The sequence below is a fragment of the Sphingomonas sp. 1F27F7B genome, from assembly GCF_005503355.1.
GTDB lineage: Bacteria > Pseudomonadota > Alphaproteobacteria > Sphingomonadales > Sphingomonadaceae > Sphingomonas.
Genome location: NZ_SCMK01000033.1, coordinates 1 through 44,308, shown reverse-complemented (window position 1 = coordinate 44,308; position 44,308 = coordinate 1). Strand labels below are relative to the sequence as shown.

44 protein-coding genes are annotated in these 44,308 nt (G+C 68.9%); 19 read left to right on the top strand and 25 right to left on the bottom strand.

The genetic code is table 11. From position 1 onward, the window contains the following. The first annotated feature begins 35 nt into the window (after positions 1–35). Both FFS08_RS21510 and FFS08_RS21505 read left to right on the top strand, forming a co-directional pair. Positions 36–707 carry a TPM domain-containing protein gene (locus FFS08_RS21510; RefSeq protein WP_137864838.1) on the top strand — a complete coding sequence of 224 codons (672 nt, stop codon included), beginning with the start codon at positions 36–38 and terminating at the stop codon, positions 705–707. Next, on the top strand, positions 704–1,234 hold the full coding sequence (locus FFS08_RS21505; protein ID WP_137864839.1) for an NUDIX hydrolase: 531 nt from the start codon (positions 704–706) through the stop codon (positions 1,232–1,234). The genes FFS08_RS21510 and FFS08_RS21505 overlap by 4 nt, the downstream gene beginning before the upstream one ends. Before the next feature lie 71 nt (positions 1,235–1,305). Here FFS08_RS21505 and FFS08_RS21500 read toward each other — a convergent pair whose 3' ends face one another. Both FFS08_RS21500 and hrpB read right to left on the bottom strand, forming a co-directional pair. Further along, positions 1,306–1,590 carry an NADH dehydrogenase ubiquinone Fe-S protein 4 gene (locus FFS08_RS21500; RefSeq protein WP_137864840.1) on the bottom strand — a complete coding sequence of 95 codons (285 nt, stop codon included), beginning with the start codon at positions 1,588–1,590 and terminating at the stop codon, positions 1,306–1,308. A gap of 11 nt (positions 1,591–1,601) precedes the next feature. Then, complete coding sequence (gene hrpB, locus FFS08_RS21495; RefSeq protein WP_137864841.1) at positions 1,602–4,055, bottom strand: ATP-dependent helicase HrpB; 2,454 nt, start codon at positions 4,053–4,055, stop codon at positions 1,602–1,604. 60 nt (positions 4,056–4,115) lie between these two features. Between hrpB and FFS08_RS21490 the strand changes: the two genes are divergently transcribed. After that, positions 4,116–4,328 carry a hypothetical protein gene (locus tag FFS08_RS21490; RefSeq protein ID WP_137864842.1) on the top strand — a complete coding sequence of 71 codons (213 nt, stop codon included), beginning with the start codon at positions 4,116–4,118 and terminating at the stop codon, positions 4,326–4,328. Positions 4,329–4,331: 3 nt separating this feature from the next. Here the strand turns inward: FFS08_RS21490 and FFS08_RS21485 are convergent, their stop codons facing one another. Further along, entirely contained in the window at positions 4,332–5,345 is a 1,014-nt protein-coding gene (locus FFS08_RS21485; protein WP_137864843.1) for a polyprenyl synthetase family protein, read from the bottom strand. A 75-nt stretch (positions 5,346–5,420) separates the two neighbouring features. On the opposite strand from FFS08_RS21485, the gene FFS08_RS21480 reads away from it, so the two are divergent. The 5 genes from FFS08_RS21480 (at position 5,421) to FFS08_RS21465 (ending at position 10,232) form a co-directional block, all read left to right on the top strand. Continuing rightward, positions 5,421–5,705 carry a chorismate mutase gene (locus tag FFS08_RS21480; protein ID WP_137864844.1) on the top strand — a complete coding sequence of 95 codons (285 nt, stop codon included), beginning with the start codon at positions 5,421–5,423 and terminating at the stop codon, positions 5,703–5,705. Further along, positions 5,702–6,415, top strand: a complete 714-nt coding sequence (locus FFS08_RS24130) for a hypothetical protein (RefSeq protein WP_249341268.1) — start codon at positions 5,702–5,704, stop codon at positions 6,413–6,415. Before FFS08_RS21480 ends, FFS08_RS24130 begins: the two co-directional genes overlap by 4 nt. A 10-nt stretch (positions 6,416–6,425) precedes the next feature. After that, a complete protein-coding gene (locus FFS08_RS21475; protein ID WP_249341269.1) occupies positions 6,426–7,547 on the top strand; it encodes a glycoside hydrolase family 130 protein in 1,122 nt (373 codons plus the stop codon). A gap of 112 nt (positions 7,548–7,659) precedes the next feature. Then, positions 7,660–9,225 carry an alpha-amylase family glycosyl hydrolase gene (locus FFS08_RS21470; RefSeq protein ID WP_137864846.1) on the top strand — a complete coding sequence of 522 codons (1,566 nt, stop codon included), beginning with the start codon at positions 7,660–7,662 and terminating at the stop codon, positions 9,223–9,225. Then, positions 9,222–10,232, top strand: coding sequence for a glycosyltransferase family 4 protein (locus FFS08_RS21465; RefSeq protein WP_137864847.1), 1,011 nt, complete (start codon positions 9,222–9,224; stop codon positions 10,230–10,232). The genes FFS08_RS21470 and FFS08_RS21465 overlap by 4 nt, the downstream gene beginning before the upstream one ends. Before the next feature lie 9 nt (positions 10,233–10,241). Here FFS08_RS21465 and FFS08_RS21460 read toward each other — a convergent pair whose 3' ends face one another. The 6 genes from FFS08_RS21460 to FFS08_RS21435 all read right to left on the bottom strand — a co-directional run bounded on the left by FFS08_RS21460 (position 10,242) and on the right by FFS08_RS21435 (position 17,553). Continuing rightward, the gene (locus tag FFS08_RS21460) at positions 10,242–11,225 is read right to left on the bottom strand and encodes a D-cysteine desulfhydrase family protein (protein ID WP_137864848.1); all 984 of its coding nucleotides are present in this window, start codon (positions 11,223–11,225) and stop codon (positions 10,242–10,244) included. 130 nt (positions 11,226–11,355) lie between these two features. Then, positions 11,356–11,832, bottom strand: a complete 477-nt coding sequence (locus FFS08_RS21455) for a hypothetical protein (protein WP_137864849.1) — start codon at positions 11,830–11,832, stop codon at positions 11,356–11,358. Positions 11,833–12,065: 233 nt separating this feature from the next. Continuing rightward, positions 12,066–15,473: a chromosome segregation protein SMC gene (gene smc, locus FFS08_RS21450; RefSeq protein ID WP_137864850.1), complete on the bottom strand. Its 3,408-nt coding sequence runs from the start codon at positions 15,471–15,473 to the stop codon at positions 12,066–12,068. Positions 15,474–15,502: 29 nt separating this feature from the next. Next, positions 15,503–16,267 carry a DsbA family protein gene (locus tag FFS08_RS21445; protein ID WP_137864851.1) on the bottom strand — a complete coding sequence of 255 codons (765 nt, stop codon included), beginning with the start codon at positions 16,265–16,267 and terminating at the stop codon, positions 15,503–15,505. Between the two features lie 27 nt (positions 16,268–16,294). After that, a complete protein-coding gene (locus tag FFS08_RS21440) occupies positions 16,295–17,020 on the bottom strand; it encodes a DsbA family protein (RefSeq protein ID WP_137864852.1) in 726 nt (241 codons plus the stop codon). Continuing rightward, on the bottom strand, positions 17,020–17,553 hold the full coding sequence (locus FFS08_RS21435) for a DUF721 domain-containing protein (RefSeq protein ID WP_137864853.1): 534 nt from the start codon (positions 17,551–17,553) through the stop codon (positions 17,020–17,022). Before FFS08_RS21435 ends, FFS08_RS21440 begins: the two co-directional genes overlap by 1 nt. A gap of 28 nt (positions 17,554–17,581) precedes the next feature. Between FFS08_RS21435 and FFS08_RS21430 the strand changes: the two genes are divergently transcribed. The 3 genes from FFS08_RS21430 to nudC are packed head-to-tail and all read left to right on the top strand — an operon-like array spanning position 17,582 to position 20,810. Further along, positions 17,582–18,637: an A/G-specific adenine glycosylase gene (locus tag FFS08_RS21430; RefSeq protein ID WP_137864854.1), complete on the top strand. Its 1,056-nt coding sequence runs from the start codon at positions 17,582–17,584 to the stop codon at positions 18,635–18,637. Further along, a complete protein-coding gene (locus FFS08_RS21425) occupies positions 18,625–19,944 on the top strand; it encodes a serine hydrolase domain-containing protein (protein WP_137864855.1) in 1,320 nt (439 codons plus the stop codon). The genes FFS08_RS21430 and FFS08_RS21425 overlap by 13 nt, the downstream gene beginning before the upstream one ends. Then, positions 19,941–20,810, top strand: a complete 870-nt coding sequence (gene nudC, locus FFS08_RS21420; protein ID WP_137864856.1) for an NAD(+) diphosphatase — start codon at positions 19,941–19,943, stop codon at positions 20,808–20,810. Before FFS08_RS21425 ends, nudC begins: the two co-directional genes overlap by 4 nt. A gap of 6 nt (positions 20,811–20,816) precedes the next feature. On the opposite strand, the gene FFS08_RS21415 is transcribed toward nudC, so the two are convergent. The 3 genes from FFS08_RS21415 to FFS08_RS21405 all read right to left on the bottom strand — a co-directional run bounded on the left by FFS08_RS21415 (position 20,817) and on the right by FFS08_RS21405 (position 22,671). Next, complete coding sequence (locus tag FFS08_RS21415; protein WP_137864857.1) at positions 20,817–21,323, bottom strand: hypothetical protein; 507 nt, start codon at positions 21,321–21,323, stop codon at positions 20,817–20,819. A 14-nt stretch (positions 21,324–21,337) separates the two neighbouring features. Next, positions 21,338–21,616 carry a helix-turn-helix transcriptional regulator gene (locus FFS08_RS21410; RefSeq protein ID WP_283214642.1) on the bottom strand — a complete coding sequence of 93 codons (279 nt, stop codon included), beginning with the start codon at positions 21,614–21,616 and terminating at the stop codon, positions 21,338–21,340. Positions 21,617–21,780: 164 nt separating this feature from the next. Next, positions 21,781–22,671 (bottom strand): prephenate dehydratase, encoded by an 891-nt coding sequence (locus FFS08_RS21405; protein WP_137864858.1) that lies wholly within the window; start codon positions 22,669–22,671, stop codon positions 21,781–21,783. 102 nt (positions 22,672–22,773) lie between these two features. On the opposite strand from FFS08_RS21405, the gene FFS08_RS21400 reads away from it, so the two are divergent. Both FFS08_RS21400 and FFS08_RS21395 read left to right on the top strand, forming a co-directional pair. Next, positions 22,774–23,445 (top strand): c-type cytochrome, encoded by a 672-nt coding sequence (locus tag FFS08_RS21400; protein ID WP_137864859.1) that lies wholly within the window; start codon positions 22,774–22,776, stop codon positions 23,443–23,445. Between the two features lie 393 nt (positions 23,446–23,838). Further along, entirely contained in the window at positions 23,839–24,234 is a 396-nt protein-coding gene (locus tag FFS08_RS21395) for a nuclear transport factor 2 family protein (protein WP_137864860.1), read from the top strand. 2 nt (positions 24,235–24,236) lie between these two features. Here the strand turns inward: FFS08_RS21395 and FFS08_RS21390 are convergent, their stop codons facing one another. Both FFS08_RS21390 and FFS08_RS21385 read right to left on the bottom strand, forming a co-directional pair. Continuing rightward, positions 24,237–25,145 carry an LOG family protein gene (locus FFS08_RS21390; protein ID WP_137864861.1) on the bottom strand — a complete coding sequence of 303 codons (909 nt, stop codon included), beginning with the start codon at positions 25,143–25,145 and terminating at the stop codon, positions 24,237–24,239. A 36-nt stretch (positions 25,146–25,181) separates the two neighbouring features. Continuing rightward, positions 25,182–25,868, bottom strand: a complete 687-nt coding sequence (locus FFS08_RS21385; protein ID WP_137864862.1) for an extensin family protein — start codon at positions 25,866–25,868, stop codon at positions 25,182–25,184. A 158-nt stretch (positions 25,869–26,026) separates the two neighbouring features. Between FFS08_RS21385 and FFS08_RS21380 the strand changes: the two genes are divergently transcribed. The 4 genes from FFS08_RS21380 to FFS08_RS21365 all read left to right on the top strand — a co-directional run bounded on the left by FFS08_RS21380 (position 26,027) and on the right by FFS08_RS21365 (position 30,435). Next, entirely contained in the window at positions 26,027–27,187 is a 1,161-nt protein-coding gene (locus tag FFS08_RS21380) for a phosphoserine transaminase (RefSeq protein WP_137864863.1), read from the top strand. A 141-nt stretch (positions 27,188–27,328) separates the two neighbouring features. Next, the gene (gene serA, locus FFS08_RS21375) at positions 27,329–28,906 is read left to right on the top strand and encodes a phosphoglycerate dehydrogenase (RefSeq protein WP_137864864.1); all 1,578 of its coding nucleotides are present in this window, start codon (positions 27,329–27,331) and stop codon (positions 28,904–28,906) included. Between the two features lie 42 nt (positions 28,907–28,948). Next, positions 28,949–29,338 carry an endonuclease domain-containing protein gene (locus tag FFS08_RS21370; RefSeq protein WP_137864865.1) on the top strand — a complete coding sequence of 130 codons (390 nt, stop codon included), beginning with the start codon at positions 28,949–28,951 and terminating at the stop codon, positions 29,336–29,338. Further along, a complete protein-coding gene (locus FFS08_RS21365) occupies positions 29,335–30,435 on the top strand; it encodes an ATP phosphoribosyltransferase regulatory subunit (protein WP_137864866.1) in 1,101 nt (366 codons plus the stop codon). Before FFS08_RS21370 ends, FFS08_RS21365 begins: the two co-directional genes overlap by 4 nt. Positions 30,436–30,582: 147 nt before the next feature. Here the strand turns inward: FFS08_RS21365 and FFS08_RS21360 are convergent, their stop codons facing one another. The 3 genes from FFS08_RS21360 to FFS08_RS21350 form a co-directional block, all read right to left on the bottom strand. Beyond that, positions 30,583–32,016, bottom strand: a complete 1,434-nt coding sequence (locus tag FFS08_RS21360) for a mannitol dehydrogenase family protein (protein ID WP_137864867.1) — start codon at positions 32,014–32,016, stop codon at positions 30,583–30,585. Positions 32,017–32,076: 60 nt separating this feature from the next. Beyond that, complete coding sequence (locus FFS08_RS21355; protein WP_249341270.1) at positions 32,077–33,105, bottom strand: retroviral-like aspartic protease family protein; 1,029 nt, start codon at positions 33,103–33,105, stop codon at positions 32,077–32,079. A 178-nt stretch (positions 33,106–33,283) separates the two neighbouring features. Further along, positions 33,284–35,701, bottom strand: coding sequence for a ligase-associated DNA damage response DEXH box helicase (locus FFS08_RS21350; protein ID WP_137865066.1), 2,418 nt, complete (start codon positions 35,699–35,701; stop codon positions 33,284–33,286). An 18-nt stretch (positions 35,702–35,719) separates the two neighbouring features. Here FFS08_RS21350 and FFS08_RS21345 point away from each other — a divergent pair, with 18 nt between their 5' ends. Both FFS08_RS21345 and FFS08_RS21340 read left to right on the top strand, forming a co-directional pair. After that, complete coding sequence (locus FFS08_RS21345; RefSeq protein ID WP_137865065.1) at positions 35,720–36,718, top strand: ligase-associated DNA damage response exonuclease; 999 nt, start codon at positions 35,720–35,722, stop codon at positions 36,716–36,718. Between the two features lie 62 nt (positions 36,719–36,780). After that, positions 36,781–37,221: a hypothetical protein gene (locus FFS08_RS21340; protein WP_137865064.1), complete on the top strand. Its 441-nt coding sequence runs from the start codon at positions 36,781–36,783 to the stop codon at positions 37,219–37,221. Between the two features lie 180 nt (positions 37,222–37,401). On the opposite strand, the gene FFS08_RS21335 is transcribed toward FFS08_RS21340, so the two are convergent. The 8 genes from FFS08_RS21335 to FFS08_RS21300 form a co-directional block, all read right to left on the bottom strand. Next, complete coding sequence (locus FFS08_RS21335) at positions 37,402–37,788, bottom strand: hypothetical protein (RefSeq protein WP_137865063.1); 387 nt, start codon at positions 37,786–37,788, stop codon at positions 37,402–37,404. 36 nt (positions 37,789–37,824) lie between these two features. Next, the gene (locus tag FFS08_RS21330) at positions 37,825–38,664 is read right to left on the bottom strand and encodes an endonuclease/exonuclease/phosphatase family protein (protein ID WP_249341290.1); all 840 of its coding nucleotides are present in this window, start codon (positions 38,662–38,664) and stop codon (positions 37,825–37,827) included. Beyond that, positions 38,661–40,196, bottom strand: a complete 1,536-nt coding sequence (rpoN, locus tag FFS08_RS21325; protein ID WP_137865062.1) for an RNA polymerase factor sigma-54 — start codon at positions 40,194–40,196, stop codon at positions 38,661–38,663. The genes FFS08_RS21330 and rpoN overlap by 4 nt, the downstream gene beginning before the upstream one ends. A gap of 125 nt (positions 40,197–40,321) precedes the next feature. Then, positions 40,322–41,098, bottom strand: coding sequence for an LPS export ABC transporter ATP-binding protein (lptB, locus tag FFS08_RS21320; protein WP_137865061.1), 777 nt, complete (start codon positions 41,096–41,098; stop codon positions 40,322–40,324). A 124-nt stretch (positions 41,099–41,222) separates the two neighbouring features. Then, the gene (locus FFS08_RS21315; protein ID WP_137865060.1) at positions 41,223–41,828 is read right to left on the bottom strand and encodes an LptA/OstA family protein; all 606 of its coding nucleotides are present in this window, start codon (positions 41,826–41,828) and stop codon (positions 41,223–41,225) included. A 2-nt stretch (positions 41,829–41,830) separates the two neighbouring features. Beyond that, a complete protein-coding gene (lptC, locus tag FFS08_RS21310) occupies positions 41,831–42,475 on the bottom strand; it encodes an LPS export ABC transporter periplasmic protein LptC (protein ID WP_137865059.1) in 645 nt (214 codons plus the stop codon). Positions 42,476–42,515: 40 nt separating this feature from the next. After that, a complete protein-coding gene (locus tag FFS08_RS21305) occupies positions 42,516–43,136 on the bottom strand; it encodes a ribonuclease D (protein ID WP_137865058.1) in 621 nt (206 codons plus the stop codon). Positions 43,137–43,145: 9 nt separating this feature from the next. Continuing rightward, the gene (locus FFS08_RS21300) at positions 43,146–43,982 is read right to left on the bottom strand and encodes a TerC family protein (protein ID WP_137865057.1); all 837 of its coding nucleotides are present in this window, start codon (positions 43,980–43,982) and stop codon (positions 43,146–43,148) included. Positions 43,983–44,308: the final 326 nt, after the last annotated feature.

The window sequence follows — 44,308 nt, the reverse complement described above, 5'->3', positions numbered from 1 at the left end:
GTTCGGGGGCGGCGGCGCCTCGGGGAGCTGGTGAAATGCGATTGACCGATCAGGACCGCGACGCCGTGACTGCGGCCGTCACCGCGGCCGAGCTGACCACCAATGGCGAGATCGTCACGGTCGTCGCGGGGCGCTCCGATCCCTATCACGACGTGGCGCTGCACTGGGCGGTGCTGGCGATGCTCCTCGTCCTCGCGCTGCTCGCCTGGCAGCCCTGGCCGGCGGAATGGCTGCACACCCGTTTCGTCGACAGCTGGGCGCAAGTGGTGCCGGCGCGCTGGTATCTCACCATTGCGCTGGTGCTGATGGCGGCGACCTTCCTCGTCGCGCGCGTGGCGCTGGCACTCGATGCGCTGCGGCTGTTCCTCACCCCCGGCGCGACCAAGACCCGCCGTGTCCATCGCCGCGCGCTGGAGCTGTTCCGCGCGGCGGCCGAGAAGCGCACGCGCGGCTCGACCGGCGTACTCGTCTATCTGAGCCTTGCCGAGCATCGCGCCGAAATCATCGCCGACGAAGCGATTCATTCGAAAGTCACCGCCGATGTCTGGGGTGCCGCGATGGCGGCGCTGGTGGGCGGCGTCAAACACGACCGTCCGGGCAAGGGCATGGTCGAGGCGGTGCAGCAGATCGGCCTGGTCCTGGCCGAGCACTTCCCGAGAAGCGAGGACGATGTGAACGAACTCCCCGACCGAGTGATCGAACTATGAGCGATGCGCCCGAGGAAGTCGCGTGGCAGGGCAAGTGGATCACGGCCAAGCGGCGGGGGAAGTGGGAATATGTATCGCGCGCCCGCGGCATCCGTGCCGCGGTGATCGTGGCGATCGACGCGGACGGCCATGTGCTGCTTGTCGACCAGTATCGCGTGCCGCTCGGCAAGCGCTGTCTCGAGCTGCCGGCCGGGCTGGTCGGCGACGAGGCGGGGCGGGAAGGGGATTCGCCCTTCGATGCGGCGCGCCGCGAACTGATCGAGGAGACCGGCTATGACTGCGCCCGCGTCGAGAGCCTCGGCGAATATTATTCCTCGCCCGGCCTGGTCAGCGAGGGCTTCACGCTCGTCCGCGCGACGGGACTGACCAAGGTGGGCGAAGGCGGCGGGCTGGAGGATGAGGACATCATCGTCCACCGCGTGCCGCTGGCCGGCCTTGCCGATTTCGTCACGGAGAAGCGTGCCGAGGGTCTGGCAATCGACGTAAAGCTGCTGCTGCTGCTTTCGGGCGCCTTGCTGGCGGATTAAGGGCTGCCGATATGGCACCGCGGACCCCGGCTCGGGGCCGGGGTGACGACGAGGGAGGTGCCGCTATCCGATCAGCGGAAATTGTCGGCGTAGGTCTGGAGCTTCAACTTGCGCTCGGGCGCCGCGATCACGTGGAAGGCGAGGCCCTCGCGCTCGGCATAGCCGGTGGCGGCTTCCAGGGTGGGGAAGCTCATGCGCAGCTGGGCCGCGGTCGCTTCGCCGCCGGCCCAGCCGGTGAGCGGGTCGGCTTGTTGCCGGCGGACCGGCTCGAACTCGAGGATCCAGAGCGTCGTGCGCGCGCGGCCCGACTGCATGGCGTTCTTGGGCTTCTGATAGATGCGGGCGATCTTGGTCATGGCGAGTCCCTTTAACGCGGCCCGGCGGCCCTTGCATCTGCCTTTTTCGTGCGGAGCGTCGCCGAAGCGGCGGCGGGATCCTCGGGCCAGGGATGGCGGGGGTAGCGGCCGCGCATTTCCTTGGCGACGGCGGCCCAGCTGCCCTTCCAGAAGCCCGGCAAGTCGCGCGTGGTCTGGATCGGCCGGCCGGCCGGCGAGGTGAGGCTGAGCACCAGCGGCGTGCCGTCGCCGAGCATGGGGTGCGTGTCGAGCCCATACAGCGCCTGGACGCGGACCTCGACCGTGGGTCCGCCTTCCGCCGCATAGTCGATCGCATAGGTCGAGCCTTCGGGAGTCTCGAAGCGCGCCGGGGCGAGCCGGTCGAGCGCCTTCTGGCCGTCCCAGCCGAGCAGGTTGTTCAGCGCCGTGGTCAGCCCGTCGACCGCGTCGAGCCGGCGCTTGCCGGCGAGCAGCCCCGGCAGCCAGTCGTCGAGCGCGGCGAGCAGGCGCTCGTCCGAGAGGGCATCGTTCCCGGCATAGGCGGCGCGAGTGCGCAATGCCCGGGCGGCATCGGGCCAGGGCAGCAGCGCCAGGCCATGCTCGCGCACCCCTTCGAGCAGCGCCTTCTCGATCTCGGCGGGAGCGGCCGCCGTATCAGGACCGCTGGAGAGGCGGATCGCGCCGAGCCTGCGTTCCCGGAGCGCTTCGATCCGGCCGGTGGCGGGATCGAAGCGGACGCTGCGGCGCGTCTCGATCCGGTCCGCGAAGAGCGACTCCACTGCGGCCGGGTCGATGGGCGCGGCGGAAAGGACGCGCGCGCCCGCCGCCATGCCCTGCGTCTCGGCCACCGCCAGCCATTCGGAGCGGGCGAGCGAAGCGGCGGAGTCGAGCCTGAATCCGCGGCCGCCGACCGAGGCCCAGCTTTCGCCCGAGGCATCGCGCCGCTTGGCGATGCGATCGGGAAAGGCAAGCGCGACGCAAGCGGCAAGCGCATTCTCCGTCTCCGCTTCCGCGGAGGGGGCCGGGGAGAGCGGGAGAATCCTGGCCCAGCGCTGCGCCAGCCGGCGGGTATTCTCGGCGCGCGGGCCGCGTTCGCTTCGCCAGCGGCGCAGGCGCAGCTCGAGATCGGCGTCACTGCCCCCCAGCCCACGCTCGCCGAGCAGCACCGCGACTTCCGCTGCGGTGCGCGCCATGCCGCGTTCGGCGGCGCGGACCAGCATATGGCCGAGCCGGGGTGGCAGCGGCAGGCCGGCGATCGCCTTGCCATGCGCCGTGGGCCGCCCGTCTTGGTCCAGCGCTTCGAGGCTGGCGAGCCGCCTGCGCGCCTCGGACAGTGCAGCTTCGGGCGGAGGATCGAGCCAGTTCAGGTCGCGCGGATCGTGTACGCCCCAGAGCGCGCAATCGAGCATCAGCGCGGAGAGATCGGCTTCCAGTATCTCGGGCGGATCGAAGCGCGGCAGGCCCGCGGTCGCCGCTTCCTCCCAGAGCCGATAGGCCATGCCGGGCCCCTGGCGCGCGGCGCGGCCGGCGCGCTGGGTGACGGCGGCCTGGCTGGCGCGTTCCGTGACCAGCCGGGTCATGCCCGCGGCACGATCGTAGCGCGGGCGACGGGCGAGCCCGGAATCGACCACGATACGAATTCCCTCGAGCGTCAGCGACGTTTCGGCGATGGAGGTAGCCAAGACGATCTTTCGCCGGCCCTCCCGGTCCGGCGCGATCGCCGCGCGCTGGGCGCCGGGTTCCAGGCTGCCATGGAGCTTGTGGATCACCGCGCCCGGCACCTCGCCGATCCGCTCGGCCGTTCGCTCGATCTCGGCAACCCCCGGCAGGAAGGCAAGCACGCCGCCCTCCGCCTCGCGCAGCGCCGTGCGGATCGCCGCAGCCATCGCCTCCTCGATCCGGGCATCGGCGGCGCGGCCGAGATGGCGCAGCGCCAGCGGCCAGCTGCGCCCTTCGCTCTCCACCACCGGTGCGCCGCCCATCAGGCCGGAGAAGCGCGCGCCGTCGAGCGTCGCCGACATCGCGACCAGCCGCAGGTCGGGCCGCAGCGCGGCCTGTGCGTCGAGCGCCAGCGCCAGCCCGAAATCGCTGTCGAGGCTGCGCTCGTGCACTTCGTCGAACAGCACGGCGGAGACGCCTGCCAGCTCGGGATCGGCCTGGATCCGGTTGACGAAGATCCCTTCCGTCACCACCGTCACCCGCGTCGCCGCCGAACGCTTGCTGTCCATGCGCGTGGCATAGCCGAAGGTCCGGCCGACGCTTTCGCCCGCCAGTGCCGCCATCCGCTCGCCGGCCGCCCGCGCGGCCAGCCGGCGCGGGGAGAGCAGCAGCACTTCGCCGGTGCACCAGGCCTCGCCGAGCAGCGCCGGCGCCACCGCCGTCGTCTTGCCCGCCCCCGGCGGGGCGACCAGCACGGCGTTGTTGCCGGCGCGCAGCGCGCCGAGCAGGTCGGGCAGGACGGACTGGATCGGCAATGTCTCACGCATCACGCGCAACCAATTCCCCGAAGCCGGGTTTGGCGCAAGCGAAGCCTGAGGAGTGAGGACATGGCGAGGACCCTGGCACAGTTCAGCATCACCCCCGACAGCGACGGCGACTATACGCTGCACCTGGAGGACGACGACGGCGAAACGCTGGAGTTCACCGCCAGCTTCGAGCAGCTCGACCTGATCGTCGAAGCGATCGAGGACGTGATCGACAGCGACGAGGAAGATGCGCTTGCCGACGAGGACGACGACGAGGAGCCGGAGGACGACTGAGCCTCAATAGGCCCGGGCGACTGCGAACTCCACTGCCTCGATCATCGCATCCTTGGCGGCTCCCGCCGCGAAGCCGCCCAGCGCGTCGATCGCGCGCTGCCCGTAATGCCGAGCGCGGGCGAGCGTGTCCTCGACCGAGCGGCTCGCCTGGACCAGCCGGATCGCCTCGGCAAAATCCTCGTCCGACGTGCGATGGCCGGCGATCGCGTCCTTCCAGAAGGCGCGCGCCGCCGCATCGCCGCGGGCATAGGCGAGGATGACCGGCAGCGTCATCTTGCCTTCGCGGAAATCGTCGCCCGCGTCCTTGCCCATCGTGCTCGCATCCGAGACATAGTCGATCGCGTCGTCCACGAGCTGAAAGGCGATGCCGAGATTGCGGCCATAGGCGTCGAGCGCCGCTTCCTCGGCTTCCGAACGCTCGGCCACCACGGCGGCGATCTTGCAGGCAGCGGCGAACAGGGCGGCGGTCTTGGCGCCGATGATGTCGAGATAGCGTTCCTCGGCCAGGTCGATACGGCGCACGGCGGTGAGCTGGTTGACTTCGCCCTCGGCGATCACGGCCGAGGCGTTGCTGAGGATCTTGAGCACCTTGAGGCTGCCGTCCTCGACCATCAGCTCGAACGAGCGCGAGAAGAGGAAATCGCCGACCAGCACGCTCGCCGGATTGCCCCAGATGATGTTGGCGGTGCGGCGGCCGCGGCGCAGGTCCGATCCGTCGACCACGTCGTCGTGCAGCAGCGTGGCGGTGTGGATGAACTCGACCGCGGCGGCGAGCCGGTGGTGGCGCGTGCCCGAATAGCCGAGCAGCCGGGCGCTCGCCAGCGTGAGCATCGGGCGCATCCGCTTGCCGCCGCCGGCGATCAGATGCCCGGCCAGCTCCGGGATCAGCGGAATCTCGGACTGCATGCGATCGAGGATCACCGCGTTGACGAGGTTCATGTCCTGGGCGACCAGCGCCATCATCGGATCGAGCGAAGGGGCGGGGCCGCCGCCGAGGCGATGGATCGTGGCGCTCATAGGCAAGCCTGTGGCGGGTGCGGCGCACAAAGGCAAGGCTTGCGTGACCTTACGGCTATGCGCAAAAGGCCGGCCATGGCCGACGAGACTCTCAACCGCTATCGCCAGAGCATCGACAATATCGATGCCGCGCTCGTGTTCCTGCTCGCCGAGCGGTTCAAGGTGACCCAGGCGGTGGGGCGCTACAAGGCGGAGTCCGGGCTGCCCCCGGCCGATCCCGGCCGCGAGGAGCGCCAGATCGCCCGGCTGCGCGAGCTGGCCAGGACCGCGGATCTCGATCCGGAATTCTCCGAGAAGTTCCTGCGCTTCATCATCGACGAAGTGATCCGTCACCACGAGCAGCTGCGGGACGGGCAATGAGGCGGGCCGCCGCCATCCTGATGCCGGCGCTGGCGCTGGCGGGATGCGGCGGCGACGAGGCGCGCAAGCCCGCGCCTGCGCCCACCCCCGAAGCCGGTGCGAGCGCGGCTCCGGCACCCGATCCGGCCGCGCGTCTCGCCGCTGCGGTGCATGCGGCCTGGCCGGAGGGCGTGAAGCAGGGGCCGGTCACTTTCGACGACAACAAGCTGATCGACACCGGTTTCGGCCCGGTGCTGGTCAGCCACGGCCATGTGCCCGATGCCGCGCATGCCGATGGCGGGACGATCGCGGTGACCTATCTGGATCCGGACGGCGCCGGCTTCCGCGTGCGCAAGTCCTTTCCCAAGGCGCTGGAGACCGGCAGCTTCGGCGATCTTGCCGAATGGTCGGTGAGCGGCGAATTCCTCGACCAGCCGGTGATCCATGCCGAGGGCGGCGGCACCTGGCAGGGCTATACGTGCAGCGTCACCACGCTGGTCGTGCTGCGCCCGGACGGGCCGATGGAGGTCGCGAACTTCCCCTCGCTCTATGACGATAGCGGCGCAGTGGCGGACGGGGCCCGGTCGATCCAGGGCAAGATCGTCGAGATCCGCAAGCAGCAGGGCTTCGTCGTCAAGTTCGAGGGAACCCGATCCTTCGCCGAGCGATACGTCTGGCGTGGCGGCAAGTACCGGCGCGAAGGCGGGGAAAGCCAGATTCCGACCTGTTGAGGGGACAGACGTGACGGCGGACGACGATTTCCTGATCTTCCGCCCCGACGATGTCGACCTGGCCCGCTCGCCCCTGCGCAGGGGCATAAGCGAGCCGACGCATGTGCTGGGCGCCTTCAACCCCGGCTTCGCGCGGCTGCCGAACGGCAACATCCTGCTGATGGTCCGCGTGGCGGAGGCGCTGCGCAAACCGGTGGACGGGAGCCATGCCCGCACCATCCGCTGGACGCCGGGCGGCTATGTCCTCGATCGCCACGCGCTTGCCGGCGTCGAGATGGACGATCCCCGGCAGTTCGCGCTCAAGGACCGCAGCCCGAGGCTGCTCGGCCTGACTTCGCTTTCCTGGCTGCTCCCGGTCGAGCTGAGCAGGGACGGGGCGAAGATCGTGAAGATCCATTACGACAAGGCGATCCAGCCCAGCGCCGGCTTCCTGGACTATGGCGTGGAGGACGCCCGCATCAGCCTGGTCGGCGGCCGCTGGTGGATGACCGTCTGCGGCGTCTCCGCCGAGCGGCACTGCACCGCGATGTACCATTCGGTGAACGGGCTCGACTACAAGCTGCTCGGCGTGGTGCTCGACCATCAGAACAAGGACATGATCCTGTTCGAGGGCAAGCCGGGCGGCCGATACATGGCGCTCACCCGGCCGCTCGGCGAAGTCTATTTCGCCTATCCGGAGGATTCGCCCTGGCTGGGCGGCCCGTCGATCAACCTGGCGCAATCGCCCGACGGGCTGCACTGGAAGCCGCTCGATGCGCCGGGCATCCGCGCGCGCAAGGGCACCAGCGCCACGCAGCGGATCGGCGGAGGCAGCCAGCCGGTGCTCACCCCCCAGGGCTGGATGCTGATCTATCACGGCGTCGAGAAACGGGGCGCGGTCGGCGTCTATCGCAGCTTCTGGGCACTGCTCGACAAGGACGATCCCGCGAGGATCCTGCGGCTGGAGGACGAGACGCCGCTGCTCGAGGCCAATCCGGCGCTCACCGATCCGATCGCGCACCAGATGTATCTGCCGAGCCCGGTGGTGTTCACCACCGGCGTGGCGGATGGCGGCGACCATTATGTCGTCGCCAGCGGCGAGGCGGACCTTGCCTGCCGGATCACGCGAATATCGAAGGAGCGGTTCAAGTGAAGCCTTCACCCGTCATCCCCGCGAAGGCGGGGATCCAGGGTAACGGAGGACAGCGCCGTTCGGCTCCGGATCGCCGCCTTTGCGGGGATGACGAACAAGGGAGATTCGCAGCATGAGCGAATGGTGGAAATCCGCGGTCATCTATCAGGTCTATCCGCGTTCCTTCCAGGATTCGAACGGCGACGGGATCGGCGACCTGAAAGGGATCGAGCACCGGCTGGACGACCTGAAGGCGCTGGGCATCGATGCGATCTGGATCTCGCCGATCTTTCCCTCGCCGATGGCGGACTTCGGCTATGACGTCGCCGATTATTGCGGGATCGATCCGCGCTTCGGCACGCTCGCCGATTTCGATTCGCTGCTGGCGGCGGCCCATGCGCGCGGCATCCGCCTGCTGCTCGATCTGGTGCCGAATCACAGTTCGAGCGAGCATCCCTGGTTCAAGGAAAGCCGCTCCTCGCGTGATGATCCGAGGCGCGACTGGTACATCTGGCGCGACGCGAAGCCCGATGGTTCCCCGCCCAATAACTGGATCAGCGATTTCGGCGGACCGGCCTGGGAATGGGATGCGGCGACCGGCCAATATTATTACCACGCCTTTCTGAAGGAGCAGCCGGACCTGAACTGGCGCAACCCGGCGGTGCGCGCCGCGATGATGGACGTGCTGCACTTCTGGTTCGCGCGCGGGATCGACGGGTTTCGGATCGACGTGCTCTGGCACATGGTCAAGCATGCCGACCTGCCCGACAATCCGGTGAACCGCGCGTGGCGGCCCGGCCAGCCCGACTATACCCGCGTGCACCAGCTCCACTCGGCCGACCAGCCCGAAGTCCATGACATCGCCGCCGAGATGCGCGCGATCGCGGACGAATATGGCGCGCGTGTGCTGATCGGGGAGATCTATCTGCCGCTGCCAAGGCTTGTCGGCTATTACGGCACGGCGGAGCGGCCAGGCGTGCACCTGCCCTTCAACTTCCAGCTGATCGGCGCGGAATGGGATGCCCGCAGCCTGGCCGCGATGATCGACGCGTATGAAGGCGCGTTGCCGGCAGGCGGCTGGCCCAATTGGGTGCTCGGCAACCACGATCGCCCGCGCATCGCCGCCCGCGTCGGCCCGGAGCAGGCGCGGGTCGCGATGATATTGCTGCTCACGCTGCGCGGCACGCCCACGCTCTATTATGGCGACGAGATCGGGATGGAGGACGTCGCCATCCCGCCGGAACAGGTGCAGGACCCGCGCGAGCTGAACGATCCCGGCATCGGGCTGGGCCGCGATCCGGTGCGCACGCCGATGGCCTGGGACGGCTCCGCCAATGCCGGGTTCAGCGCCGCCGACCCCTGGCTGCCGCTCCACCCCGACTGGCTGGCGCGCAACGTCGCCGCGCAGCGCGACGATCCGGCATCGATGTGGCGGCTCACCCAGAAGCTGCTGTTCCTGCGCCACGCGCATCCCGCGCTGAGGCTCGGCGATTATCATCCGGTGGCGGCGAGCGGCGACCTGCTCGCCTGGGAACGCCGGCTCGGCAGCGACCGGCTGCTGGTGGTGCTCAATCTCGGCGACCGGCCCCAGGGCTTCGCCATTCCCGAATGGGCGGAGGGCTTCGCCGTGCTCGCCGCCGCGCGCGGGGGCACCGATCCGGCGCTGCTCGCTCCCAATGAAGGCTATGTCCTGGGATGAGGATCGCGATGCTCGCCCCGATCGCCTGGCGCACGCCGCCGCGCCATTACGGGCCCTGGGAACTGGTGACGAGCCTGCTTACCGAGGCGCTGGTCGCGCGCGGAGTCGAAGTGACGCTGTTCGCCACGCGCGATTCGATCACTGCGGGCACGCTCGATGGCGTGGTGCCCGGCGGCTATGCGGAGAATCCCGAGCTCGACGCGAAGGTGTGGGAATATGCCCATCTCGCGCATCTCTTCGAGCAGGCGGGCAGCTTCGACCTGATCCACAACCAGGCCGATTTCCCCGCCCATGCCTTTTCGCGACTCGTCGACACGCCGATGGTGACGACGATCCACGGCTTCTCCAGCCCGCGCATCCTGCCGATGTACAAGCCGTTCGAGGACCGGGTGCACTATGTCGCGATCAGCGCGGCCGACCGGCATCCGGCATTGCGCTATGCCGCGACCATCCATCACGGCATCCGCCTCGACGAATTTCCCTTCGAGCCCGATGGCAGCGAGGACCTGCTGTTCTTCGGCCGCATGCATCCGGACAAGGGCGCCGCGGAAGCGATCCAGGTCGCTCGCGCCACCGGGCGGCGGCTCAATCTGTACGGCATCGTCCAGGACCAGGGCTATTTCGACCGCGAAGTCGCGCCGTTCCTTGATGAGCGCATCGCCTATCACGGCCCGGTGGGCGGCGCCGAGCGGCTGCGCGCGCTCGGCAGCGCGCAGGTGATGCTCCACCTGATCAACTTCGACGAGCCGTTCGGCCTGTCGGTGATCGAGGCAATGGCCTGCGGCACCCCGGTGATCGCGATCGACCGCGGCTCGATGCGCGAGCTGATCGCGCATGGCGAAACCGGGCTGCTGGTCGATTCGGTCGGCGCGGCGATCACGGCGCTGGGGCAAGTGGAGGGAATCGACCGCGCCGCATGCCGGGCGCGCGTGGCGGCGTGCTTCTCGGTCGATGCGATGGCGGATCGCTATATCGACCTGTACCGGCGGATTCTCGGCCAGTCCTGAGCGGGCGGATCAGGCGAAGGCCGGCTGATAGGCATAGAGCCCCGGCGTCCCCCCGGTCATCACGAACAGCACGTCGCCGGTGAGCCGCCCTTCGGCCAGCCCCGCCAGAACGCCGGCAAAGGCCTTGCCGCTATAGACCGGGTCGATCAGCAACCCCTCTCGCCGCGCCATCAGCCGCACCGCGGCCAGCATCGCCTCGGTCGGGATGCCATAGGCCTCGCCGCGCTGCGAGCCGTCGATCCGGATATCCCCGGCGTCCAGCGCCGCACCGCCCAGCAGACCCCGGGTCGCGTTGGCCAGGGCCAGCGTGCCCCGCTCGGCCTCCGCCAGTTCGGCGAGCACCGTGAAGGAAAGTACCCGCCGCGGGTCGTCCATCCCGGCGGCGAGCCCGGCATGGGTGCCATGGCTGCCATTGGCGACGACGATCGTCCGGAAGGCGAGGCCCAGCCCGGACTCCTGCGCCCGGATCTCCGCCGCGCAGGCCGCATAGCCGAGCGCCCCGACCGGCGACGAGCCGCCCGCGCCGACGACATAGGGATTGCGCCCCTGCGCCCGCAGTTCCTCGGCCCGCATTTGCGCCGCGGCGAGGGCATCGGCGCCGCGCGGCAGGTGATGCACCGTCGCGCCGAACAGGCCGTCGAGCAGCTGGTTGCCGCTGTGGAGATAGGCTTCGTCGGTACGCGGCACCGTGTCGGTGAGCATCAGCTCGGCGGCGAGGCCCATCCGTGCCGCCGCGGCCGCGCTCAGCCGGGCATGGTTGGATTGCCGCGCGCCGGTGGTGACGAAAGTGTCGCAGCCCTGGCCGATCGCCGCGCCCAGCAGGAATTCGAGCTTGCGCAGCTTGTTGCCGCCGCCGCCCAGGCCCATCAGGTCGTCGCGCTTCACGAACAGGCGCGCGCCGCGCAGGCCAAGCGCCATTTCGATCCGGTCCAGCCGCTGGATCGGAGTCGGCGCGTCGAACAGGGTAATGCGGGGAAAGGCGTCGAGGTTCATGGGAGGCACCACCAGTCAGTCAGGATAGGGACGCATATCCCCAATCGTCATCGCCGCGAAGGCGGGGATCCCCTGTGGCCCGCAGCAGCGAATGGATTCCGGCCCTTGCCGGCCTGGCGGAGGCAGCCACTCAGAGCGCCGGCTTGCAGCCACGGGTCTGGTAGACGCCGCGCAGGAAACCGCGCCGCGCGAAGCCCGCGGCGATCGCCGCTTCGAGCTCGCGCTGCGCCGATGCCGCGCCGCTCACTTCGCGCACCAGCCCACGGAACGGCACGATCAGCCCGGCCACGGTATCGCCGGTGATCTTGAGCTTGCGGCTCTTCCTGGGATCGCTGTCCGCGGCGAAATCGGGGCCGAGCGCCGTGCCGAGTTCGTTGAAGGCGGCCCGGATCCGCGCGCATTTGGCCAGGCCGGACAGACCATAGGGATTCTCCGCCGCGCGCTCCAGCACCGGCGGGATCTTGGTCTTCACCACGCCGACGTCCTTGGCGGGCTGGGTGGCGATATCCTCGGCCTGTTTGGTGGTCGATTGCGGCTTTTCCTGCGCCAGCGCGGGGCTGGCGGCGAGTGCCGTCGCGGCAAGGCCGATCCAAAGGCTCGATCGCATGCTCTTCCTCCCGTTGTTCACTTCACACAACCGCTGGACGCACGTGCCGATCATGAGTTCCACCAGATGAGGAGCGCAATGGCCGCGACGATCAGCGTGGCGAGGCCGAACATCGCGGCGAAGGCGACCGCCTCGCCATAGCGCCGCTCCAGAAGATAATGGCTGCCCTCAGAAGATAATGGCTGCCCTCGAAAAAAGTTCGTATCGCGAGCTCGACCATGTCCTGCACCAGGTCACTCCGCCGCCAACAGGCTCTCCGCGCCGCCGAGATCGACCGAGACCAGCCGGCTCACGCCGCGCTCGACCATGGTCACGCCGAACAGCCGGTGCATGCGGCTCATCGTCGCGGCATTGTGGGTGACGATCAGATAGCGGGTCGCGGTCTCCTCGGTCATCTTTTCGAGCAAGTCGCAGAACCGGTCGATATTGGCATCGTCCAGCGGCGCGTCGACTTCGTCGAGCACGCAGATCGGCGCGGGATTGGTGAGGAAAAGCGCGAAGATCAGCGCCACGGCGGTCAGCGCCTGCTCGCCGCCCGAAAGCAAGGTGAGCGACTGGAGCTTCTTGCCGGGCGGCTGCGCCATGATCTCCAGGCCGGCCTCGAGCGGATCATCCGAATCGATCAGCTCCAGATGCGCCTGGCCGCCGTTGAACAAGGTAGTGAACAGCCGGCGGAAATGCTGGTCGACTGCTTCGAAGGCCGAGAGCAGCCGCTGGCGCCCTTCGCGGTTGAGCGTGCCGATCGAGCCGCGCAGGCGGTTCACTGCCTGGGCCAGCTCGTCGCGCTCGGCGGCATTGGTGGTGAAGGCGGCCTCCAGTTCGGCCAGTTCGGTCTCGGCGACCAGGTTGACCGGGCCGATCCGCTCGCGTTCCGCATTGAGCCGCTCGTGTGCGGCCGATTCCTCCTCGGGCGTGCGCACCGTGGCTTCGTCGAACCCGGCCTTGCCGGGGAGCAGCGGCGGCGGGCATTCGAAGCGCTCGCCCGAGATGCGGCCCATCTCGATGCGGCGCGCTTCCTGGTTCTCGGCGCGTGCCGCGGCGCCGGCGCGTTCCTCGCGCGCCTGGGCCAGTATCTCGTTGGCGCCGCGGACCGCGCCCTCGGTCTCGCGTACCGCCAGTTCCGCCTCGCGCTCCGCCGCCTGGGCGGCGGCGCTTTCGATGCGTGCCTTCTCGGTCGCGGCTTCGGCCTGGGCGAGCTGGGCATCGAGCTGGCCGGGCCGCCCGGCCAGCGCCTCGCTCTCCTCCGCGAGCTGGACGGCGCGCCTGTCCATTTCCGTCGCGCGCCGCGCCGCTTCGCCGGCCCGCGATTTCCAGCCCCTGGCTTCCGCACCTGCGGCGGCGTGGCGCTCGCGCGCGGTGCTCATCTCGCGCTCCAGCGTGCCGCGTTCGGCGCGGGCCGAAGCGGAGGCGGCGCGCTTGCCCTCGGCATCGGCGGAGAGTGTCGCGACGCGCGCGCGCGTCTCGGTGCCGTCGGGCAGGGCAGCCTTCGCCGCGTCGGCGCGGTTCAGTTCGCTCGCCGCTTCGTCCTGCTCGGCGGCGATGCGGCGGACGCGCGCATCGAGATCGGCGCGCTGCGAATCGAGCCGTTCGAGCTGGGCCGTTGCCCGATCCTCGGCCCGGCCGGCCTCGCGCCCGGCATTTTCGGCATGATCGAGCACGCGGCGGCAATCCGCGGCCGCGCGCCGGGCCTCGGCGATATTCTCCTCGATCCGCGCCAGTTCCGCATCGGCGGCATCGACTGCGCGCACTGCCGCCGGGCGTGCCTTCTCGATCGCGGCAAGCCGGTTCACGCGCACCAGGCGCTCGGCCGCGGCGGCGCCGCCCGATTTCGCGACATAGCCGTCCCAACGGCGGAGGATGCCGGCAAGCGTCACCAGCCGCTGGCCCACTGCCAGCGCCTGGCCCTCATCCGCTTCAGCGACGAGAATCTGGGCCAGGCGGCGAGCGAGGCCCGGCGGCGCCTGGACGTGCCGCCCGAGCGGCGTCGTGCCCAAAGGCGCGGCGGGATCGCCTGGCAGCGCCTCGGCGCCGGCCCAATAGCGTTCGGCGGCGATGTCGAGGCCCGCTTCGAGGTCGTCGCCCAACGCCGCGGCCAGCGCGCGCTCATAGCCGGCATCGACCTTCAGCTTGTCGAGCAGCCGGTCCTTGTCCGACGGGCGCGTGGCCTTGGCGAGCGCGGCGGCCTCGCTGTCGAGCTGGGCGAGCTCGGCATGGGCGGTGGCGCGCGCGGCCTGGGCATGGTTGCGCGCCTCGATCGCGGCGCGTTCCTCGGCGTCGGCGCGGGCGAGCCCGACACGCGCGCTTTCGGCCTGGCGGATCGCCTGGGCGCGCGCATCTGCCGCGCGGGCCTTTTCCGCCTGCAACGGCTCGGGATCGGGAAGGGCCTTCAGCTCGGCGTCGATCCGCGCCCGGTCGCGCTCCGAGCGCTCGACCCGAGTACGGGCCGCGGCCAGCGCGGCTTCGGCGACGCGTGCCTCGGCTGCTTCGCTCGCCTGGGCCGCCAGCGCCTGGGCAAGCGCGACTTCGGCATCGCGCGCGGCGCGTTCGGCCCCGGCGAGCGCGGCGTCCAGATGGGGCATGCGCGCCGTCGCTTCGGCGATGCGGGTGTCGAGTGCCCTGGTCTCTTCCTCCAGCCGCGCGAGCGCCTCGGCCGCGTCGCGGGCCAGCGCGCCCTCGCGGCCGCGATCTTCCTCAAGCCGGCGCGCGGCGTCCTGCAACTCGGCGATCCGCCGCTCGACCGCCGCCTTGTCCGAACGCAGCGTGGCGAGGCCGTGCATTGCCTCGGTCGCCCTGTCGCGCACCGCCAGCGCCTCTGCGCGCAAGGTCGCGAGCTTCTCGGCGGCGGCCTGCTGCACCGCGACGGCCGAATCATGCGCGCGGGTCCGCTCGGCGACCAGTGCCTCGGCCGCACCCGCTTCCTTCTTGGCCGCATCCGCCGCCGCCGCCGCATCGCGCCAGCGCGCGAAGATCATCCGGGCCTCGGCGACGCGGATCCGGTCGGAAAGCTCGCGATAGCGCTCGGCCTGGCGCGCTTGGCGCTTGAGCTGGGCGGCGCGCGTCTCCTGGTCGCCGATCACTTCGTCGAGCCGGGCGAGATTGGCCTCGGTCGCGCGCAGGCGCTGCTCGGCATCCTTGCGGCGCACGTGCAGGCCGGCGATGCCCGCGGCCTCTTCCAGCATCGCGCGGCGCTCGCCGGGTTTGGCCTGGATGATCGCGCCGATCCGGCCCTGGCTGACCAGCGCAGGGGAATGCGCCCCCGTCGCCGAATCGGCGAAGAGCAGGGCGACGTCCTTGGCGCGGACGTCGCGGCCGTTGATCCGATAGGCAGAGCCGGCGCCGCGCTCGATCCGGCGGACGACTTCCAGCTCGTCATCCTCGCCCACCTGGTCGGCCTGGACCGAGACTTCGGCGAAATCGCGCGAGGGGCGAGTCGCGGTGCCGGCGAAGATCACGTCTTCCATGCCAGCGCCGCGCATCGACTTGGCGCTGGTCTCGCCCATCACCCAGCGCAGCGCTTCGAGCAGATTCGACTTGCCGCAACCATTGGGGCCGACGATTCCCGTCAGCCCCGGTTCGATGCGGAGGTCAGCCGGGTCGACGAAGCTCTTGAAGCCCGTCAGCCGCAGCCGTTTGATCTGCACGCTCGTCTACCCCCGCATCGTCATGGGCGTCAGCGCGCGCCCGCTGCCTTGAGCAGCGGCTCGAGCTGTTCCCACGAGCCCGCGTCGACCTTGTTGCCGTTGATGAAGAAGCTCGGCGTGCCGCTCACGCCGTGCACGGTGGCGGCATCGGCGTTCACCTTGGCGATCTCGTCGATCTTCTTCTGGTCGCCCAGGCACTGGCGCGCCTTGGCTTCGGGCACGCCGCGCTGCTTCATGAAGTCGATCATGCCGAGCTGCTCGGCAAAGCCGACCGCGGCCTGGGGCGGCGGCAGCTGCTGGAGCTGCTGGGCGAGCTGCGGGTTGGTCTTTACCAGCTGCTCGGTGCGGTTGAGGAAATTATCCTGATTCTCGAAGAACTGGTCGAGCATGCTGAAGAAGTTCTCGTCGGGCACGCACTGGTTCAGCAGCGCGGCGGCAAGGTCGGGCGCGCCGTGAATCAGGAAGTCGCGGAACTCCCAGCTGACCTTGCCGGTCGAGATGTAGTTCTTGCGCAGCGGCTCCGGCGCGGTGCGGCCGAACAGCCCGCAATAGGGGCAGTTGCGCGAGCCATATTCGACCAGCTTGATCGGTGCGTTCGGGTTGCCCTGGAGATAGCCGCCGTCCTTGGTCTTGCTGATCATGTCGACCCAGGCCTTGCCGGCAGGGGCCTGGACGGTCGGCACCGGCGTGGCGGAGCTGACCGCCGCGCTGCTGTTGCCCTTGTCGCCGCCGCCGCACGAAGCCAGGACGCCGGCGAGCGCCAGCACGGGGATCAGGGCCAATTTGATACGCATAGGTCTGCTTTCTCCAGAAAATTGCGGTCAGGCGCCGTTCGCCCAGAGCTCGGGCAGCAGTCGTTCCCAGTTGAAGGCACTTACCTTGCGCCCGTTGACGATGAAAGTGGGCGTGCCCTGTACCTGGTGGATCTTCACGGCATCGGCATTGGTCTTGGCGATGCGTTCGATCAGCTTGGCGTCGGCGAGGCACTGGCGCGCCTTGGCCTCGGGCAGGCCCTGGGTCTTCATGAAGGCGATCAGGCCCAGCGCCTCGGCCAGGCGCGTCGCCATCTGGGGCGCCGGCAGCTTCTGCCACGCCTCGACCTGCTGGGGCTGGTTCTTGACCAGCGCCATGAGCTTGTCCTCGAACCGCTGCTGATTGGCGTAGATCGCGTCGAGCACCGGAAAGAAGCGCGCGGGCGCGACGCACTGGTTGAGCAGCGCCATGGCGAGATCGGGCGGGCCGTGGATCAGATAGTCGCGATATTCGTAGCTGACCTTGCCGTTCGCGATGAAGTCGCGGCGCAGCGCGGGCACGCCCTCCGTGGCGAAACGCCCGCAGGCCGGGCAGCTGCGCGAGCCATATTCGACCAGCTTGACCGGCGCATCGGGGTTGCCCTGGCGAAACCCGCCCTGCGGCGTGATGACGACTGTGGCGGCCCAGTCGGGTGTGGCCGCCGGCTTCCCCGCGGGCTTTCCGGCCTGCTGCGCCGATGCGCCGCCTGCCAGGGCCAGCGCCAGCGCGCCGGCGATCGTCAGCTGTGCCCGCATCAGTCGATCCGGCCGATCTTGGGGCGCTCGTCGCTCGCGGCGACGCCGGCGGCCAGCGCCTCGAGCACGGCCTTGAGTTCGGGATCGCCGATGCCGCGCAGGCTCTCGCCCATCGCCTCGGACAGGGGCTTGAGGCTGGGCGGCGGCGGCGCCTTTTCGGGGCGCTTCACTTCGCCGTGGCGAATCGCGAGCCTGGCCACGGCCGCATAGCCGAAGAAGCGGTTTACCCGCTCGACGATTTCGGGCGCGATGTGCTGCATCGTCGGGGCGTGCGCGCCGGAGACGACGAGGTGGAGCACGCCCTGCTCGCGCTTGCCCTGGGGGAAGCGGATCGATTCGGGCATCGAGACGCGCGCATAGCGCTCGCCGACGATTTCGAGCCAGCGGCTGACGATCGAATGCTGGACGAAGCCGAACTTGCGGAAGGTGGCGCGGCCGACATCGGGCAGCAGCTCGGATACTGCGCGCGGGCGCAGCGCGCGCTGCGGCGCGGGGGCTGGCTGGCGAGTGGTGGCGCGAGGGGGTTTCGTCATTTCCGCCAACCCATGCCATAGGCGGGGCGTGCCCGACAACGCCTCCCGCGCAATCGCCTCCGCGCTGCTCCCTTGGTACGACCGCAATGCCCGCGACTTGCCCTGGCGCGCGCGGCCCGGCGCCAATGCCCCCGATCCCTATCGCGTCTGGCTCTCGGAAGTGATGCTCCAGCAGACCCAGGTCGCCAGCGTCATTCCCTATTTCGACAAATTCACTGCGCGCTGGCCGAACGTCGAGGCGCTGGCGGCGGCAGAGGATGCCGATCTGATGGCTGCCTGGGCCGGGCTCGGCTATTATGCCCGCGCCCGCAATTTGCTCGCCTGTGCCCGCGAAGTGGCGCGGCGCGGCGGTTTCCCGGACACCGAATCGGGCCTGCGCGAACTGCCCGGCGTGGGCGGCTACACCGCGGCGGCGATCGCGGCGATCGCGTTCGGGCGGCGCGCGGTGGTGGTCGACGCCAATGTCGAGCGAGTCGTCACGCGGCTGTTCGCGGCGGCGGCGCCCCTGCCGGGAGCGAAGGCGGCCATCTATGCGCACACCGATTCGATCACGCCCGATACGCGCGCGGGCGATTTCGCCCAGGCGATGATGGACCTGGGCAGCGGCATCTGCACCGCGCGGAGCCCGCGCTGTCTGCTCTGCCCGCTGCGCGCGCATTGCGCCGGCTTTGCGGGCGGCGCGCCCGAGCGCTTCCCGGTCAAGGCGGTCAAGGCGCCCAAGCCGCAGCGCTTCGGCACGATGTTCTGGCTGGAGCGGGGCGGCGCGGTGCTGCTGGTCCGCCGCCCGGCCAGGGGGCTGCTCGGCGGCATGCGCGCGCTGCCCACCGGGCCCTGGGCCGATTCGCCGCCGGGCCTCGCCGACGCGCCGGCCGTGGCGGCGTGGGAGACGCTCGAAGCCGGGGTCAGTCACGGCTTCACGCATTTCAACCTCGACGTCGCACTTGCGGCTGCAACATTGTCGTCGCATGCAGGCGCTGCCGTCGCAGGGGAATGGTGGCCGGTCGCCGATCTCGAATCGGCCGGTCTGCCCACCGTCTTCGCCAAGGCGGCACGGCAATTCAGGAGAACGCTATGCGCGGTGTGATCGGGTTCGGCTTTGGCATTGCGGCGCTGGCCGCACCGGCATTCGCGCAGACCGCTCCCAAGCCGCCGGCCCCGGCGTCGCTGAAGCGCATGCTCGACCGGGCACCAGATGCCGAAAGCGCGCTCGCCAAGCGCTATGTCGCCGAGGGCAAGGTGCCGGGCATCGTCATTCTGGTGGGCCGCGACGAGCCGGGCGGGGGATCCACGGTCTCGATCGTCACCGAAGGCCGCGTCGCCGACGAGCCGGCCGCGCACAAGGCGGATATCGACAGCCTGTGGCGCGTCTATTCGATGACCAAGCCGATCACCGGCATCGCCGCGATGATCCTGGTCGAGGAAGGCAAGCTCAAGCTCGACCAGCCGATCAGCGACTTCATCCCGGCGTTCAAGGACATGAAGGTGCTGGTCGATCCGTCCAAGGACCTCACCACCCGCCCGGCGAAGAACCCGATCACGGTGCGCAACCTGCTCACCCACACCGCGGGCCTGGGCTACAACATCATCACCAAGGGGCCGCTGCTCGACGAATACAACAAGCTGGGCATCAACCCCGCCCAGGTGAACACGCAGATGGAAGTCCAGATGGCGCAGCTGCGCCCGGACAGTCTGGAGGAATTCGCTAACCGTACCGCCTCGCTCCCGCTGATCGCCGAGCCGGGCACCAAGTGGAGCTATTCGATCGGCCTCGACATCCTCGGCCGGGTGATCGAGGTGGCGAGCGGCATGCCGTTCGACCAGTTCGTCAACACGCGCATCTTCAAGCCGCTCAAGATGGAGCAGAGCTACTGGACGGTGCCGGCGGACAAGGTCGCCAATTTTGCCAGCAACTATGTCTTCATGGGCGCCACCCGGGTGGTGGCCGATCCGGCGGCGAGCTCGATCTATCTGAAGAAGCCCGAATTCCCCTATGGCGGCGCGGGCCTGGTGATGTCGGCGCGCGATTATGACCGGTTCCTCCACATGCTGCTGAACGGCGGCACGCTCGACGGCGCCCGCATCCTCAAGCCCGCCACCGTCGCGGTGGCGATGTCGAACCTGCTGCCTGCGGGTGCCGACACGTCGATCCTCAACGAGACGGCCAAGGACACCGGTGCCCAGATGGGCTTCGGCGCCGGCGGTTCGGTCTATCTGAGTGACGTGGCCGGTGGCCCGGGCAAGGGCACTTTCGGCTGGGGCGGCGCCGCGGGCACGATCGCCTGGGCCGATCCCGTCCACAAGCTGCGCGCCGTCGGCATGATCAACCTGTTCGGCGACACGCCGCTGAAGCGCGAAGTGTCCAAGGCGATCTACGCCGACATCGCCAAGTGAACCTGCCCGGTTTCACCGGCGGCACGCTCGATCGTGCCGACCGTGTCCGCCACGAGCCCGATCTGCTAGCCGGGGCGCTGGCGGATGCGGGCGCGCGCCTGCTGGTGCTCGATTCGCTCGATCCGGTGCTCGATGCGGAGGGCCGCCTGACCTGGACCGGCCTCGCGGAGGCGCCGGGCGAGCTGCTGTTCCTGGGCTATGAGCAGGGTATCCCGCGCTTCGTCTCGGCGCTGCCCGACGACATGCCCGTGCCGCTGGGCCGCTCGCCCGCGATGTTCGCGCTGCTCGATCGATTCGCGGTGCCCGATGCGGCCAACTATGCCGCCGCGCGCAGCCTGGTCTTCTGGCACGGCCGGCACCGTTTCTGCGCCAATTGCGGTGCGCGCACGCGAGTCTCGCATGCCGGCTGGGCACGGCATTGCCCCGCTTGCGACGCCGAGCATTTCCCGCGCGTCGAGCCGGTGGTGATCATGCTCGCCGAACATGGCGACAAGGTGCTGCTCGGCCGCCAGCCGAGCTGGCCGCCCGGCCGCTATTCGGCATTGGCCGGCTTTCTCGAAGTGGGCGAGGCGATCGAGGAAGCGGTGCGCCGCGAGACCTTCGAGGAAGCGGGGATCAGGCTGGGTGCGGTGCGCTACGTCGCCAGCCAGCCCTGGCCCTTCCCGGCATCGCTGATGGTCGCCTGTATCGGCGAAGCGCTGAACGACGATATCCGCGTCGATGCGAACGAGCTGGAGGATGCGCGCTGGTTCACGCGCGCTGAGGTGGCGCTGGCGCTGGCGCGCGATCCCGCCGCGCCCTTTGCCGGGCCGCCGCCCTATGCGATCGCCCACACGCTGCTCACCGCCTGGACGGAGGGCGGCTAGGCGCTCCTAGTCCTCCTCCACCGGCCGAGTGGCCCAGCTCGCGTGCAGGGTCGGCACGGCAAGGTAGAGCACGAACAGCATATAGGCGAAGTTTGCGAGCTGTCCGATCAGCGCCTCCCGGCTCCAATTGTCGAGCAGCGCCAGGCCGAGCATCAGCCAGATGCCGAGAAAGGTCGTGAAGCTGACCGTCGCGAAGCCGGCCAGAAAGGCGCGCTGGCGCAGCTGCCGGTCGAACTCGTCGACCAGCCTGGGGCCGCCCCAGGGCTTGATCGGCCCGAAGATCGGCAGGAACATGCCCAGCACGAACCCCGCGCTGATCACAGCATAGCCCGGATGCATGGCGTCGGGCCGGGCCAGGCCCCAGGCCCAGCCGCCGATAGCCAGGGCAAGCGCGAGGATCGGTATCCAGCGCAAATGGCGCCGGCGCATCTCGGTCCTGGCGAGCGCGGGGATGCCGGTGCGGTCGGCGGCCGCATCGAGCCGGGAGAACAGGCGCTGGTTGAATCGGGACATGTCGGTCTCCGGGGTCATTCGGCCGCCCGGCGCAGCGCCGACGCGACCGATTCGAAGGGGGCGAAGGAGAAGAGCAGCTCGACCGGCGCGTCGAACACCGCGGCGATCTTCATGCCGAGCTCGAGGCTGGGGCTGTAGTCGCCGCGCTCGAGATAGCCGATCGTCTGCGGGTTGACGCCCACTGTTTCGGCGAGCTCGCGCCGGCTCATCCCGCGTTCGGCGCGGAATAGGGCAATTCGGTTGTGGATCTGGGGCAATTCGGCGACTCGCAGGACGATATGTTGTCTATACACAACAATTTATCACGTGAGTCAAGCGAGCTCCATCGCACCGAAGGCGCGTTCGGCGGTGGCGCGCTGCCATCGGTGTCGGTCAAGCCGGCACGGCCCCGGCTCAGGGCCGGGGCGACCGGCTATTTGCGCAAGCCGCCCTGCTCGATTGCAAGATGCCGCCTTGGCTAGGCGCGTTCGCGCGCCTGGGCGTAGGTGCCGAGCACGCGCATCCACTTGGTGTGGAACTTCAGCTCTTCAAGTGCCCGGCCGACCGCGGCGTCGTCGGGGCTGCCGACGATGTCCGCATAGAATTCGGTCGCCGCGAAGCTGCCGCCGCGCTGGTAGCTTTCCAGCTTGGTCATGTTGACGCCGTTGGTCGCGAAGCCGCCCAGCGCCTTGTAGAGTGCGGCGGGCACGTTCTTCACTTCGAAGACGAAGGTGGTCATGAACGGGCCGTTCCCTTCGGCCGCCAGCGGCTTGCGCGCCAGGATCACGAAGCGCGTCATATTGTGCTCGGCATCGGCGATGTCGGCGCCCAGCGTCTGCAGGCCATAGAGTTCGGCCGCGCCCGGAGGGGCCAGCGCCGCGACCGCCGGATCGCCGGCTTCCGCGACCATCGCGGCGGCGCCGGCGGTGTCGGGATAGGCGAGCGGCTGGATACCCTGCGCCTTCAGCCAGTGACGGCACTGGCCGAGCGCCTGGGGATGGCTCATTGCCTGGCGCACGCCTTCGACCGGCCCGAGCCCCATCAGGGCATAGCGGATCGGCAGGAAATGCTCGCCGGTGATCGACAGGCCCGATTCGGGCAGGAGGAAATGGATGTCGGCGACGCGCCCGTGCAGCGAGTTCTCGATCGGGATCATCGCGCAGCCGGCGCGCCCTTCCTTCACCGCGTCGATCGCATCCTCGAACGAGAAGCAGGGAAGCGGCAGTCCCTCGGCAAAGGCTTCGCGCACTGCGATGTGCGAATTGGCGCCGGGCGCGCCCTGGAAGGCGACGGCCCGCACGGGGGTCTTGGCGGCTGCCTCGGTCATCTCCGCGACGAGCTTTCTCGCCGGGCTCGCGAAATTCTCCATAACGGCCGGGCGCTAGCCGCCGGCACTTCACACGGCAAGCCCCGCTTGCTTTAGTTGCGGTGCCGGTTTTAAAGGAACGCAATTTTTCCGCAGGGGCATTTCATGGACAATCGCTTCAATATGATCGCGGGCTGGGCACTTGCGGGCGGCATTGCCGCGCTCGGGCTTTCGATCGCCGGCGGAATGCTGTTTCATGGCGAGCGTCCGGAGCACATGGGCTATGTGATCGAAGGTGTCGAGGAAGCTGGCGACAGCGGCGCGGCGGTGGTCGAGCCGATCGCGGTGCGCCTGGCCAAGGCCGATCTCGCCAAGGGCGAGGCCTCGTTCAAGAAGTGCATGGCCTGCCACACGATCAACCAGGGCGGCGCCAACGGCATCGGTCCGAACCTCTACGGCACGATGGGCGAGGGTATTGCCGAGGGCAAGGCCGGCTTCGCCTTCTCCGATCCGCTCAAGGCGGTGGGCGGCAGCTGGGATTTCGACAAGATGGATGCCTGGCTGTCCAACCCGCGCAAGTTCGCCTCGGGCACCAAGATGACCTTTGCGGGTCTCCCGGACGGCCAGGAGCGCGCGAACGTGATCGCCTATCTCAACGCGCAGGGCTCGAACCTGCCGCTGCCGGCGGCGCCGGCCGCCGGTGCCGCGCCTGCCGAAGGCAATGCGGCCGGCGACAATGCCGCGGCCGGCAACCTCTCGAACGAGGCGACCCCGGCCGAGGGCGCGCCGTCCAAGGATCCCGCCGCCAAGGCCCAGGCGGAGAAGAAGGGCGCCTGAAGCGCGCTTTTCCGTGACGGACTGAACGAGGCGCCGCGGGTTCGTTCCGCGGCGCTTCTTCGTTGGATACGGGGCGCTCCGGGATTCCGTTCACCGGACGCGAGCGGCTGCCGGACGCGGCGGGCCCGGCCTGGCTAGGCCGGGGACTCATTCAGCTAACTCCGTCATCCCCGCGAAGGCGGGGATCCAGAGTTATGCGTGGAGCGGGCGCGGCACGTCCTGCCCTCTTCGGACAGCGTTCGCATGATGGCGCCGGTATCCCCTGCTACCCTGGATCCCCGCCTGCGCGGGGATGACGAAGGAACATCAGATACTTGTTTGGGTTCTCAACCTAGGGGCCCCGTACTCGATCACGGCCATTGCCGATATCGAGTGCGGACCCTAGGCAAGGCGATGGCCCAGCATCTGACACCCGAACTCGACATCCGCATGCGCCGTGCGGCGTTCAATCGTGCGCTGGCCGAGGGCGACCTGGCTGCGATCGGCCGGATTCTCGCGCCCGATGCGGTGCTCGTCGCCGGCACCGATTCGGCGCTGATCGCGGGCCGCAAGGCGCAGCTGCTCGCCTGGAAACGCGAGTTCGCGATGAAGGACCGCAGCATCTATCTGCGTGCGCCCGAGACGATAGCGGTGTCGCCGGTTGCGCCGATCGCCTTCGAGCATGGCAGCTGGCAAGGCGCCTCGGCACAGGACGGCACAGTGCAGGCGTCGGGTGCCTACACCGCCAAATGGCGCCGCCTCGGCGGCGAATGGGTGATCGAGGCCGAGCTCTACCTCACGCTCGCCTGACTCTATTCCGGCTTGTCGATTCCCGGGCGCGGGCGGGCGATCACCGTGTGATCCTTGCCCTTCCAGAAATCCTGGACGATTCGCCAGCCTTCTTCCGCGGTCTCGCAGAAATGGAACAGGTCGAGATCCTTGGGCGAGATCACCCCTTCCTCGACCAGCGCCTCGAAATCGACGACGCGGCTCCAGAAGTCCTTGCCGTAGAACAATACCGGGATCGGCGCGATCTTGCCGGTCTGGATCAGGGTGAGCAGCTCGAACGATTCGTCGAAGGTGCCGAAGCCGCCAGGGAACACCGCCACTGCGCGCGCGTGCAGCAGGAAGTGCATCTTCCTGAGCGCGAAATAGTGGAACTGCATCGACAGGCCCGGCGTGACATAGGGGTTGGGCGCCTGCTCATGCGGCAGCAGGATGTTGAGGCCGATCGTGTCCGCCCCCACGTCGCGCGCGCCGCGATTCGCGGCTTCCATGATCGAGGGGCCGCCGCCCGAAGTGACGACGAAATGGCGGTTCCCCGCTTCGTCGAGCGGGAAGTTGGAGGCGAGCTGGGCGAGCTCGCGGGCGACGTCGTAATATTTCGACTTCTCGACCAGCCGCTCGGCGATCTTCTTCTGCTGCTCGGTCTCGGCCAGTGCGAGCAGCGCGCCTGCCTTGCTGGGCTCGGGGATGCGCGCCGATCCGTAGACGACGAAGGTCGACTTGATGTGCGCCTCGTCGAGCAGCAGCTGCGGCTTCAGCAATTCGAGCTGGAAGCGCACCGGCCGCAGATCCTCGCGCAGCAGGAAGTCCATGTCCTGAAAGGCGAGGCGGTAGGCGGGGTGCTCGGTCTGCGGGGTGCCGGTGGCGGTGTTGGCGTTCTGCACTTCCTGCTGGGCAGGGCGGAAAACGCGGCTCGGAACTCTCGTATCGCTCATTTCGCCCGGCTTAGGCCCAATGCCGACGCGCTGCAATCAGCGGCAGAACGGGCCCCGCCCCATGTCGAGATGGAGGTGATTATAGTGCGCCGCATTATAGTCGGGGCTCAGCACCGTGGCGAAGCGCTTGCAGGCCGATCCGTGGATCGTCTCGAGAAAGGCGCGCACCTGCTGGTCGCCGCTGCGCCAGTCGCGCTCGATCGTCACGCGCCGCCCGTCCGCCAGCACGAAGCCCGACACGTCGACGGCGTTGGCCAGCCCGTGCTCGGACATGCGCTGTGCCGATGCCGCGCCGTTGCCGATGATGCCCCGGCACGAATAGGTGCCATAGGTCTCGACCCTGACCAGGTCGCTGCCCAGCATCTGCCGCGCTGCCGGCGCCACGGCGAATCGCACCCAGGCGGTGAAGCTGCGCGCCAGTCCGCATTTCATCGATTTGAGCCCGGTCACCGGCACGCCGATGTCGAGCAGCTGCACTGCCCCCGTCACGACGCAGCCGCCGCCGAAGTCCCGGTCGGGCAAGGCGGAATAGCGCACCCGTTCGCGCGAGAGATCCGCGAAGCATTGCTGCGTCTCGCGCGGGGTGGGGCCGTTGAGTGTGATCGGGCCGCCGGGCCGCTCGCGAATCGGGGAAGGGGCGGGGCGGTCGCCTCCTCCGCCGAACATGCAGCCGGCGAGGATCAGGGGCAGGGACAGCGACAGGGACAGGGCAAGAACGCGCATGGCAGGCGCATAGCATCATCGGCGCGCCACATGGTCAACGTCACAAATGTTCGCGGATTCGCCGTTTCGCGCAATTGACTTTCACGCCGCCGCCGCTAGGGCCGTCGGCGGGCCACGCGGTCCCAACGCCGCGCGTGCTCTCTGCAAGGAGAGTCTATATGACTGACACGACTGCCGCCGACGCCGGAATTGCGTCTATTGCCAAGCCCGCCGCCAAGCCGGCACGCCCCTATTTTTCCTCCGGTCCCTGCGCCAAGCCTCCCGGCTGGTCGCCCGAGAAGCTCGCCACCGAGTCGCTCGGCCGCTCGCACCGCTCCAAGCTGGGCAAGAACCGTCTCCAATATTGCATCGATCTGATGCGCGAGTTGCTGCGCCTGCCCGAGACGCACCGCATCGGCATCGTGCCGGGGTCGGACACCGGCGCTTTCGAGATGGCGATGTGGACGATGCTCGGCGCGCGCGGCGTCACCACGCTCGCCTGGGAAAGCTTCGGTGAAGGTTGGGTCACCGACGCGGTCAAGCAGCTGAAGCTCGATCCCACCGTGATCCGTGCCGATTACGGCCAGCTGCCGGACCTGGGCCAGATCGACTGGTCGACCGACGTGCTGTTCACCTGGAACGGAACCACCTCCGGCGTGCGCGTGCCGGACGGCGAGTGGATTCCGGCCGATCGCGCAGGGCTGACCTTCGCCGACGCCACCTCGGCGGTGTTCGCCTATGACCTGCCCTGGGACAAGATCGACGTCGCCACCTTCTCCTGGCAGAAGGTGCTGGGCGGCGAGGGCGCGCACGGCGTGCTGATCCTCGGGCCTCGCGCGGTCGAGCGCCTGACCGAATATACGCCCGCCTGGCCGCTGCCGAAGGTGTTCCGGCTGGTCTCCAAGGGCGCGCTCGCCGAGGGCGTGTTCAAGGGCGAGACGATCAACACGCCGTCGATGCTCGCGGTCGAGGACGCGATCTTCGCGCTCGAATGGGGCCGGGGCCTGGGCGGCGCGGCGGGCCTGATCGCGCGCTCGGACGCCAATGCCGCGGCGCTCGACGCGCTCGTGGCGGAGCGCGGCTGGCTGGGGCATCTCGCCGCGGACGAGCGCATCCGCTCCAGGACCAGCGTGTGCCTGACCGTCGAGGGCGCCGATGCGGACTTCATCAAGAAGTTCGCCGGCCTGCTCGAGAAGGAAGGCGCGGCCTATGACGTCGCTGGCTATCGCGACGCCCCGCCGGGGCTGCGCATCTGGTGCGGCGCCACCGTCGACACCGCCGACATCGTGGCGCTCGGCCCCTGGCTCGACTGGGCCTATGCCGAGACCAGGGCGGGCTGAGTCCCCTTCTCTCCTTCAGGGGAGAGGGGCGGGGAGAGGGGCTTGTCGCGAGCCGCTCGTCTCCAGCATCCACCCCTCTCCCGCGCTTCGCTTCGCTCGCTTGCCCTCTCTCCCAAAGGGGAGAGGGAATGGAGAACCCAAATGCCCAAGGTACTGATTTCCGACAAGATGGATCCCAAGGCCGCGCAGATCTTCCGCGAGCGCGGCGTCGAGGTCGACGAGATCACCGGCAAGACCCCCGAGGAGCTCAAGGCGATCATCGGCCAGTATGACGGCCTCGCCATCCGCAGCTCGACCAAGGTGACCGGCGAGATCCTCGAAGCCGCGACCAATCTCAAGGTGGTCGGCCGCGCCGGCATCGGCGTCGACAATGTCGACATTCCCGCCGCTTCGGCACGCGGCGTCGTCGTCATGAACACGCCCTTCGGCAATTCGATCACCACCGCCGAGCACGCCATCGCGCTGATGTTCGCGCTCGCCCGCCAGCTGCCCGAGGCCGATGCCTCCACTCAGGCCGGCAAGTGGGAGAAGAACCGCTTCATGGGCGTCGAGCTCACCGGCAAGACGCTCGGCCTGATCGGCGCGGGCAATATCGGCTCGATCGTCGCCGATCGCGCCCAGGGCCTGAAGATGAAGGTGGTCGCCTTCGATCCCTTCCTCACGCCCGAGCGCGCGATCGAGATGGGCGTGGAGAAGGTGGGGCTCGACGACCTGCTGCTGCGCGCGGATTTCATCACGTTGCACACGCCGCTCACCGATCAGACCCGCAACATCCTTTCGGCCGAGAACCTCGCCAAGACCAAGCGCGGGGTGCGCATCATCAATTGCGCGCGCGGCGGTCTGATCGACGAGGCGGCGCTCAAGCAGGGACTGGAGAGCGGCCACATCGCCGGCGCCGCGCTCGACGTGTTCGCGGTGGAGCCGGCCAAGGAGCATTCGCTGTTCGGCACGCCCAACTTCGTCTCGACGCCGCACCTCGGCGCCTCGACCACCGAGGCACAGGTGAACGTCGCGATCCAGGTCGCCGAGCAGATGGCCGACTTCCTCGTCTCCGGCGGCGTCACCAATGCGCTGAACATGCCCAGCCTCTCCGCCGAGGAAGCTCCGCGCCTCAAGCCGTACATGGCGCTGGCCGAGAAGCTCGGATCGCTGGTCGGCCAGCTCGCCCATGGCGAACTGCGCAATATCGCGATCGAGAGCGAGGGTGCCGCGGCCGAGCTCAATCAGAAGCCGATCGTCGGCGCGGTGCTCGCGGGCCTGATGCGCGTCCACTCGGATACGGTGAACATGGTCAACGCGCCGTTCCTGGCGAAGGAGCGCGGGCTCGACGTGCGCGAAGTGCGCCATGATCGCGAGGGCGACTATCACACGCTGGTTCGCGTCACCGTGGGCACGGCGCAGGGCGACCGCTCGGTGGCGGGCACGCTGTTCGGCAACGCCGCGCCGCGCCTGGTCGAGCTGTTCGGCATCAAGGTGGAGGCCGATCTCGCCGGCCACATGCTCTACATCGTCAATGAGGACGCGCCGGGCTTCATCGGCCGGCTGGGCACCACGCTGGGCGAGGCGGACGTCAACATCGGAACCTTCCATCTCGGCCGCCGCGAGGCGGGGGGCGAGGCGATCCTGCTGCTCTCGGTCGACGGCGTGGTCGGCGAAGCGCTCCTGGCCACGGTCCGCGCGCTTCCGGGCGTGAAGACTGCGATGGCGCTGGCGTTCTGACGGTTCAGGGCACTGCCCCTCTCACCGGCGGAGAGAGGGGCAGTGCCCAAGGCCGACGAGGAATTGTTGGCTCGCGCAAGGCAGATGCGAGCCGATCCCATGCCCGCGGAAACTGCGATGCGGCATATCCTCCGGGCCACGCAGTTCGAAGATGTCAAATTCGCTCGCCAACGCGTCATCGCACCGTATATCGCCGATTTCGTCGCACGATCCCGCAGGCTCGGTGTCGAGATTGACGGCGACACGCATGCTATGCGCGACGTCTCGCGACGCACGGCTTGGCTGGAACGGCAAGGATATGGCGTGATCCGGTTCACGAACTACGACGCGGGGAGCAATCTGGAAGGGGTGGCGCATATCATCGGCGCGTCGCTTGCCGCGACTGCGCCCCTCTCCAGCCCCCTCCCCGGAGGGGAGAGGAAGCAAAGATGAGCGGACTGTTACCCGAAGGCTTTCACGATCGCCTCCCCCCCGCGGCCGACGCGGCGTCGCGGCTGGAGGGCCGCGTGCTCGGCGTCGCGCGTGCCTATGGCTATGAGCAGGTCGATCCGCCGCTCGCCGAGTTCGCCGACGAGCTGAGCGCGCGCCTCAAGGCTGCGGGCGGCCTGCGCGATGCGGTGCGCTTCGTCGATCCCGTCTCGCAGCGGACGCTGGCGATCCGGCCCGACCTCACCGCCCAGATCGGCCGCATCGCCGCGACGCGCATGGGCCATCATCCGCGCCCGGTGCGCCTCTCCTATGCGGGCCCGGTGATGAAGCTCTCGGCCTCGGAGCTCGATCCGCTGCGCGCGACCCGGCAGATCGGTGCCGAGCTGATCGGGCTCGATACCGTCGCCGCCGCCACCGAAGTGGTGCGCGTCGCGATCGAGGCGCTGCGGGCAGGCGGAGTGGAGGGCATCGCGCTCGACTTCACGTTGCCGGATCTGGCCGATTGCCTGGCCGGCGACAGCCTAACCCCCGCCCAGCTCGCAACCCTGCGCGACCGGCTCGACGCCAAGGACGCTGCCGGCGTCGCCGCGATCGAGCCGCGCTATCTTCCGCTGATCGAAGCCGCCGGGCCCTTCGACGCCGCGATCGAGCGGCTGCGGGCGATCGACGCGGGCAAGGCGCTGGCCACCCGGCTCGACGGCCTGGCCGAAATCGCCGCGAGCATTCGGGGCCAGGCGGCTCTTACGCTCGATCCCACCGAGCGGCACGGCTTCGAATATCAGAGCTGGCTCGGCTTCTCGCTGTTCGCGAAGGGCGTGCGCGGCGAGATCGGCCGTGGCGGCACCTATACGATCCTGCACGGCAATGGCCGCGAGGAAGCCGCGGTGGGCTTCTCGCTCTATGCCGATCCGATCCTCGCTGCCGGGATCGGCGCGGGCGATCGGCGCCGGCTGTTCCTGCCCCTCGGCACGCCGGCGGGCATCGGCGCCAAGCTGCGCGAGGAGGGTTGGGTGACGGTCGCGGCGCTCGAGGCGGACGACACGCCCGACGCGCAGCTCTGCACGCACGTCCTGCGCGACGGGGCGCCGCAGGCGGTCTAGCCACCGGCCAGCTTGCAATGCAGGATTTCGCGCAGGCATGTTGCGCGATTCGAGGAGCCACGCGCCTCAAAAAAGCGTCGCGATTCTCGTGACGTTGCGCCCGCCGGAACGGCGTTTGCCGAGTTGCCCGGCCGCGTCGCTGTGGAATCAGCGCGCGAGCAGCTCGGTCGCCCGCCCCTCGAGGAACGCCGGCACTGCTGCCGTCACGGCATCGCGGAACCGTGCATCCTCGGCAAGCTGCGCCGGGAACACCTGGCGCAGCGCCAGCACCGCGGCAGCGGGATCGCCGCCGGAAGCGGCGCCGGCAAGCGTCTCGGCCAGCGGATCGGTGATCGCCTCGCCCGCCTGAGCCTTGCGGCGCAGGAAGGCGATCCAAGCCGCCACCGGCACCGCCAGCCGCGCCACGTCATGCCCGGCCGCCAGCCGGTCGCGGATCGTGTCGAGCAGGCGATAGGGCAGCTTCTGCGAGCCGTCCCAGGCGATCTGGCTGAGCAGATGGCGGATCGCTGGGTTGCGGAAGCGCTCCAATACCGCATCGGCATAGCCCTGGAGATCGAGCCCCTCGACCGGCTTGAGCGCGCCCGCGATATCCTCGTGCATCAGCCGGCTCGCAAAGCCGCCCAGCGCCGGGTCGCGTACTGCTTCGAACACCGTCTCGTGCCCGAGCGCCAGGCCGATATAGGCCAGGCTCGAATGTGCGCCGTTGAGGATGCGCAGCTTCGCCTGTTCATAGCCCTGGACGTCGCTGGTCAGCGTCACGCCCGCGGCGGCGAGGTCCGGCCCGTCGGTCAGGTCGAAGCGTTGCAGCACCCATTGGGCGAAGCGCTCGCGCTGGACCGCCGCCCGATCGTCGACGCCGAGCTCCGCCGAGACCCTGGCGAGAAAGGCGGGATCGCTCGCCGGGGTGATCGAATCGACCATCGAATCGGGGAAGGCGGCTTCGCCTGCGATCCAGTCGGCCAGCCCGGCATCCCATTCGCGGGCAAGCGCGATGCAGGCCGCGCGCAGCTTAGCGCCGTTGCCGGTCATGTTGTCGCAGCAGAGCATCGCAAAGGGTGGCGCGCCCGCCGCGCGACGATCGGCGAGGCCGGAGACGATCCAGCCGATCACGCTGGCCGGCTCGGCGGGGCGGGCGCGATCATGGACGATGTCGGGATGGGCGAAGTCGAGGCTGCCGTCCGGGGCCAGGCAATAGCCCTTCTCCGTCACGGTGCTGGTGGCGAGCTTGACCGCGGGGTCGGCGAGCAGGGTGCGCAGCTGCGCGCCCTCACCCGGGCCGATCGCATCCGAATGCGCGGCGATGATGCGGCTGGCCGGTTCGCGGTCGATCACGGCCAGCGTATAGAGCCCGTCCTGCGCCTTCAGCGCGTCGACGGTGCCCGCGCTGCGCAGCGAGACCGCCGCGATGCCCCAGCGCGGATCCCCGTCCAGCACCTGGTCGAAATATGCCGCCTGGTGCGCGCGGTGAAAGGCGCCGGGGCCGAAATGGACCACGCCGGTCCGGATCGAGGCGGGGTCGTGCCCCGGCCGGGCGACGGCGGCGGGAAGCGAGGCGAGCGCGGCGCGCGAGAGGCTGGTCATGCGCCGGGACCAACCCGCCCGCATCGGCAAAGTCAATGGGCCGGCGTCGGCCGCGCGGGGTCAATAGCGATTGAGGGGCGAGCTGCCGCTCACGCCGGGAATCATCGAGCCGGTGGCACGTTCCTTGGGGCTGCGGTCCACCGGCATCAGGAAGCGGACCTGGCGGTTGGGGAAGTCGATGTCGACGCGGCGGAAGCTGCGCAACGCGTCCATGCCGAGCAGCAGCGCCGGGCGGCGGGTCAGGCCGAACCGCTCGAACGGTGCCACATCGGCAAAGGCCACGGGCATCGCCCCGAAGCGCACCTTGCCAACCGTGATGTTGGGCACTTCGGTATAGTCGGCGGTGGTGTGGTTGCCGATCACGCTGGTGAGGGTGATCGGCTGCGCCTTGGGTGCGCTCCGGCCGACCCGCTTGCGCAGCGCGCTGTTGCCCATCGTCACCTGGCTGCCGGTGTCGAGCACCACCTGGATCCGGGTGTTGTCGTAATAGGCATCGGTTACGATCAGCTGGCCGAACACGTTCTTGGCGGTGACCACGATCTCGTTGGGGTCGCGCTTGGTGAAGGCCTTGCGCTTCACGCTGGGGCGCACCGCCATGATGCCCTTCTCGAAGTCGATCGATACCTGATGGTTGCGCAGCGTATCGATGCCGAGCAGGCCGAGTGCGCCAAGGTTGCGCGCCTCGAGCGCGGGGGCGATGATCGTATGCTGCTCGCCGATCGACTCGATCGAGAGGCCGGGTACCACGACGGTGCCGACACGGTCGCGTCCGCTCATCGACGTGACGACCACCGGCGCGGAAGGCCCCAGCCGGAGCGATCCGGCGAGCTCGCGCGACACCACGGTGCGCTCCGCCCCGGTATCGATGATGAAGTTGTAGGGCCCGTTATTGCCCACCGCGACGGGCACGGTGAGCCGCTTGTCGATTTCGCCCAGCGCGAGCAACGTCGCCTCGACATTCTCGGGCGTGGGCATGGTCAGGGCGGGATCCTGCGGCTGGGGCGGGGCACCCTCGCGGGGATTCTGGCGGTCATGCGCTCCGGCGGTTGCGGCCAGCGGGAGCAGGAGAAGCGCGGCGAGCCTGTTCATGGATATGAAGATACACCTTCGCATGCTGCGCAGCAATCTGTCCGGATCGTGTCTGGCGTCGTTCCCAGCTTCGCTGAATCGGCACCGGCCCGCCCTCCCACCCGGCCACCCATAGAATATACTTTCGCTGGGTGGCCGGGTGGGGGAGCGGGCCGGCACCGCCCTACCGAAAACGACTCTAGTCGAGACGCATCGCCTCCGCCGCGATGTCCTCGGCCTCCATCAGCAGCGCGTCCTCGGTGACGCCCTGGGCAACGTTCTCGCGGCCGATCATGATGAGCACCGGCACGGCCAGGGGCGAGACGCGGGGCAGGTCGACGTGCAGCATCGTGTCGGCCGCGGTGTCGAGGAGATGGCCCAGCCGGCCGATATCGGTCATGCGGGCGCGCGCGTCGGCCCAGGCGGCGCGCAGCAGCAGATGGTCGGGCTCATATTTGCGCAGCACGTCGTAGATCAGGTCGGTCGAGAAGGTGACCTGGCGTCCGGTCTTCTTCTTCCCCGGATGCTGGCGCTCGACCAACCCGCCGATGATCGCCACTTCGCGGAAGGCGCGCTTGAGCAGCGCCGAGCCCTGCACCCATTCGACGAACTCGTGCTCGAGGATGTCGGGCGAGAAGAGAGGGCGCGGGGCCTCGATCTTCTCCAGGCCATAGACGGCGAGCGCATAGTCGTTGGCGACGAAGCCCAGCGGCTTCAGGCCCAGCGCCTCCATCCGCCGGGTGATCAGCATGCCAAGCGACTGGTGCGCGTTCCAGCCCTCGAAGCTGTAGATCACCATGTGGTGGCGGCCTTCGTGCGGGAAGGTCTCGACGAGCAGCTGGCCGGGCGCGGGGATCGCGGAGCGCCGCGCCTGCACCTCCAGCCATTCGCGGACGTCGGCGGGAAAGCGCGGCCACTGGCCGCGGTCGTGCAGGAAATGGCGGACGCGGTCGGCCAGGTTGGCGGTGATCGCGAGGCGGGCACCCATGTACGAGGGGATGCGCGCGGTCTTCGAGGTGGCGCGGACGACCAGGTCGGTGGTCTCGACGCGCTCCACTTCCAGCGCCAGCCCGGCGAAGAAGAAAGTATCGCCGGGCGAGAGGGCGGCGGCGAAATTCTCCTCGACCCGGCCGAGCCGGCGACCGTTGCGGAAGCGCACCTCGAGCATAGGGGCTTCGACGATGATGCCGGCGTTGAGCCGATGCTGCGCAACAAAGGCGGGCGTCGTGACGCGCCAGAGGCCGTCCCTGCCGAGCGTCAGCCGCTTGAACTTGTCATAGGCGCGCAGGGCATAGCCGCCATCGGCGATGAAGCTCAGCACCCGGTCGAACGTCTCGTCGGCAAGCGCCGAATAGGGCAATGCTGCGCGGATCTCGTGCAGCAATTCGTCGCGAGCGAAAGGCGCGGCGCAGGCGCACGCCATCACGTGCTGCGCCAGCACGTCGAGCGCACCGGGACGGAAGATGTCGGGATCGAGCGCGCCTTGCTCGACGGCGTCGAGCGCCGCGCGCGCCTCCAGATATTCGAAGCGGTTGCCGGGAACGAGCACGGCCTCGCTGGGTTCGTCCAGGCGGTGATTGGCGCGGCCGATGCGCTGGAGCAGCCGCGACGAGCCCTTGGGCGCGCCCATCTGGATCACGCAGTCGACATCGCCCCAGTCGACGCCGAGGTCGAGGCTGGCGGTGGCGACCAGCGCGCGCAGCCTGCCGTCGGCCATGGCCTGTTCGGCCCGCCGCCGCGCCTCGAGGCTGAGGCTGCCGTGATGCACGCCGATCGGCAGCTTCAGCTCGTTGACCTTCCAGAGCTGCTGGAAGACCAGCTCCGCCAGGCCGCGGGTGTTGCAGAAGACGATCGTCGTCCCGTGCGTCTCGATCTCGGCCATCACCTGCGGGATCGCATAGACGCCCGAATGGCCGGCCCAGGGCACCTTGTCCTCGGGAAGCAGGATGGCGATGTTCGGCTCGGCGCCCTTCTCGCCCTGGACCAGCGTGACGCTGTCGATATCGCCATGCGGGGCGAGCCACGCGCGATAGCCGTCCGGGTCCGCCACCGTCGCCGAGAGCGCGACGCGGCGCAGGCCCGGGGCGAGGCGCTGGAGCCGGGCCATGGCGAGCGCGAGCAGGTCGCCGCGCTTGCCGGTGGCGAAGGCATGGACCTCGTCGATCACCACTGTCTTCAGCCCGGCGAACATCGTCAGGCTGTCTTCGTAGGAAAGCAGCAGGCTGAGCGATTCGGGCGTGGTGAGCAGGATCTGGGGCGGGCGGGCGCGCTGGCGGACCTTGCGGTCCCATGGCGTGTCGCCGGTGCGCGTCTCGATCCGGATCGGCGCGCCCATCTCCTCGACCGGCGTGAGCAGGTTGCGCTGCACGTCCACCGCCAGTGCCTTGAGCGGCGAGATGTAGAGCGTGTGCAACCCGTCGGCCGGGTTCTCGATCAGGTCGGCAAGCGTGGGCAGGAAGCCGGCCAGCGTCTTGCCCGCACCCGTCGGCGCGACGAGCAGCGCATGCGCGCCGGCGCGGCCCGCCGCCAGCATCTCGAGCTGGTGGCGGCGCGGCGCCCAGCCGCGGCGCGCGAACCAGTCCGACAATATCGGGGGCAACTGGGAACCGGAGGGCATCCCGCTCATATAGGCAGGATGACGAAGCTCGGCGACTGGATCGATCCGCGGCCCATGGGCATCTATCTGCCCGCGGCCGATATCTGGATCGACCCTGTCGTGCCGGTCCGCCGCGCGCTGGTGACGCATGGCCATGCCGATCATGCCCGGGGCGGGCATGGCGCGGTATGGGCGACGCCGCAGACGCTGGCGATCATGGAGGCGCGCTACGGGCCCCAGAACGGCAACCCCCTGGACTATGGCGAGCGCATCACCCTGCACGGCATCGACATCCGCCTCGTCCCCGCCGGCCATGTCCTCGGCTCCGCCCAGATCGTGCTCGAACATCGCGGCGAGCGGATCGTCGTCTCGGGCGACTATAAGCGCCGCGAGGACCCCACCTGCGAACCCTTCGAGCCGGTGCCCTGCGACGTGTTCATCACCGAAGCCACCTTCGGCCTGCCCGTGTTTCGCCATCCCGAGACGCATGACGAACTCGACAAGCTGCTCGCCGCGCTGCGGGCCAATCCTGATCGCTGCGTGCTGGTCGGCGCCTATGCGCTGGGCAAGGCGCAGCGGGTGATATCCGAGCTGCGGGTGATGGGGTTCGACGATCCCGTCTACCTCCACGGCGCGCTCCAGCGGCTCTGCGACCTCTATGTCGAGGAGGGCATCGACCTGGGCGAGCTGCGCCCCGCCACCGGGGTGCTCAAGGCCGAATTGCAGGGGCGGATCATCCTGTGTCCGCCCGGGGCGCTCAACGATCGCTGGTCGCGGCGGCTGCCCGATCCGATCACCGCGATGGCATCGGGCTGGATGCGCATTCGCCAGCGTGCCCGGCAGCGCAATGTCGAGCTGCCGCTGATCCTCTCCGACCATGCCGATTGGGACGAGCTGACTCGCACGATCCGCGAGCTGGAGCCGCGCGAGGTGTGGGTTACCCATGGCCGCGAGGACGCGCTCGTCCATTGGTGCCGCCTGCACCAGATCAAGGCGCGTGCGCTCGATCTCGCCGGGTTCGAGGACGAGGACGATTGATTGCCCGGCATTGCCGTTAGCGATACCATCTCGGGCACGAGATCGCAGGGGGAGAGGCGGGCATGGAGGCAGCGAGGCTGGTGGCGCTGGCCGCGGGACTGACGCTAGGCGCGGGCGCGGCGCATGCGCAGCAGGGGCCGGGCAATCCGGTGCTGGTCGGCGCGGTGGACGCGCCCGAACTCAAGGGCCCCGACGACGGCGCGGCGAACCTCGACAAGGCCGTGCGCGAAGCGCACGAGAAGGCGGGCCGCCCCAAGGCGGCACGCGCCGTGCCGGCCAGGCCCGGCGAAGTGACGGCCGGCAGCGAGGTGCGCGATGCGAAGGGCGCGGTGCTCGGCACGATCGAGTCGGTGCGCATGGCCGCCGCGGTGGTCGCCGGCGCGAACGGCAAGGTCGAAGTGCCGCTCGAGGCTTTCGGCAGGAACGACAAGGGGCTGCTGCTCGCATTGACCAAGGCCGAGTTCGACAAGCTGGTCGCCGACGCGAACCGGTCGGCGCGCTGACCGGCCGATGGCGCCGGGCCGAAATCGGGCCCACAGCTGCGCAAGGTCGCAAGGGTAGCGCATCCTGGGGGCGCCGCCTGTCGCTTCGGGCAACATGCTTACGCGTGACGGACCCCATATTGCCCACACTGCCAGGCAGCGGCCGGAAGGCGAGCGAGATCCAATGTCGCAGGGCCGCGCTCAGGCGGCTGCGCGGTCCGTGCCGGCGAACAGCCATGCCTCGGCGGCCCAGGGGTCGTCGAAGCAGCGCGCCGTGCGCCGGTCGAGCGCGCGCTGGAGCTGGGTGCGCGCCAGCGTCTGGCCGATCACGAAGGCGAGCCGGCGCGAGCGATAGGCGGGATCGGCGAGCATCGCGCGGAACATCTCGACGCTGTCCTGCGCCTGTATCTTCATCTCGCGCAGGTCATTGAGCGTCAGATGCTGGTTGGGCCCGCAGGTGAGCCGGGCATGCGCCCTGGTGCGCTCCGCGAGAAAGGCGTCGATATCGTCGGACGTGAAGAAGCCGCCCATCCGGATGCGGACGAGATCGCGCAGCGGTTCGACGTCGATGGTGAAATCGGCAGACATGGAATCGACGATAGCGCGGCCCGGCCTACCAAAATCCTAAGGGCGTTTCGTACCCTGCCAGCCCAGCGTCGCCACCACGGGGAAATGATCCGAGGGATAGAGCGCGCCGCGATGCGCATCGATCGTCCGATAGCCGCGCGCCGCGAAGCCGCGCGTCAGGATCCAGTCGATCCGGTGGTCGGGCACGCCCTTGAAGCCGTGAAAGGTCGCCTCGGGGCCCAGCGGTTTCGCCGTGGCGTCCCGGGCATCGGACAGCATCTCGCCCAGCAGGGCATGCGGCGCCGAATCGGGGCCGGTGTTGAAATCGCCGGTGAGCACCACCGGCACGCCGCGTGGCAGCGCGGCGATCCGCGCGCGCAGCAGCCGGGCGCATTTCTCCCGCGCGGCGGCATCTTCCGCCCGATAGGGGAAATGGGTGTTGAGCAAATAGAAGCGCTTGCCCGCGCGCGTCTCGAACAGGCCCCAGGTGACCATGCGCGGATAGAGATTGCCCCAGCTGATGCTCCCCGTCTTCTCGGGCGTGTCCGACAGCCAGAAATCGCCATGCTCGACCAGCTTCAACCGGTCGCGGCGATAGAAGACACCCATATGCTCGTCGGCATGGCCGCCGCGCCGGTCGATCCCGAACCAGCTGTACTGCGGCAGCTTGCCCACGAGATAGTCGCCCTGGAGCTGGAACAGCTCCTGCGTGCCGATCAGGTCGGGATCGGCGGCGGCGATCGTCGCGACGAAGAGATCGCGGCGATTCTCCCAGAGGTTCGCGCCGTCCGAAGGCGAAGGCAGGCGGACGTTGAAGCTCATCACGACGAGCCCGTCCCGCGCATCCGCCATCGCCGGGGCGAGCAGGGCCAGCAGCAAGGCGAGGAAACGGATCAACCCACGCCCTCCAGCGCCTTTTGCCGGCGGCGCTGCACCGAGCTGCCGATCCCCATCGCCTCGCGATATTTGGCGACGGTGCGCCGGGCGATGTCGAAGCCCTTGGCATTGAGCAGCTCGACCAGCGTGTCGTCCGACAGGATCTTCCGGGGATCCTCGGCCTGGATCAGCGTGCGGATCGCGTTCTTCACCGCTTCGGCCGAGACCGCGTCGCCGCCGTCCGCCGACTGGATCGCCGAGGTGAAGAAATATTTGAGTTCGAACAGCCCGCGCGCGCAGCTTAGATATTTGTTCGAAGTGACTCGGCTCACCGTCGATTCGTGCATCTCGATCGCCTCGGCGACCTGGCGCAGCGTCATCGGCTTCAGATGCGCGACGCCCTTCAGGAAAAAGGCTTCCTGCTGCTTCACGATCTCGCTGGCGACCTTGATGATCGTGCGCTGGCGCTGGTCGAGCGCCTTCACCAGCCAGTTCGCACTGGCGAGCATGTCGGACAGCCACGCCTTGCTCGCCTTGTCCTGCGGGCCCGACGAGACTTCGGCATAATAGGCGCGGTTGACGAGCAGCCTGGGCAGGGTGGCGGCATTGATCTCCACTGCCCAGCCGGCGCCCCGCCGCGCGACGAAGATGTCCGGCGTCACTGCCAGCGTCGGCTCCCCGCCATAGCGGCAGCCGGGCTTGGGGTCGTAGCCCCGCAGCTCGCGGATCATGTCGGCCAGATCCTCGTCATCGACGTCGCAGATGCGCTTGAGCCGGGCGAGGTCGCCGCGTGCCACGAGATCGAGATTGTCGATCAGCCGCGCCATGCACGGATCGTAGCGATCGGCTTCCTTCGCCTGCAGCGCGAGGCATTCGGCAAGGTTGCGCGCGCCGACGCCGGTGGGATCGAAGGTCTGGATCGTCGCGAGCACTGCTTCGACGCGGACGAGCGGCACGTTCAGCCGGTTGGCGATATCGAGCAGTGGCGCGGTAAGATAGCCGGCCTCGTCGATCTGGTCGATGAGGTGCGCGGCGATGAACAGCTCGCGGCTGTCCACGCTGGCACCGGCCTGCGCCGTCAGGTGATCGGCCAGGCTGAGATCGCCGCTGCCGAGATTGTCGAAATCCGGCCCGTCCTCGGGCGTGGCGCCGCCGCCGGTGCCGGTGAGGCCAAGGCTGCCGTCCAGCCCGCCGCCCGCGCCGATCGTATCGCTGCCGCTGTCGTGGTGGAAGGTCTCCGCGGCGAAATCCACGTCGAGCGCGGCTTCGCCCGCGGCCTCGCCGCCGCCTGCGATCAGCTCGCTGGCATCCGCCGGGCCATCGCGTTCCGCAGCGTCGAAATCCGGCTCGGGCACCTCGGCCGCTTCGCCGCCGCGCTCCTCGTCATTGCCGGTGCCGCCGCTCTCGAGCAGCGGGTTCTTCTCCAGCTCCTCGGCAATGAACGTCTCGATCTCGAGATTGGACAGCGCCAGCAGCTTGATCGCCTGCTGGAGCTGCGGCGTCATCACCAGCGATTGCGACTGGCGCAGATCGAGGCGAGGCGCGAGGGACATCGGCGCCGGCCCTAAATCCGTTCGTGCCGAGCCCGGCGAAGCACCGTTCCTTCTGCCCGGCGGACGAAGAACGGCCCTTCGACAGGCTCAGCGCGAACGGGAAGGAGGGCAGGTGCCGGCATGAGTCAGAGCTCGAAGCTCTCGCCCAGATAGAGGCGGCGGACATTCTCGTCCTTGACGAGATCGGCGGGCACGCCGGCGAACAGCACGCGGCCGTCATAGATGATGTAGCCGCGATCGACGATGTCGAGCGTTTCGCGGACATTGTGGTCGGTGATGAGCACGCCGATGCCGCGCTGCTTGAGCTGGATGATCAGGTCGCGAATGTCGGAGATCGAGATCGGGTCGATGCCGGCGAACGGCTCGTCGAGCAGGATGATCGTCGGATCCGCCGCCAGCGCGCGGGCGATCTCGGCGCGGCGGCGCTCGCCGCCCGACAGCGCCATGGCCGGCGCGGCGCGCAGGCGCGTGAGGCCGAATTCGTCGAGCAGTTCGTCGAGCCGGCGCCTGCGCGCTTCCTTGTCGGGCTCGGACAGCTCGAGCACGGCGAGGATGTTGCCCTCTACCGTCAGGCCGCGGAAGATCGACGTCTCCTGCGGCAGATAGCCCAGGCCCAGGATCGCGCGGCGATACATGGGCAGGCGCGTGATGTCCTCGCCGTCGAGCATGATGCGGCCGCTGTCGGGCTTCACCAGCCCCATCACCGAATAGAAGCAGGTCGTCTTGCCGGCGCCGTTGGGGCCGAGCAGTCCGACCACTTCGCCGCGGCCGACGGAGACCGATACGTCGGTGAGCACCACGCGCTTGTCGTAGGACTTGGCGATGGAGACGACCGCCAGCCCCTTGTCGGGCAGGGGCGCCGGGTCCGCGACGGGGGTTTCGAGAGTGGCGACTTCGGTCATACTCGGTCCCTGCATGGGCGGGTTCGCATTACCGGCGAGTCATTCCCGGCGGTTTGGCAGGATTCCTGCATGAACTCGGCCGGGAAGAAAAGGGGCCGCGCGGCGTATCGTGGAAAAAGGGCGATTACTGCTTCGGTGCCGGCGTGGCCGCGGGCGCGGGCGTAGCCGTGGCGGCCGGAGTGTTCGCGCGCTTGGGCACCGAGAAGCGGCCGGTGACGCGGCCGCCGCGGCTCTGCACGCCGGGCGTGCCCGGAGCTGCGGTCGATCCGCCCACGCCCGAGCCGTCGATCGTCGCGCGGCCGCTGTCGAGATTGATCACCAGCCGGCCGCCGGAAACGGTGTTGGCGCCCTGTTTCAGCGTGACGCTGCCGACCATGGTGATGATCCGCTTGTTGACGTCGTATACCGCGAACTGGCCGGTCGCGCTCTGATCGGGCCGGGTGACGGTGACGCCGCCGGCCGCGTCGAGCCGCGAGACTTCGGGCGAACCGTCGGTGATCTGGCCGGTATAGGCCAGCGTGACGCGCGCGCCGGTCAGCGTCATCTCCGCCTGCTTGATGCGCACGCCGCCCGAAAGGATGACGCGGTTCGCCTTGTCCTGCAGCTCGATGTGCTGGGCGTCGAAATCGATCGGCGCGTTGCTGTCGTGGCGCTGCTGCGCAGCCGCGGGCGCCGACGCAGCGAGCGCCAGCGTGAAGCCGATCGGAAGCAGGGCAGTCGCACGGATCATGTCTAGCGCCTATTCGCGCGCTTGGGGACGATCCGCAAGCGTGCATTGCCATCTAGGGAGATGGTGCGGTTTTCCAAGTCGGCGGTCATCTTGTTCGCGCTGAACACGCCCGTCGGCGTCTTGCCGGTCACGGCGCCGCCGCTTTCCATCTTGCGGGTCTTGAGGTCGACGGTCGCGTTCTCGGTGTCGAGGATATAGCCGTCGGTGGTCTGGAACCTGACCGGCCCGTCGACCGAGACCTGTTCCTTGTTCAAGTCGTAATGGCCGCGGTCCGCCTTGAGCGTGGCGGGCCCCTCGGGCAGCTTGATCTCGGCGGCGAGGTCGCGCAGCTGGACGATCGGCTCGGCCGAACTCTTCTGGATCGCCGAGCCCGCGTTGAGCTGGAACGGCTGCCCCTTGCTGTCCTCGCCGCGATACACCGCCGATTCGAGGCGGAGCCGCTCGGTGGCCATGTCGACCTTGTTCTTGTCGAGCACGAAGCTGACATCGCCCTTGGTGAGGAGCGGCGCGAGCACCAGAAAGGCGGAGAGCACGCCGATACCCACCGGCAGGAAGATCAGCGAGAGGCGGATCAGCCGGTCGTGCGCGCTGCCGGGATGGGCCCAGCTGCGCTTCTGCGACTGAAGGCGTGTGGCGACCTCCGACATCAGTTGTTCCCCGCGAGGCTGGTGCGGCGCATCATCTGCATCAGATATGCGCGAAGATGTCGGTTTCGGGCCAGCCGGCCAGATCGAGCTCCGCGCGCCACGGCAGGAAGTCGAAGCACGCCTGGGCGAGGTCGGTACGGCCTTCGCGCTCGAGGCGCCTGTCGAGTTCTTCCTTCATCGCGTGCAGGTAACGCACGTCGGACGCCGCGTATTCGCGCTGGGCCTCGGAAAGTTCGGGGCCGCCCCAATCGGAGGATTGCTGCTGCTTCGAGATCTCGACGCCGACCAGCTCGCGGGCCAGATCCTTGAGGCCGTGGCGATCGGTATAGGTGCGCACCAGGCGCGAGGCGGTCTTGGTACAATAGACCGGGCCGGCGATGACGCCCAGATAGAAGCGGATCGCCGCCAGGTCGAAACGGGCATAGTGATAGAGCTTCAGCCGCTCCGGATCGGCGAGCAGCATGCGCAGGTTCGGCGAATCATAGGCCGAGCGCGAGCCGAAGCGGACGAGATGCTCGTCGCCCGAGCCGTCCGAGAGTTGGACGACGCACAGCCGGTCGCGCGGCGTGATCAGCCCCATCGTCTCGGTGTCGACGGCGATCGAGGCGCCCGGCGCGAACAGGTCCTCGGGAATGTCTTCTTCATGGAAATGCACAGTCATGGCCGCCGCCTAGACCCGATCGCCGCCGGGCTCAATGGGCGGCGCTTCCGGCGCGGCCGCACGTTTGCGCGCGCGCGCCGTCCGCGCCCAGATGTTGAGCCCCTCGACCGCGGCCGAAAAGGCCATGGCGGTGTAGATATAGCCCTTGGGAATATGGGCGCCGAACGCCTCGCCGATCAGCACCATGCCGATCATCAGCAGGAAGCCGAGGGCGAGCATGACGACGCTGGGGTTGCGGTTGATGAAATTGGCGAGCGGATCGGCGGCGGCCAGCATCACGGCCACCGCGAAGATCACGGCGACGTACATGATCTGCACATGCTCGGTCATGCCGACGGCGGTGAGGATCGAATCGACCGAGAAGACGACGTCGAGCAGCAGGATCTGGACGATCGCGGCGGTGAAGGTGATCGAGGCGACTCGCTTCTTGTCGAGCAGCTGGTCGCCCTCGCCCGGCGCGTCGCCGTCGACCGAGTGATGGATCTCGGTCGTCGCCTTCCACATCAGGAACAGGCCGCCGGCCAGCAGGATCAGGTCTTTCCACGAGAAATCGGTCTCGAACGTGGGCATGCCGTTCGCATCGAGCGGCCCGTGGATGCCGAGGCTGAACACAGTGGTCTTCAGGCTGATGATCCAGCTGATCGCGGTGAGCAGGGCGAGCCGCATCGCCAGCGCCAGGCTGATGCCGACTCGGCGCGCCCGCCGGCGCTGTTCCTCGGGCAGCTTGTTCGAGAGAATCGAGATGAAGATGAGATTGTCGATGCCCAGCACCACCTCCATCACGATCAGGGTGACGAGTGCGGCCCAGGCGGCCGGACTGGCGAGCAATTCGACGATCGCGTCCATGCGCCTACCTCTGCCGTGCCCCCGATTGTGGCGCAAGCGCCGCGGTTAACGATAGTTCGCCCATTTCAAGTCGAATTTCGTTCGCTCGCTGTCCGGTTTTGGGCTATGACCGATTCCATGGCGCAAGTTTTTGCGCTGGAAGACCTGCGTTTTTCGTCCGGCGCTTGGCTTTTTGATTTGATTTATGGGCGAACCGGGAAGACGAACAGGGCATGAGTTTCGATAGAGGGCGCCGTGGGGATCGCGGCGGACGTGGCCGCGACAAGCGTGATGGCTTCGGCGGCGATGATTTTGGTGGCGGCGGCTTCGGCGGCGGTTTCGAGGAT

Coding starts and splice junctions, on each gene's coding strand:
- FFS08_RS21470 (WP_137864846.1), top strand. CDS start 7,660: ATGAGCGAATGGTGGAAATCCGCGGTCATCTATCAGGTCTATCCGCGT.
- FFS08_RS21335 (WP_137865063.1), bottom strand. CDS start 37,788: ATGTCTGCCGATTTCACCATCGACGTCGAACCGCTGCGCGATCTCGTC.
- FFS08_RS21490 (WP_137864842.1), top strand. CDS start 4,116: ATGGCGAGGACCCTGGCACAGTTCAGCATCACCCCCGACAGCGACGGC.
- FFS08_RS21405 (WP_137864858.1), bottom strand. CDS start 22,671: ATGGAGAATTTCGCGAGCCCGGCGAGAAAGCTCGTCGCGGAGATGACC.
- FFS08_RS21510 (WP_137864838.1), top strand. CDS start 36: ATGCGATTGACCGATCAGGACCGCGACGCCGTGACTGCGGCCGTCACC.
- FFS08_RS21485 (WP_137864843.1), bottom strand. CDS start 5,345: ATGAGCGCCACGATCCATCGCCTCGGCGGCGGCCCCGCCCCTTCGCTC.
- FFS08_RS21385 (WP_137864862.1), bottom strand. CDS start 25,868: ATGCGCGTTCTTGCCCTGTCCCTGTCGCTGTCCCTGCCCCTGATCCTC.
- FFS08_RS21460 (WP_137864848.1), bottom strand. CDS start 11,225: ATGAACCTCGACGCCTTTCCCCGCATTACCCTGTTCGACGCGCCGACT.
- FFS08_RS21500 (WP_137864840.1), bottom strand. CDS start 1,590: ATGACCAAGATCGCCCGCATCTATCAGAAGCCCAAGAACGCCATGCAG.
- FFS08_RS21350 (WP_137865066.1), bottom strand. CDS start 35,701: ATGCCCTCCGGTTCCCAGTTGCCCCCGATATTGTCGGACTGGTTCGCG.
- FFS08_RS21465 (WP_137864847.1), top strand. CDS start 9,222: ATGAGGATCGCGATGCTCGCCCCGATCGCCTGGCGCACGCCGCCGCGC.
- FFS08_RS21395 (WP_137864860.1), top strand. CDS start 23,839: ATGGCCCAGCATCTGACACCCGAACTCGACATCCGCATGCGCCGTGCG.
- FFS08_RS21480 (WP_137864844.1), top strand. CDS start 5,421: ATGGCCGACGAGACTCTCAACCGCTATCGCCAGAGCATCGACAATATC.
- FFS08_RS21505 (WP_137864839.1), top strand. CDS start 704: ATGAGCGATGCGCCCGAGGAAGTCGCGTGGCAGGGCAAGTGGATCACG.
- FFS08_RS21445 (WP_137864851.1), bottom strand. CDS start 16,267: ATGCGTATCAAATTGGCCCTGATCCCCGTGCTGGCGCTCGCCGGCGTC.
- FFS08_RS21300 (WP_137865057.1), bottom strand. CDS start 43,982: ATGGACGCGATCGTCGAATTGCTCGCCAGTCCGGCCGCCTGGGCCGCA.
- FFS08_RS21380 (WP_137864863.1), top strand. CDS start 26,027: ATGACTGACACGACTGCCGCCGACGCCGGAATTGCGTCTATTGCCAAG.
- rpoN (WP_137865062.1), bottom strand. CDS start 40,196: ATGTCCCTCGCGCCTCGCCTCGATCTGCGCCAGTCGCAATCGCTGGTG.
- FFS08_RS21400 (WP_137864859.1), top strand. CDS start 22,774: ATGGACAATCGCTTCAATATGATCGCGGGCTGGGCACTTGCGGGCGGC.
- FFS08_RS21390 (WP_137864861.1), bottom strand. CDS start 25,145: ATGAGCGATACGAGAGTTCCGAGCCGCGTTTTCCGCCCTGCCCAGCAG.
- FFS08_RS21435 (WP_137864853.1), bottom strand. CDS start 17,553: ATGACGAAACCCCCTCGCGCCACCACTCGCCAGCCAGCCCCCGCGCCG.
- hrpB (WP_137864841.1), bottom strand. CDS start 4,055: ATGCGTGAGACATTGCCGATCCAGTCCGTCCTGCCCGACCTGCTCGGC.
- FFS08_RS21355 (WP_249341270.1), bottom strand. CDS start 33,105: ATGAACAGGCTCGCCGCGCTTCTCCTGCTCCCGCTGGCCGCAACCGCC.
- serA (WP_137864864.1), top strand. CDS start 27,329: ATGCCCAAGGTACTGATTTCCGACAAGATGGATCCCAAGGCCGCGCAG.
- lptB (WP_137865061.1), bottom strand. CDS start 41,098: ATGACCGAAGTCGCCACTCTCGAAACCCCCGTCGCGGACCCGGCGCCC.
- FFS08_RS21305 (WP_137865058.1), bottom strand. CDS start 43,136: ATGACTGTGCATTTCCATGAAGAAGACATTCCCGAGGACCTGTTCGCG.
- FFS08_RS21425 (WP_137864855.1), top strand. CDS start 18,625: ATGCGCGGTGTGATCGGGTTCGGCTTTGGCATTGCGGCGCTGGCCGCA.
- FFS08_RS21340 (WP_137865064.1), top strand. CDS start 36,781: ATGGAGGCAGCGAGGCTGGTGGCGCTGGCCGCGGGACTGACGCTAGGC.
- FFS08_RS21345 (WP_137865065.1), top strand. CDS start 35,720: ATGACGAAGCTCGGCGACTGGATCGATCCGCGGCCCATGGGCATCTAT.
- FFS08_RS21440 (WP_137864852.1), bottom strand. CDS start 17,020: ATGCGGGCACAGCTGACGATCGCCGGCGCGCTGGCGCTGGCCCTGGCA.
- FFS08_RS21365 (WP_137864866.1), top strand. CDS start 29,335: ATGAGCGGACTGTTACCCGAAGGCTTTCACGATCGCCTCCCCCCCGCG.
- FFS08_RS21455 (WP_137864849.1), bottom strand. CDS start 11,832: ATGCGATCGAGCCTTTGGATCGGCCTTGCCGCGACGGCACTCGCCGCC.
- FFS08_RS24130 (WP_249341268.1), top strand. CDS start 5,702: ATGAGGCGGGCCGCCGCCATCCTGATGCCGGCGCTGGCGCTGGCGGGA.
- FFS08_RS21415 (WP_137864857.1), bottom strand. CDS start 21,323: ATGTCCCGATTCAACCAGCGCCTGTTCTCCCGGCTCGATGCGGCCGCC.
- FFS08_RS21360 (WP_137864867.1), bottom strand. CDS start 32,016: ATGACCAGCCTCTCGCGCGCCGCGCTCGCCTCGCTTCCCGCCGCCGTC.
- lptC (WP_137865059.1), bottom strand. CDS start 42,475: ATGTCGGAGGTCGCCACACGCCTTCAGTCGCAGAAGCGCAGCTGGGCC.
- FFS08_RS21315 (WP_137865060.1), bottom strand. CDS start 41,828: ATGATCCGTGCGACTGCCCTGCTTCCGATCGGCTTCACGCTGGCGCTC.